Below are 57671 nucleotides of genomic sequence, written 5' to 3' on the forward strand. Positions count from 1 at the left end.
AAACAAGCTTGATAAGGTTCTGATACCCCTCGTTGTTCTCACAAAGCAGTACAAGGTGATAAGGGTGTCCGTCCAATCCCGCTGTCCTGTCAAAACGTGTTCTCAGTGCAACGTACATCTCACAGCCGATGATAGGCTTTATCCCCTCCTGACGGCAGGCATTGTAGAACTCAACTGCGGCGAACATATTTCCGTGATCCGTTACCGCCACAGCTTTCTGTCCAAGTTCCTTTATACGCACAACAAGCTCCTTGATGCGGCAGGCGCCGTCAAGGAGCGAGTATTCACTATGAAGATGTAAATGTACAAAATCAGGCATTTCTATCCCTCTTTCATTTTTCGGGATCTTGCTGCGGTATTCCCTTTTCCTTTCGTATGGAGGCAGCGATATCGGCTATCTTCTGAAGTCTGTGGTTCGCACCGGATCTTGATATAGGCGGATCGAGCGCCGCTCCAAGATCTTTCAAATTGTAGTCGGGGTTATCATATCTCAGCTGAGCTATCTCCTTAAGATTATCGGGCAGGGCGTTAAGACCCATAGTCGAATCTATAAGCTCTATATCTGCGATCTGACGTTCGGAGGCTTTGAGTGATTTCTCGATATTCGCATTATCGCAGTTCACCGCACGGTTTATCTTGTTGCGCATATCCTTCATCATCTTTACATTCATAAGCTCCATAGACGCCATAGGCGCACCCATGAGCGTGAGCATATCAATGATGTTCTCCGATTCCTTTATGTAAACTATCTGAACGTTCTTGCGTTCCATGTGCTTTGGTATGATGCCGTAATTATCTATCAGCAGCAGACCAAAATCATTACAGAGATCAAGCGTCGGCATAACAAATTCCATATGATATTTCTTCTCAGGATTGTTCACCGAGCCGCAGGCAAGAAATATCCCCGCTATAAGCTGCGAATAGAATTTCGGCTTAGGAAGATAATCCTCCGTCAGTCTTCTGCTTTCGTCTATGCCGAAATAGTCCAGCAGATATATCCTCTGCTGTTTGTCTGGTATCTCAAGGCTGTAAAGGGTAACTCCGTTCTTTCTGTCAGCCTCGCATACGCTTACGCAGCCCTCACATTCAAGTATCCTTTCAATATTATGCACAAAAAAATCAACGGTAGTCTTGTTTTCCGTAAGGAACAATATCTCCTCGTCGCTGAGATTATTGCAGCAGCACAGCATTCCCATTATGCAGGCATCAGCTTTCTGTCTGCTGTTTATCCTGTCGATTATCTCCGACTTGACTTTATATGAAAATGAAAGTTCTTCCACTTTTCGACCTCTTAACGTTTTTCAATATCCCTGTGGGTTATCCTTATCTTATGTCCCTGCTCGGTAAGGTGCTTTGCGGCAGCCTCGGCAAAGGTAACGCTCCTGTGCTTTCCGCCTGTGCAGCCGAAAGCTATGACAAGCTGAGATTTTCCCTCTTTTTCATAGAGCGGTATAAGATAATCTATCAGATCCGTCAGCTTTGCAAGCAGCGTTTTCGCCTCGTCAAAGCTCATAACATATCCCGAAACCTCTTCATTCAGTCCTGTCTTGTATTTAAGTTCAGGGATATAAAACGGATTAGGCAGGCATCTTACATCGAACATAAGATCAACGTCTGTCATAGAGCCGAACTTAAAGCCGAAAGAGCGCACATCTATTTTCATATGATCCTCGTTGCTGTCAAGGAATATCGAATACATTCTCTCCTTAAACTCAGCAACTGAGCTGTTGGTGGTATCTACATAATAATCCGCCTGTCCCTTTACGTTGAGCAGGAACTCTCTCTCCGTTTCGATAGCCTTTCTGATATTGCCGTAGGATATCTCATCAAGGGGGTGCTTTCTTCTTGTTTCCTTGTATCTTCTTACGATAGCGTCATCTGAGCTGTCAAGGAAGAGTATCTTTATGCTTACTCCCATAGCTTTCATATCCTTGACTGCGTCCTGAAGTTTAAGAAAAAGATCTCCTCCTCTTATATCTGCAACAAAGGCGACCTTATCTATCTTGTTAGAGGACTGTCCGCATATCTCTGCAAATTTGACCATAAGCTCAGGCGGCATATTGTCTATGCAGTAATATCCTATATCCTCCAGAACATTGACTGCCGTGGATTTTCCCGATCCTGACATTCCCGTTACAATTACAAACTGCATAAATCTATCCTTTCTGAAATCGACCGACAGCTACGGTCCGTCTTATTCGTATGGTATATATTTCACTTCACATTCAAGCATAAAGCCGGTCTGTTCCTTGACCGTATCCTGAATATGTCTGATAAGTGCAAGGATATCCTCACAGGTCGCACCGCCCTTGTTGATAACAAAGCCGCAGTGCTTTTCCGAGACCTGCGCTCCGCCTATGGCAAAGCCTTTCAGACCGCAGTCCTGTATAAGCTTTCCTGCGAACTGTCCCTCAGGGCGCTTGAATGTAGAGCCTGCGCTTGGGTATTCAAGAGGCTGCTTGCTCCTTCTTCTGCCCATAAGCTCCACCATTTTATCCTGTATGTCGTCATAATTAGCGGGCGTCAGCACAAATTCTCCGCTTGTGATGACCTCGTCCGAGTCGGTAAATCTGCTTTTTCTGTATGACATATCAAGTCTGTCCGCACCTATGACTTTGAGCGCACCGCTGCTGTCCGTTACTGTGCAGGATTTCAGAACGTCTTTTATCTCGCCGTCATATGCCCCCGCATTCATATATATCGCTCCGCCTACCGTTCCCGGTATGCCGTAAGCAAATTCAAGTCCCGACAGGGAATGTTCAAGGGCAAATCTGCAAAGCTTTATAAGGCTGCAGCCTGCCTGAGCGCAGATAGTAGTGCTGTCTTTCATATAGATATCGTCTATGGAGCTGCCCATAAGCAGCACAACACCCTTAAAGCCCTTATCGTCGAACAGCACGTTTGAGCCTTTGCCCAGCACGAATGTGCGCACGCCCAGCCTTGAAGCCTCCGCTGTAAGTCTGGCAAGATTTTCGTCGGAGCTTACGTCCACAAGGGCGGTACATTCTCCGCCGACCTTGAAAGTTGTGTGAGCGGAGAGCGGCTCGTTATACACCACTCTGCACTCAAGCTCCCTCGCCAGATTGAGCAGATTTTCTGTGTTTTCCTTATTCTCTGTATACATATTTTATATAAAAACTCTGAGTAAGAGTATCTCCTTTCGGTATATTATGCGCTATATCTCCAACGCCGGTCTTTTCTTCTTCAGATATTCCTTTATTCTTTCTTCGCTTGCGTTCACGATAAGCTCCTGCGGAAATTCAAGATCCTTTACCATCTGTTCAGCGATAGGTGTCTGACCGATAAGCTGACAGAAATGGCTGTCCGAGTCTATGACTACGGGTATCTCATACTTTTTGCAAAGTTTAAGCACCTCGACAGAATTTTCCCTTGAACCCTTTTTGTTCATTATAGAGCTTTCGTTTATCTCCACAAGCTTGCCGTACTCTTTAAAAACTTTAAGCGTTTTTTCAAAATCGAAAGGAAATCTCGCCGTTGTGCAGTGACCTATAACGTCAACATATGGATTTTCCGCTATCTTCATATAAAGCTGAGTATGCTTTTCGGCAGTTGACGGCATAAGACAGCCCTCATAGCCATGCATTGATGCCACTACCCATTCAAGATTTTTAAGCGTCCTGTCAGGCAGGTCAAGGCTGCCGTCCTCCAGTATATCCGCCTCTGCGCCTTTAAGCACAGTAACTCCCTCAATAGTCCTCGGCAGACATCTGAGGTTTTCAAAGTGCCATATATGAGGTGAATCGGGCATACACGGCGCATGGTCGGTCATTGCTATTACTTTAAGACCGTACTTTGCCGCCCATATGCAGTTTTCCATTATTGTGGAGTAGGCATGAGTTGAAGCGATAGTATGTGTATGCATATCTCCCTGCAAAAACATGATTTATGACCATTCCTTTCCGACTATAAAAATCAATCACATCAGAACGTATCCCAGTTCTTTACGGACTCCTTCTGATCCAGTTCAAGACCGAGATTATGAAGAAGCTCTGCGGCAGCGTTGTATCCCATCTTCTTATGACGGTTGTTCATAGCCGCAACTTCCAGTATGACCGCAAGATTTCTGCCCGGCTTTATCGGGATAGTAAGGCTAGGTATCTTTACGCCGAGGATAGTTGTATACTCGTTGTCAACGCCCATACGGTCGTATATCTTTGTGCTGTCCCAAGGCTCAAGCTCAACTATAAGGTCGATCTTCTCGCTGACCTTTACGGCACCCATACCGAACAGACGTCTTGTATTGATGATACCGATACCTCTAAGTTCAAGGAAGTGACGGATATTATCAGGCGACTGACCAACAAGTGTTCTGTTTGAAGTCTTGCGTATCTCAACAGCGTCGTCGGCAACAAGTCTGTGACCTCTCTTTACAAGCTCGATAGCAGTTTCACTCTTACCTACGCCGCTCTCGCCCACGATAAGTATGCCTTCGCCGTAGACTTCTATAAGCACTCCATGTCTTGTTATTCTCGGAGCAAGCTCAACGTTCAGATAACCGATAAGTGCGGCGATGAACGCAGTAGTGCTGTCCTGAGTTCTGACAACAGGGACGTTATATTTTTTCGCAATATCCAGCATTTCGGGATAAAGTTCATGACCTCTTGCGACCACGAACATAGGTATCTTTGTTGCAAAAAGTGCGTCTATCCTGCTGAATCTCGTCTTTTCATCGAGGGTAGCAAGATAAGCGAACTCCATATTTCCGCATATCTGTATACGCTCGGCATTGAAATACTCATAAAATCCCATAAGCTGAAGACCGGGTCTGTTGCAGTCGTTGTCGGTCACGATAAGCTCGTCAAGATTTTCCGGGGAATACAGTACCTCAAGATTAAGCTGATTGATTATTTCGGTGATCTTTACGCTGAAAATCTCTGCCATTATCAGTCATTCCTTTCATAGCCTTACGGCAATTTTTATACTTTCAAAATATTCAGCCTTGCCTTACGGCAATTTGCTCAAAGGCTGATAAGTCCTCTTTTATACATCTCCTGCGCCGCAGTCATTACGCCCGCTTTGCCTGTCGGATATGTTATTCCGCCCTGAAGCCATGCTGCAAAAGGCGGTCTGATAGGTGCGTCTGCTGAAAGCTCTATGGACGCTCCCATTGTGAATGCTCCTGCCGCCATGATGACCTTGCTGTCATATCCTGGCATATCCCATGCCTCTGGTGTAACATAGCTGTCAACAGGCGAACCTTTCTGTATGCCCTGACAGAAAGCCACAAGGTTCTCCTCATTCTCCAGCAGGATAGATGCGATTATATCCGTTCTCGTTTCTCCGCTTTCTGGGAGAGTTTTAAATCCGAGCTTTTCAAAGAAACGGCAGGCAAAAACAGATGTTTTGAGTGCTGCGGAAACCACCTGCGGTGCAAGGAAAAATCCCAGCAGCATTTCTCTGCTCTGGTTGAGCGTACAGCCTATCTCCTTGCCCATTCCGACGCAGGTCAGTCTGTCTGCACATTTTTCAACAAGATCTGCTCTTCCGCAGATATATCCGCCTGTGGAAGCGATAGCTCCGCCAGGGTTTTTGATGAGCGAGCCTATGATAAGGTCTGCGCCTACCGAAAGCGGCTCCTGCTTTTCAACAAATTCGCCGTAGCAGTTATCGACCATTACGATTATATCAGGGTTCGCAGCCTTTGCAGTCTTTGCTATCTTGCCGATTATCTCAACGGTCAGCGAAGGTCTGAGGGAATATCCTCTTGAACGCTGTATATATGCTATCTTTGCGGTCTTTGAAAGCTCCGCTATCTTGTCATAGTCGGGGTACATATCGTCCACCAGATCAGCCTGAACATATTTAACACCGAAATCAGCAAGAGAACCGTTGCCCTTTTCACCTCTGATACCGATTATCTCTTCAAGGGTATCATACGGCTTGCCTGTGCAGGCGAGCATAACATCTCCGCTTCTCAGCACTCCGAAAAGTGCAGTGGAAAGAGCGTGTGTTCCGTTTACGAATGTGTGTCTTACAAGTGCGTCCTCGCCGCCGAAAGCCTGAGCAAAAACCTTGTCTGCCGCCTCTCTGCCTATATCGCCGTAGCCGTAGCCTGTTGTGCCTTTAAGGCAGCCCTCGCTCACACGGTTGTCGATAAATGCTTTAAGCACCTTCTGTCCGTTGTAGTCGGCATTTTCATCTATGACCGAGAACATCGGCACACATTCCTTTTCAGCCTCCGCCGCAAGTGCAAGAAGCTTTTCATCTATATCAAAAAAACAATCAGCCATTGGTATCTTTCCTCTCTAATACAAGATCAACTGCACGTTCCTTAAATCCTATCTCCTCATAGTAGCTTACTCTGTGAGGTCTTGCAAAAAGCCTTACGTCAAAGCCGTCCTGCGTGAGCTTTTCGCCTATCCAGTAAAGCAGCTGTCTTGCGTGAAATTTTCCTCTTTCCTCAGGTATAGTTCCGACATGACCTATAAGCGCCACCCCGTCAACTATATACTGTATCGTAGCGGTAGTATAGTTTTCCAGCAGGAACGACTGCGAAAGTCCTCTTCTCACTCTATGTGAGGTATCCGTCAGCCAAAGCTCATAGCTCTGCGCCAGTTTTGGAAAACAGGTCTTTAATATACTGAACACATCATCAAGCTTAGGCAGCTCGTTTACGTTCAGCGACGGCAGGACATTTTTCGGAACGAACTCAAATTCCGTCCGTCTGTCGCCCTTATACTCCCCGTCAAGCTCGTCACAAAGCGACTGGGCATAGACATTTTCAAGCTCTATGACCTCAGGCTTTATCATTCTCACAAAGCCAGCCATTTCGCTGATGATATCCTTATCGAACTCCCTGCCCTCAAACGACGATATCATCATAGAACTGTTGAACTGCGATATGACGCCCAACTTTTCATTATCCTTTTCAACGATAAAAAAACGTGAAAAATCGTAGCCTGTGCCGTATGCAGAGAAATGGGATTTTATCCTGCGTGTATAATTATTTGACTTTAACCCTCTTAAAAGGGCGTCGTCAATATCCTTAGATTCGTAAATCATTTGTTATAGATCCTATCCAGAATTAATTTTGTGAGAGCGTATGTGTTCTCAAAGTCCTCCTGCTTTATAACGCAGGACGGCGAATGGAGATATCTGCACGGAACAGATACCGCACAGGTCTTTATTCCGCCCCTTGACAGATGTATTGCTCCTGCGTCATTTCCGCCTGCGATCCTTGTCTTTGTCTGACAAGGCAGGTCATTTTCCGCCGCAGTTTCAAAAGCAAGATCGTAAAGCTCTTTGCTGTATATAGTATGTCTGTCCATAAACGAAACAACAGGACCTTTTCCCAGTTCGCATACCTTTTCATCGTCCTCAGACGGCGGTATGTCAGCCGCCGTAGTAGCCTCAAGCACAATGGCATAATCGGGATCGACTGTATACGCTGCACAGCCTGAACCTCTCAGACCGATCTCCTCCTGCACAACAAAGGTGAAATAGGTATCACATTCCACACCTTCGTCTATCATTCTGAGCATTACCGCACAGCCTGCTCTGTCATCAATGGCTTTGCATTTTACAAAGCCGTCGCCGAATTTCACAAACTCCGAAACAAATCTTACGCTGTCGCCCAAGGAAACAAGCTTTTCGGTCTGTTCCCTGCTGTCCGTTCCGATATCAACGGTCATTTTATCGAAAGGCACAGACTTTTTCCTCTCATCAGCAGAAAGATTGTGTATCGCTCTTCCGCCGATAACTCCGCATATGCCTTTGCTGCCTATGCGTACTCTTCTTCCGAAAACAACTCTCGGATCTATTCCGCCAACAGGTGATATCTTTATCGTGCCGTCCTCATTGATATAGGTAACTATCATTCCCACCTCGTCCATATGAGCAGATACCATTACCTTGTTTTTCGCTCTGTTTTTTCCCTTGCAGAAAACTATAACATTTCCGAGAGCATCAACGGTTACCTCAGCCTTTTTGCCGATACGTCCGATTATATACTCCCTTACAGCGCCCTCGTCGCCCGATATGCCGTCAAGCAGGCAAAGCTTTTCAAGTTCGTTCATCATATGCTTTTATCCCCGCTTTCCACGCTTTCACTGAGAATATATTCCGCAATCAGCCTTGCTGTATTTTCGATATCCGCAAGATCAACTATCTCGGCAGGAGTATGCATATGCTTTTCTGGAATGGATATCGTTACTGCTGCCGCTCCACCCTTTGAAACACCGATAGTGTCGGCATTTGTGCCTGTTCTGCCGTTCATAACTTCTATCTGATAAGGGATATCTTTATCCTTTGCAATATCTCTGAACTTCTCCGACATAGTCTTTGAAAGTGACGGTGCAAAGCCTATCATAGGACCTTTTCCAAGTTCTCCGCAGTCAGCCGCACTTTCGCCGTGAGTTTTAGCAAATGAAACATCTACGATAACTGCATAATCCGGATCAAGAACATAGGCTGCGGTCTTTGCGCCACGTTCGCCCACTTCCTCCTGAACGGAGAATGAAACTGCGATATCAAAAGCCGTATCTTTTCCCTCAAGCAGTTCAAGCGTTCTGATTATCGCTGCACAGCCTGCTCGGTCGTCAAGAGCCTTTGCCGTAACTCTGCCGTTCTGAAGTTCTTCCAGACTGTTTTCTATAAGCACCCTGTCGCCAAGGTTCACAGCCTTTTGAGCCTGCTCGAATGACATACCTATGTCGATATATATATCCTCCATTTCAGGCACAGCAGAGCTGTCCTTTTCAAGATGAGGCGGAGTGGAGGTAACTATGCCCTTTATCTTCTCTCTGCCGTAAACAGTCACCTGCTGAGCGAGCAGGACACGTCTGTCGAGTCCTCCGCAGTTTGAAACTTTAAGAAATCCGTCCTTTGTGATATAGCTTACTATCATGCCTATCTCGTCGATATGTGCGTCAAGGAGCATAACGGGCTTTTTGCCGTTCGCACTGCCGCTTCTGAAAAGCACATTCCCCGTAGTATCGTCCACGGTCACAGAGCCGAACTTCTCCAGCATTTTCGCAGCAGTGCGGGCAGCGGAATTTTCCTCGCCAGAAACGCCCTGAGCCGCTGTCAGCTGTGAAAGTATATTTTTTATATTTTCAAAATTAAGATCACTCATAAAATTACCTTATTTCATTGTTTTCGTATTATGCAAGTTCGTTTACGCACTGCTTGAAATGCTTTCCCCTCTCTTCAAACATTCTGTACATATCAAAGCTTGCGCAGGCAGGGGTAAGGGAAACTATATCGCCCTCCACAGCATACTTTCTTGCTGTTTCAACAGCCTCTTTCATATCCTTTACCATAATTATCTTTATGCCGCTTTCGCTGTAATTAGGCGCAGCCGTTACAGCGGCTCTTATCTTTTCAGCAGTCTGTCCCATAAGAATAAGCACCTTTACCTTATCGCAAATAGGCGCAGCCATAGGCTCAAAGGATATTCCCTTGTCAGAACCGCCCTGTATCATTATCTGCTTCTGGTCAAAAGCCGCAAGGCAGGCAAGAACTCTTGTCGGGCTTGACGCAATGGAGTTATTGTAATATTTTACACCGTCAAGTTCTCTTACGAACTCTATTCTATGCTCAACTCCGCCGAACTCCTTAGCTACCTTTTCAACAGTTTCAGGCTTTACCTCGCCGTATGTCATAGCGATAGCTGTAAGGTAGTCCTCTACGTTGTGCATACCGGGAATCTTTATATCGTCCTTGTGAACATACTCTGTAACCTTGCCGAAATCATTATAGCAGAGCATACCGTCCTCTCTGAGGAATGAACCCTGCTCAGGCTTTATCTTTGTGCTGAAATATGCAAGTCTGCCTCTTACGATAGGCGCAAGACCTCTTGTAGTTTCATCGTCCCAACTGAGAACGGCTCTTGAATATGCGTTCTGATGACTGAGGATATTGCACTTTGCCTGTGTGTACTCCTCCATGGTTCCGTGAACGTTGAGGTGGTTAGGTCTTATATTTGTTATGCCCGCAACGTCAGGCGACTCTCTCATAGAGATAAGCTGGAAGCTTGAAAGCTCGCATACCGCAACGTCCGAGTCAGAAATAGTTTCAACGATAGGAAGAAGCGCCTTGCCGATATTTCCGCCGATATGTACTCTCTTTCCCTCGCCTTTGAGAAATTCGCTTACAAGTGTTGTTGTGGTGGTCTTTCCGTCTGAACCTGTCAGCGCATAGGTCTTGCATGGGCAGAGGTCAAAAAATGTTTCCATTTCGGAGGTTATGATAACGCCCTTTTCCCTTGCCTTTGTTAGAACAGGATCGTTGTAGTACATACCGGGTGTACGGAAAACTATATCGCAGTTGAATATCTCGTCAAGATAATGCTCTCCCAGAGAAAATTCGCAGCCCTTTGCCGAAAGCTCCTCCATAAGCAGCTCATCGAACTGATCCTCGTCCTTTTTGTCGCAAACAACGCAGTTTATGCCCTTTGTAAGGAACTGCTTTATAAGGTCGGTATGGCTTACGCCGACGCCTATAAAAGCTACCCTTTTATCCTTTATCATATTAAAATATTTCTGTGCCTTTGTCATAATGAACACTCCTTATTTTTATTAGCTATACATATTCTATTTTATTATATACCATTTGAGCCGAAAACGCAAGGCTTTTTTTGTCAAACCGAAACTTTTGCATTTGTAAAACGTTTACTTGATTTTTGCGTATAAAATAATCGGGGTTGAACCTTATAAATTTGTAGAAAAGGTTAAAAGTTAAGAAAAATTTGTCCAAAGGTATTGTAAAAAGTTTTTATATACAGTATAATAATCTATATAACTCAGATTAGTTTAAAATAACCTTTGAGATCTGAATATTTAAACTAAACGAAAAAACGGAGGATGTATTTGATGGGAAGCGCTGAAAAAATTTTGTTCGACAACAGTTCCAGAGTTGCGCCGCTCGGCATTATCGCTATGGAGGGTGCAAAGGAGCTGGGAGAAAAGGTAAACAACTACCTTATCCAGTGGGCAAATGAAAATGAATATTTCAAGGATACTTTCCTTGTACAGTCGGATTGTCCTAGATTTTCTTCTGGCGACGGCAAGGGACTTATCAAGCAGACGGTAAGAGGAAACGATCTGTTTATCCTGTGTGATATGGGTAATTACAGCGTAACATATGACTATTTCGGTCATGAAAACTGTATGTCGCCTGACGACCACTATCAGGATCTTAAGAGGATCATACAGGCTGCAAGCGGCAAGGCTCACAGAATAAACGTTATCATGCCTTCTCTTTACGGCGGCAGACAGCACAGAAGAAATTACAGAGAGTCTCTCGACTGTGCAGTTGCTCTTCAGGAGCTTCAGGCTATGGGTGTATCAAACGTTCTTACATTTGACGCTCACGATCCTAGAGTTCAGAATGCTGTACCGCTCATGGGCTTTGACAACATTATCCCTTCCTATCAGGTACTCAAGGCTATGTTCAAGAACCTTGACGATTTCAGACCTGACAAGCAGCATTTCATGATAGTATCTCCTGACGAGGGCGCTATCAACAGAAATATGTACTATGCGTCAGTTCTCGGCATCGACCTCGGTATGTTCTATAAAAGACGTGACTACTCAACAGTAGTAAACGGAAGAAACCCGATCATAGCTCACGAATACATGGGCAACGATGTAACAGGCAAGGATATCTTCATTGCTGACGATATCATCTCATCAGGCGAGTCTATGCTCGATATCGCTGTTGAGCTTAAAAAGCGCAAGGCAAACAAGATCTACTGCTATGCAACATACGCTATCTTCACAAACGGTCTTGACAGCTTTGACAAGGCTTACGCTGACGGCATCATCGACGGCGTTTTCGGCACAAACCTCACATACAGATCTCCTGAACTTCTCAGCAGACCTTGGTTCTATGAAGTTGACTGCGCTAAGTATATCGCATACTTCATTGCAGCACTCAACCACGATTCTTCTATTTCAAGAGTTATGGATCCTCATCAGAAGATCTCTGCACTCCTTGAAAAGTACAACATCAAGAAGTAAAAATAAATATTATAAAACAAAAGCTCCCTCTTATCAGGGAGCTTTTTGATGATACAGGAGGACGCTATGATCTTTGCAGGCATTGTGGCAGGCGGCAGCGGAATGCGTATGAAAAACGCAGACAAGCCAAAGCAGTTTCTTGAACTGGGCGGTGTGCCTATACTCATAAGAACGGTAATGGCATTTGAAAAAGTTCACGATATCGACAGGATATATATAGGCATAAATCCGCAGTGGCACGAATACGCTCAGGGGCTGCTTGAAAAATACGGCATGAACAATGACAGGATAGTTCTTTTGGACGGCGGTGCGGACAGAAATGGCACTATATTCAAAATACTTGATGCGATCACAGCAGAATATGAGATAAGTGGGAATGACGTTCTGCTTACCCATGACGCTGTACGTCCTTTTGTCAGTGAGAAAATTATTCTTGACAACATCTCAGCCGCAAAGGAATTTTCCGTCTGCGGAACATATATCCCTTCTGTTGACACGGTAATAAGAAGTACGGACGGCTGCAATGTAAAGGAAAACCTTATCCGCAGCGAGCTTTTTCGTGCCCAGACACCGCAGAGTTTCTGCATAAAAAAGCTTTGTGAATGTATAGAAAAGCTTGGCGAAGAGAAAATAGCCTCTCTTACAGATGCCTGCGGCATTTTCACAGAATGCGGCATACCTATAAGAATGGTCGAAGGGGACGATCTTAATTTCAAGATCACCACAGACCCCGACCTTTTCCTTGCAAAGGCTGTCGTAAAGCAATTACAAGAAACGGACAAATCAATATAACATAAAACGTCGGAAGATGAACGCTATCTTCCGACGTTTTTATTTTCATTATTAGTGTATCAGACCGCAGCCTTGCTGTTTTCAGCAGCAGAGGTTTCTATGCTTTTTTGATTTGCCATACAGCCGCTGTTGAAGTTTCCCGAAATGTGTGAATCTATTATATTGTTCACGCAGCTGTAAAGATAAGGTTTAAGCTTGTCAAGCTCCACAGGCTCGGAATAAAGTATGGCTGAATAGCAGGTAGAGCTTACAAGCTCCACTATCATAAATATCATTATCTCAGGCTCGCATATATCGCTTGGTGCTTCCTCAAGCATCTGATTATATATGCTGACAAAATCAAGATCATCTGATTTTACAGGAGCAGTCAAAGCGTGTTTGAACACTCCCCAGCTGAGGTTTTTAGCTATGAACGTCAGCAGAGATTTATTCTCATTAAGCTGATTTATTATGCTGTCTATAATAAAAATGATACGCTCGTTGAAAGTGAATTTCTTTCCGCTTGCCGTAAGCTCTTCAAGCGCATTGGTGAAAAGCTTTGAGGACTGGTGCGCCACCAACCTGTTTTTAAGGTCATATTTATCCTTGAAATAAAGATAGAACGTACCCTTTGCCACGCCGGCATTGTTTACAATATCAGATATTGAAGTTTTGCTGACGCCCTGAGCAGTGAACAGCTTATACGCCGTACTCAGTAGAGAATCCTCTTTTGCTTTTTTGTTTGCGTCAAGCTTGCCCATAAAACCGCTCCCTTTTCATTAAAGAATGATAGTTGTTACAGGGGTATATCACCATATTTTCCCCGTAATGTTGCCTTAATCTAATTATATTCTTTCCCACAAGATATGTCAATAGTCCAAATTGCACAGCTTTTAAAAATGACTAACGGTCATTTTGTGCAACCATACAAAATTGAGAAAAATGGAATTTTAAATATTGACTATCGGTCATTTTAGTGATATACTGTTTTTGCAATAAAAAATGACTGATAGTCAGAAACAGGAGATGACGCTAAATGAACAAATTCGGCAAGGGAGTCGTAAAGTTCAGGATCCCCATTGTCATAATTGCAATTCTTCTTTTGATACCGTCTTCTATCGGTATGGCAAAGACAAGGATCAATTACGACATACTTTCCTACCTTCCAAGTGATATCGAAACGATGAAAGGTCAGGACATAATGCTGGACGAATTCGGCAAGGGCGGTTTTGCTTTCCTAGTGCTTGACGGCATGGAGGACAAGGACGTTGCAAAGCTGAAAGAAAAAATAGAAGATGTTCCTGCGGTAGCCGACGTACTGTGGTACGATTCCATCGCAGACATTTCTCTTCCAAAGGAAGTTCTTCCTGACGACTTATATGATATTTTCAACAGCGGAGATTCCACTATGATGGCGGTATTCTTCGACAAGTCAACATCTGATGACGCTTCACTCGACGCAGTCGTTCAGATAAGAAAGATCGCAGGAGAACAGTGCTATGTAAATGGTATGACGGCGATCGTTGAGGATATAAAGGATCTTACACTTAAAGAAACTACAATGTATGTAGTTATCGCAGTTATCCTTACAAGTATAATCCTTGCGATCACAATGGATTCCTTCCTTATTCCGGTTATATTTATGGTGAGCGTAGGAATGGCTATCCTTTATAACTTAGGTTCAAACATACTCAAGGGTGAGATCTCATTCATCACTCAGGCGCTGACAGCGGTACTTCAGCTGGCGGTAACGATCGACTACTCGATCTTCTTGTGGCACAGCTATAAGGAGCAGAAAAAGTTCTGCAACGGCGACAATAAAGAGGCTATGGCAATAGCTATCGGAAAGACGATATCTTCCGTAGTTTCAAGCTCAGTAACAACAGTTGCAGGCTTCCTTGCACTTTGCTTCATGTCATACAAGCTCGGTCTTGATATGGGTATCGTAATGGCAAAGGGTGTTGTACTCGGAGTTATCTGCTGTATCACAGTTCTTCCTTCACTCATTCTTATCCTTGACAAGCCACTTGAAAAGACAATGCACAAGGATATCGTTCCTAAGCTCGACAAACCTGCTGCATTCATTATAAAACATCATGTAGCATTTATCGTTCTTTTCGTTGCTCTGCTCATACCTGCTGTATACGGACAGATCAACACAAACGTTTATTACAACCTTACAGATACGCTTCCAGAGGATCTTAACAGCGTTGTTGCAAACTCAAAGCTTGCTGACGAATACGGAATGGCTTCAACACACATCGTAATGTGTGATTCAAAGATGTCCTCCAAGGAAGTCAACAACATGGTAAAGGAATTCAAGGACGTTGACGGCGTAAGCTTTGCGCTGAGCCTTGATACACTTATCGGACCTTCTATCCCTGCTGAGGTAATACCTGAATCGGTAACAAGTATTCTTAAAAACGGCGACTGGCAGATGATGCTGGTAGGTTCTGATTACAAGGTAGCGTCAGACGAGGTAAACGATCAGATAACAAAGCTCGACAAGATAATAAAGAGCTATGACAAGAACGGCATGATAATCGGTGAGGCTGCCGCAACAAAGGACCTTATCACTATCACCGACCACGACTTCGCAGTAGTTAATACAGTTTCGATCGCTGCGATCTTCGTAATTATCCTTATCGCACTCAAATCCGTTTCACTTCCTATCATTCTCGTAGCGGTCATCGAATTCGCTATCACAGTAAATATGGGTATCCCATGCTTTACAAATACAACGATACCGTTCATCGCATCGGTAGTTATCGGTACTATCCAGCTCGGTGCTACCGTTGACTACGCTATCCTGATGACAACAAGATACAAGGAAGAAAGAAACGCAGGCAAGGATAAGACAGAGGCTGTCACGATCGCACTTTCAACTTCAATGAAGTCCATTATGGTCAGCGCTCTCGGATTCTTCGCATCGACATTCGGCGTAGGAGTTTACTCCAGCGTAGATATGATCTCACAGCTTTGTACGCTGATGTCAAGAGGCGCTCTCATAAGCATGGTAACGGTTATATGCGTTCTTCCATCAATGCTTATGCTTTTCGACAAGGTAATCATTCATACAACAATGGGTATGCGTCCAAAAAAGGAAAAGCTCTACAAGCTTCCTGAAATTCACTAAAAAGGAGATAACGACTTATGAAAAATTATACAAGAGTAATCGCAGGCGCTTTAGCCGTACTTATTTCAGCCGGTTCAACAGGCATCTATGCTCTGGCTAACTCAGATGATTCATCAGCCGACAGCAAGGCAGCAGTTTCTGAGTTCTCTTCAAAAGACAAAAAAGATAAATCTTCAGACAAGTCAGATAAGAAGTCCTCAAAGTCAGATAAAAGCACAGTTCAGGCTAAGGACGAAACAGTTTACGTTATCACAGATGCAAACGGTACAAGAACAAAGACCGTTGTCAGCGATTGGCTGAAAAACCCTGAGGGCAAAAAGTCCCTGCCTGACGTTTCAAATCTGACAAAGATAGAAAACGTAAAGACAGATGAGGATTACAGTGCAAACGGCGAGAACCTCACATGGAACACAGAGGGCGGAGATATCTACTACAAGGGCTACTCCGATTCAGAGCTTCCTGTTGACATCAAGGTAACTTACAAGCTGGACGGCAAGACAGTTACTCCGGATCAGCTGGTAGGCAAGAGCGGAAAGCTTACAGTAAGATACGATTACACAAACAACTCCAAAAAGACAGTTAAGATAGACGGCAAGAACACAGACATCTACACACCATTCATGATGGCAACAGGCGTTATCCTCGACACAGATATCTTCACAAACGTTGAGGCAACAAACGGCAAGGTGCTTTCCGACGGCAGCAGACAGATCCTCGTAGGCTGTGCTCTTCCGGGACTCACTCAGAGCCTTGGTCTTGAGGACAATGACGATATCGACATTCCTGAGTATTTCGAGTTCACAGCTGATGTAAAGAACTTCGAGATCGGAACTTCTATCACTATCGGCACAAGCAGCATCTTCTCAGAGATCAACTTTGATGATATCGACGGCATAGACGAACTTAAGGATAAGCTCGGCGACCTTGCAGACGCTTCCGACAAGCTTGCAGACGGCACATCTGAGCTTTATGACGGACTTAAAAAGCTGCAGGATTCCTCAGGAACACTTATCGACGGCATCGGTCAGCTTTATGACGGTTCAAAGACTCTTGACGACGGTGCAAAAACTCTCAGCAGCGGTGCTTCACAGCTGGCTGACGGAGCTAAAACTCTTGACAGCTCAACAAACACTCTTCTCAACGGCATCATTACTGCAAGGGACGGTTCTTCCGCACTGGTTACAGGTTTTGCTCAGGTAAATAAGGGCGTAACAGACCTTAAGTCGGGTTCATCATCACTTTCAACAGGTCTTTCCACAGCAGATCAGGGCGCAAAGCAGGTAAAGGACGGCGCTGCAACAGTAGCATCAGGTTCACAGCAGCTTGCTGACGGCGCAAACACACTTAACAACGGCGCATACAGCGTTGCAACAGGTTCAAAGAAACTTTCAGACGGTGCTAAAACTCTTAACGATTCAACAAAGCAGCTTGCAGGCGGAATCACAAGCGCAAAGAAAGGCTCTGCCGCTCTCGTAAGCGGTATCGGCCAGGTAAGCGACGGAATAGACGCACTTTCAGCAGGCGCAGCTGCTCTTCCTGAACAGATACAGGGTATGACAGCATCTATCACTTCTGCCGCTGACAGCCTTGACAGCACTATCGCATACAACAAGCAGGTCCTTGCAGGACTTCAGAACATATACGCTCAGAATCCTGACGAATCAGTTGCAACAATGATCGCAACTCTTGAACAGACTATCGCAGGTCAGGAGCAGATCTCAGCAGGTCTTAGAGCAGGCGCATCAAGTGCAGAAACTGACCTTTCAACTCTTACAAACGGCATTGCCGCTCTTAAGACAGGCATCGCATCAGTTTCAAAGGGTGCTGAATCCCTTGACGCAGGTCTTGCAGAACTTGACGAGGGCGCAAAGGCACTCTCCGCAGGAACAAACGAGCTGTACACAAGCTCCAAGACACTCTCCAGCGGCGCACAGCAGGTTTCAAACGGCGCATATCAGGTATCAACAAACAGCAAAAAGCTTGCTGACGGCGCAAGCACACTTTCAGAGGGTACAAAGAGCCTCTCAACAGGTGTTACATCTGCAAGCACAGGCGCTAAGCAGCTTGACAGCGGCGTAGGTACTCTCAGCGCAGGTATCGGTCAGCTTTCAGACGGCGCAACAAGCCTTAACTCAGGTCTTAACCAGCTTGCTGACGGCGGAAGTCAGCTCAAGGCAGGCACAAACACTATCTACAACTCAGTAGTTCAGCTCTCACAGGGCGCAGCACAGCTTTCAGACGGCAGCGGCAGCCTGTTCAGCGGTATCGCAACCCTTAAGAGCGGTTCAGGCGAACTTGTTGACGGCGTAGGACAGCTCGTTGACGGTGCTAAGGAACTTAAGGACGGTATGGAGAAGTTCAAGAAGGAAGGCATCGACAAGATCATCGACGCTTATGACGATGACATCAAGCCTCTCTTCAACAGACTTGAACAGCTCCAGAAACTCAGCGAAGAGTATGATTCATTCTCAGGTATTGCTGACGGTGTAGAGGGCGAAGTTAAGTTCATTTACGAAACAGCAGCTATCGAAGCCAAGGACGAATAAAAATACTTAAATAACCCAGAGGCGGACGGTCATATGACCGCCCGCTTTTTGCTTTTGGTATAAGTATATGTGTCACCAAAATTGTGCGACTATTAAATTTTATTGACCGCTTATAAAAGTAAGTGGAATTATTACGATATATTTGTTCAAAAAATGCATTGAAAAAAGTCGGGGTATGTCATATAATCAATGTGTATGGCAAAGTAATGTTACAACCGAATAGAATGATATCTCAGGCAATACCGCTTTGTGCAATGACGCACGATCTTAAAGCAGTATTGCCTTTAGAACGTTTTATGAGAACTGTGCCGTCAATCAGTTTAGGGAGGAATAAAAATGGAAGAATACAATTATATACTGTTTTTGGCTATAATCTTGCTTTCTACCAAAATTCTTGGTCTTGTTACCAAAAAGCTAAAGCTTCCGCAGGTAGTGGGAGCGCTCTGTGCAGGCGTTATACTTGGTCCTGCCGTACTTAACGTTGTGGGTGAAACTGAATTCATCTCCGATCTTTCCGAACTCGGCGTTATCGTGCTGATGTTCACCGCTGGTCTTCAGACGGATATCTCCGACCTGAAAAAGACGGGTAAAGCCTCATTCATCATCGCTCTGCTCGGTGTTATCGTGCCGCTTCTGGGCGGTTTCGGACTTGCCGCTGCTTTCGGCGTAGGAAAGGGCGAAAACCTTTCTTCATCACTTACTCTCCAGCACATCTTCATCGGTATCGTACTTACCGCAACATCAGTTTCGATCACTGTTGAAACTCTTAAAGAGCTTGGAAAGCTCTCCACCCGTGCAGGAAACGCTATCCTCGGCGCTGCTATCATCGACGATATCCTCGGTATCATCGCCCTTACTCTTATCACCAGCCTTGCTGATACAAGCGTAAGCGTAGTAACAGTTCTGCTTAAGATACTTGCTTTCTTCGTTGTGGCTATCGGCTGTACAGTTGCTTACCACATCGTATTTACAAAGTGGAGAAAGAGAGACAAGAAGGACCTCAGAAGACACGTTATCGTTACCTTTGTTTTCTGCCTCGGTATGTCATACATAGCTGAATTCTTCGGCGTTGCAGATATCACAGGTTCTTTCGTAGCTGGTCTTGCTATCTCACAGGCTAAGGACGTAGCTTACATTTCAAACAGATTTGAAACACTCTCATATATGCTCCTTTCACCTATCTTCTTCGCAAGCATAGGACTTAATATGGGTCATATAAGCATGGATTCAAAAATGGTCATCTTCACCATTCTGCTCCTCGTTGTCGCAGTTATAACAAAGATCATCGGCTGCGGACTTGGCGCAAAGGTATGCAAGTACACAAACAAGGAAAGCGTACAGATAGCTATGGGTATGATATCCCGTGGTGAAGTCGCACTTATCGTTGCGGCAAAGGGACAAAAGCTCGGTCTTATGTCAGACGCAGTTTTCGCACCTATCGTAATCATGGTAGTTGCCACAACGATCATCACACCTATCTTCCTTAAGATCGTATTCAAGGACAGCAACGATGAGATCGTTGAAACAGAAGTCCTCAAGGGCAAGAGCCAGTTCGAGGAATACGAGCGTGAAACTCAGGAAGCTCTCCTCAAAAACGAAAATTCAGATAATTGATCTGATATAAAACAAAGGCTTGTCGGTATAAACTGACAAGCCTTTTCTTATTGTATTTTTATTCTGATATATCAGCTGCGTTATCTGGCAGCTGAACGATAAATTTTGTGCCTGCTCCATACTGGGATTCTACCCTTATGTCGCCGTCATTAAGCTCGATTATACGCTTTACAAGAGGCAGTCCCAGACCGCTGCCCTCAGCGGAATGAGCCTTATCGCCCTGATAGAAACGCTCAAAAATATGGTGGATAGTTTCCTCTTTCATTCCTATCCCCTTATCTGAAACCACCGCCTTTATTTTCCCCTCCGACCTTTTCAGCGAAATGCTTATAACACTGTCCTCAGGGGAAAATTTTATTGCGTTGCCGATTATATTCACCCATGCCTGTGACAGCATTTCCGCATTGGTAACATAATGTATGCTGTCCATATCAATATCAAACTCTATGTTCTTTGCCGACCACTGCTTTTCCAGCAGAAGTATGCAGCTGCGTATCTGTTCATCAAGGGATATCTGTGTCTTATCCGTTACTATCTGCTGATTTTCTAGCTTTGAAAGCATTAATATATTTGACGAAAGGTTCGTCAGCCGCTTTGATTCGGATATGATTATATCAACATACTGCCGCTTTTTCTCCTCACTGAGATTATCTTTTCTAAGCTGTTTTGCAAAACCCTCGATAGAAACTATGGGGGTCTTGAATTCGTGGGAAAAGCTGTTGATAAAATTCTCTCTGAACATCTCTATGCCGCCAAGCTCCTGCGCCATTTTATTATAGCTTTTAACAAGCTCGGATATCTCTCCTGCGCACTCGTTCTCATCAACTCTTACGGAAAAATCACCTTTTTCCACTCTTTTCATTGCCTTTATGACCTTTTCAACAGGCTTGACAAGAAACCTTGTCCCCATAAGCGACAGGAAAGAACCGATTATACAGCTGACGATTATGCTGGAGATTATAAGCATAGCAGGTGTTCGCAATATGCTTATGTTCCCGAAAAATTTGTGAAAGATAAGCATTACTGCTCCCGTCAGGAAACCCGACCAGACCATGAGCATAAACACCGACAGCACCACATAGGCATGAAGGGAATAAAACCTGCTCCCCTCCCCTATTTTATTTCTAAGCCACCTGAACACCTTATCACTCCTGCTTTCAAAGTTTTACTGCCTTATAGCCAAGTCCACGGACAGTTGCGATCTCAAAATCCCTGTTGTTTTTCAGACGCTCCCTTATTCGGTTCACATGAACGTCAACCGTCCTCTCATCCGTATCCGACGCCATATCCCATATCTCGTCCATAAGCTGGCGGCGGGTAAATATCTTTCCCGGGTAAGACAAAAGCTTGTACACAAGCATAAATTCCTTAGGCGGCAGCTCCGTCACATTCCCATTTTCCTCCACCGTCATTGCGTCATAGTCAAGGACAGTGTTTCCAACAGTTATCTTATGCTCGCTGACTATCTTTGAACGTCTGAGCAACGCCTGTATGCGCAGGATCATCTCCTCCTCGTCCACAGGCTTGACCATATAATCGTCCGTACCTGTGCGGAAACCACGCTTCTTGTCCACAGGGGTCTCTCTTGCCGTCACCATAAGCACAGGAGTTTCTATCCCCGACTTTCTCAGCGTTTCACAAAGCTCATAGCCGTCCATTCTCGGCATCATTATATCCATTATTATAAGGTCAACGTGCTTTTCATCAAGGATATCAAGTGCATCTATACCGTCCTTTGCCTCGATAGGTATGTAACCGTTCTCCTCCAGCACATCGCAGGTCAGTCTGCGTGTGTTCACATCGTCCTCAACTACCATTATATTAAACATTCCATATACCTCCCTGCCTGCAAATATATCTTTTATAATTGTACAGAAAAAATATTAACAGCGTATTAACTTACCTCACAATATATTGATATATGTAAATTTTTTATCCGTGAAATTGGTCAAAACGTCAAAAATTTCATAATATTAATCATAACTATTGACAAAATGACCGAAGATGTTTATAATTAAGTTAATATTACTTCATTTTTAATATACGGAGGACTTTATGAAAAAATCTGTTACCCTGATCGACATAGCAAAAGCCTGCAATACCAGCAATGTAACAGTCTCAAAAGCTCTTGCCGATAAAAGCGGTGTCAGCGACGAGCTGCGTGAAAAGATCAAACGTGTTGCGGAAGAGCTTGGCTATGTAACGCCAAAGGCGGGTGCGGCTAAGAAAAAAAGCAATATCGGTGTGCTTATCCCCGCAAAATTCATCAACCCTAACGGTTCATTCTACTGGGCATTGTACAACTACCTTGTTCAGCGTCTGAAGCGTGAGAACCTCTACTGCATAATCGAAAATCTGGAGCAGGAGGACGAAGATAACCTTATCCCGCCGCATTTTGTCACGGATAAGAAGATATCCGCACTCATCTCCCTCGGACAGCTTTCTGACAGCTATGCTCAGATGCTTGCAGAACACGTTGAGCATCTTATACTGCTCGATTATTATGTACCTGGGCTGAAAGTTGACTCTATCGTCACGAACGGCTATAACGGCGGCTATAAGCTTGCCTCATACCTTATCAGCATGGGACACAAGAAGATAGGTTACATAGGCTCACGTTTCGCCACATCAAGCATTTTTGACAGATATATGGGCTATCTCAAAGCAATGATAGAGCATGATTTTGAAATCAAGGACGAATGGATAATAGAGGATCGTGACAAGCGTGACTTTATTACAATGAAATTCCCTGACAAGGAAAATATGCCGACAGCTTTTGTCTGCAACTGTGATGAGGCTGCGTACAATGCGATACGCCAGCTGCGTTCTATGGGTTATTCTGTACCAGAGGATATATCCATCGTGGGATATGACAACTATCTTATTTCCGAGATATCAAATCCGACTATCACGACCATTAACGTTGACGCTGAGTATATGGCTGATCTTACAGTACAAACTTTGCTTTCAAGAATAAACAATCCTAATGGGGTTTACAGAATGAGGACTATCGAGGGTGATCTTGTTATAAAGAACTCGGTTCTTCCACGTCCTGAAAACAGAATAGACTGATAATTACTTTATCACCTGCTGCGATACTGCGGCAGGTGATTTTTTATGTGATGAAATTTTTTTGCTGATATATATGCACCAAAAACCCATACATAACTTGGCATGTAAGTGCAAAACCCACACATGACTTGGTATGTAAGTGCAAAACCCACGTATGACTTGGCATACGTGGGTTGGCAAATTTATGATGTTATCTTTTCTGACTATACTATATATTAATCAAAGAGTGCTGTCGAAAGATATCTCTCACCTGTGTCAGGGAGGAGTGCTACGATGACTTTGCCCTTGTTCTCAGGTCTCTTTGAAAGCTCTGCTGCTGTGTGGAGTGCTGCACCTGAAGAGATACCAACGAGGATACCCTCTGTCTTTGCGAACTTGTTTCCTGCTGCGAAAGCGTCAGCGTTTTCAACTGGGAAAACTTCGTCATATATCTTTGTATCAAGGACATCCGGAACAAATCCTGCGCCGATACCCTGAATCTTATGAGGACCCGACTTGCCCTGTGAAAGGACTGGTGATGTAGCAGGCTCAACAGCTACTACCTTAACGTCAGGATTCTTTGACTTGAGGTACTTGCCGACACCTGTAACTGTTCCGCCTGTACCTACGCCGGCAACAAAGATATCTACCTTTCCGTCTGTATCTTCCCAGATCTCAGGACCTGTTGTTGCAAAATGTACAGCAGGGTTTGCAGGGTTTACGAACTGTCCGAGGATAACTGCACCCTCGATAGTTTCCTTAAGCTCGTCAGCCTTAGCGATAGCGCCTGTCATACCCTTTGCGCCCTCAGTCAGCACGATCTCTGCGCCGTATGCTTTAAGAAGATTTCTTCTTTCGATACTCATTGTTTCAGGCATTGTAAGAATAACCTTGTATCCCTTAGATGTACCTACTGCTGCAAGCCCGATACCTGTGTTGCCTGATGTTGGCTCGATGATAGTTGAACCCTTTTTAAGTATGCCGCTCTTTTCAGCCTCTTCGATCATATTGAGCGCTACTCTGTCCTTAACGCTTCCAGCAGGATTGAAATATTCAAGCTTAGCAACGATCTTGCCCTCTGCGCCTGCAGCTGCTGCGAAATTTGAAACCTCTAAAAGAGGTGTTCTGCCGATAAGTTCTCCAACATTCTTATAAATCTTAGCCATTATGATTACTCCCTTTCAAAAATATAATATTACGGACACGCTGACAAAATGCTTTATTATGATTACCGATCTGCATTTCTCTCAGCCGTTCTGTTCTTTACTGTGATTATAATATATCACATAAATCATACTATGTCAATAGGTTTTATATGTTTTCGGCTATATGCACAAATAATCTCCTATCAGCTAGTGCAAATTGGAGATTATAGCCATTTTAATCACTTATTTAAAGTATATTCCACCACACAGTATACCTTTCCGCTGTCATCGGCAAGGCTGACGGCAATGATATTCCCCTGCGTATAGACGAGGGCATTTACCTTTATGCCACGTTTCAACGGCACTTTATATTCTATCCTCACACGGCTGACATCGGCATTTTCGGGGATAAACTCGTCCGTTATATCCACATATCTTGCATTATTGACGTGCCTGTTCATATCTATATCGCATCTGCGGATATAAACGTCCTTATACACCTGCGGCTCACAGTCGGGCAGAGCTATCTTTCTTGAACAGCTTTCAAAATTTTCAAGGACAGGATATACCTTCACTTTGTCGATAAGCTCTTTAGGCGCTCTTACAGGTTTCTGAGTCGCAAGATCCATAAATGCTCCCCCTGCCGATGAGGCTATGCAGACATCTCCATTTTCACCATAAATAACAGTATTTCTGAAACCATACATTCTTTTAAGCTCCACCGTCCAGGTTTTTACATGGATATTCTCGCCGTAAACAGGTCTGCGGATAATATCCATCTGACGTGAAACAAGGAACATTCCGCAGTTTTCCTCTCTGAAATAAGGGGACATAACAGGGTGAGTTTCAAGATGAAAGTTTGATGCGTCCTGCAAAATATCTATAAGCGCACCATTACGCACCTCATCATTCTCTCCTATATCACTGCACAGCACACGTCTGTTCATTTCATACATAGCTTTTCCTCCTGAAAAAAATTAAACAATCAAAAAGGCAGCCGCAATTTATAGCTGCAGCTGCCGACTTTTTGTGTTTTACAAAATATCGTTTAAGTTTCGCTGCTGTCAGCAGAATAGCTGTAACGATATTTATATTTATATTTGTAGTTGTATTTTCCGCCTGAGATATTAACGTTATTTACAACAACTCCAAGAATAGAGCCGTTTGCAAACTTTACAGCGTCGATAGCCTCGCCGAGAGCGTCATATGTAGACTGACCCTGCTTTGCGATAAGCACGATACCCGCAATATTGTTCACAAGGGTAAGTGTATCCGTAACGACATTTATCGGCGGAGTGTCAAGTATAACATAATCGTAATACTTTGAAAGCTCATCCAGAAGCACCTTCATATTGTTTGAAGCCAGCATTTCTGACGGGTTAGGCGGTATAGGACCGCAGGTAACAACGTCAAGGTAAGGTATCACTTGTTCGTTTACGACTTCCTTAAAGGAATGTATTCCGCTCATGAGCGTGGAAAGTCCCTTTGCATTTTTCAGTTTGAACATCTTATGCTGTACAGGCTTTCTGAGGTCGCAGTCGATAAGCAGTACCTTTGACTTTGTCTGCGCCATTGTGATAGCTATATTAGCCGCACAGGTGGATTTACCCTCGGCAGCCATAGAGCTTGAAACTGCAAATATCTTGCTCTCCTTAGTTGCAAGAGCAAAGGTTATATTTGTTCTGAGGTTCTTATAAGCCTCTGTTACCTGAAAGGCGATATTAGGGTCAAGGAGAGTTCTTCTCTTTGAACGCTGGGGAGCGCTGATCTTCTTTTTGCTTGCTATTGTAGGCATTATTTTCCCGCTCCTTTCTCATCCATAAATATGTCAGGTATCTCTGCGAGGATAGGAACATTGAATCTTGCCTTAACGTCCTCACCGCTTGTTACTGCATTGTCGAAGTAATCCATAATGATAACAAGGATTATCGAAACAGCAAGTCCGATAACGAAACCGATAATTGTTATAAGGCTTATATTCGGACCGCTCGGAGATGTGGGGATCTTAGCGTCTGAGATAGTTTCAACAGAACCTGCCTGAGTTACACGGGTGATAAGGTCCGGAGCGATATCTGAGATATATGTGCATATATCAGCCGCAAATCTCGGAACTTCACAAGTACAGGAAACCTGAAGTACCTCGGTATTGTTTACGGAAGATATTGTAACTATATCCTGTATCTCGCTTGTGGGGATATACTCCTTGCCGTCATCATCTTTAGCTACTGTAAAATAGTTTGCAAGATCCTTTGTGTCATAATCTGCGATAAGCTTATCAGATACAGCCTCATACACAGATGTATCGTTAAGGATAACTATGTAAGTTTCCGCAAGTGATTTTGCAGCCGTAAGATCCTGATAGCTTACGTTGTCGCTGTTGGAAGCGGCTGTGTTCTTTACATAGATCTTTATGCTGGAGGTATACTGAAGCGGCAGTACGAATTTAGCCACACAGAAACCGGCAACAGTACAAAGCAGCGTAATGAGGATTATGAGCTTGATCCTGCTAAGTAAAAGATTGACAATGTCTTTTACATTCATTTCCATATTAAAATATCCACCTTTTTTCTTCAAAATAAGCGCACAAGACACGCACACCATATACTACTAATTATACAGCATATTTAAAGTTATGTCAATAGTTTTATCATTTAATGACAAAATTCGTCACATTAAATAAGCACTGTGTCAGAGTATAAAGCTATGCTGTATCATTTACTGTAAAACGCCCTGAATACGGCACAAAAAGCCTATGAAAGCAGTTCTCTCATTACCCAGCCTGCCGTACCGTTATAGTCAGTATACACCCATACATTACCACTTGAGTCAGTAGTTTCTCCCCTGCCGTATATAGTTTCTCCGTCGGGGATTTTAAGCTGAACGTCATAGCTTTTTGACGGACCAAAACGCAGGTTGAGATACGTTGTATCGGAAGTGACCTTATACTTCACATTTGATGAATACTTCATGCTGTCGCTCATCTTGTAAAGTGCGTCAGCTTTAAAAGCGGTCGTTGTGGTAGTAGTCTGGGTAGTCTTTTTGGTCGTGGTCGATGCTGTTTTCGAGGTCGCCGTAACACCGCTGCCGTTTGGCAGTGTGTAATAAGTTTTCACCGTAGTTGTGGAGGACATCGTCGCTCTTACGTCCTCGTCATAGAGGTCGGGACGGCTGTAATCATTCTCCAGCGTTCCGCCTGTCATACTAGTGGTGGAGGTATATCCCTCTATGCCCTCATCGTCATTATCAACATCACCTGTATACACCGCAGTTTTCGTTGTTTCCGCCATTCGTCGGTCAGAGGTCGTTTCTGTGGCTGATTGCGTTGTGGTGGTGCTTGGCCCTATCCACTCTGTGATACCGCATGAACTTACAGCGGCGGCACACGCAAGGGCAGCAATGATCTTACCTTTATTTTCAAACTTCATTTTTGTTTCACCTTTTTACACTATATCTTTTATATCTTTTCGTTTTTTGCTCTTATTTTACCCCTTTACGTCAAGCAGTCTTACTGCATTTTCCCCTAAGATCTTCTCTTTTTCGTCATCGGAAAGGTCAAGCTTCAGTATCTTCTCTTTCATTTTACCCGAACTTTCCCATGGGCAGTCGCTTGCAAAGAGTATCCTGTCAGCGCCATGCTTTCTGATTATCTTCACCATAAGCTCGTCAGGACAGTTGTATGAAAAAGCTGTATCAAAATAAACTTCTCCGTCCATGCCTGCAAGGATATCATATACCTCCTGCCAGCGTTCATTTGCGCCGAGGTGTGCAAGTATTACCTTGAGATGCGGGTGCTTTTTTAGCATCTTTATCGCCCTCTCAGGCGGGTTATGCACAAGATCAGGTGATGCACAGTCCCAGCCTGCATGGAATATCACAGGCAGATCACGTCGCTCTATCTCATCATATACAGCGTCCATTCTGTCCTCATCGACCATAAACCCCTGATAATCGGGGTGGAGCTTTATGCCGTGCAGTCCCATAGCCTTTATCCTGTCAAGTTCCTGCGGAATATCCTCTGCGTCGGGGTGAATACTTCCGAAACTGATTAATCTTCCGCCGTCCTGTTCAGCCGCCCAGTCGTTGAGTATTACCTGCTGAGTAGGTTTTGTGGCAATCGGCAGTAAAACTCCCTTATCCACTCCCCACTCGTCAAATCTTTCAACAGTCTGTTCCACAAGACCTCTTGTATAAGGAGCCATGCCGCTCCTGCTTTCAAGCTGGCTGATAGCACGTTCCGCTATTTTCGGATTAAAACAATGAACATGAAAATCAATGACCATAAAATACATCTCACTTATTTCAATTATTTCAATAAAAATTATATACAAATATAGCTGATACCGATTTTTATTATATCACATCGGCTTTCCCATTTCAAGAAATCACGCCAATTTTCATTTAATTCTCACACATTTCGGCTTGCAAAGGGGTGAATAATATGCTATAATAAATAATGTTCTATTTATAATAAATTTTAGCAGGATTTTTTCTGCAATGGAGGATCATAATTAATGGATAGCTTTAAGGAACAAATTGTTAAAAAGCATAATACAAGCCGTGATACCGTAACAAAGATCTGCATAATGGTAGCAAGCGTCGCACTGGCATTCGCTATTATTTTTCTCGTTCTCGCAGTGCCGAAATGGGCAGTAATAGGAATTTTCATTGCCTGCCTTTGCATATATGGCGGATACTATCTTATACAGAATCTTAATGTGGAGTATGAGTACATCTTCACAAACGGCGACCTTGATATCGACAAGATAATCGCACAGCGTTCAAGAAAGCGTCTTGCTACGATAAATATCACAAATGCTACCGCAGTCGGAAAGGCTGACGATAATTTCTCCGTAAGGGACGGCAGAACACTTGTGTTCGCAAGTGCCTGCGATCCTGAGGCTGATGATTACTACATTGACGTAAACAACAAAAAGCTGGGCGAAACAACTCTTGTTTTCACGCCCGATGAAGATATGCTTGATCTTATAAAGCATCATCTTCCGAGAAATCTCAGAAATTCCATATAAAGAGGATCACTATGGGTAAATATACAGTTGGAACGGATCTTGTTGAGATCCAAAGAATAAAAGACAGCTGTCAGCGCAGAAGATTTATTGAAAGGGTATACTCCGAAAAGGAGTCTGCCCTTTTTTCATCAAAGAAAGACCCCTATCCGTCCATGGCAGGAAACTGGGCGGCAAAGGAGGCTTTCAGCAAGGCGCTCTGCACAGGAGTGCGAGGATTTGAACTTCATGAAGTATCTGTTCTCCGTGACGAACTCGGCTGTCCATACCTTGAACTTTCAGGAAAAGCGGCTGATACAGCAAACAGAATGGGAGTTGATTTTTCAGTTTCCATAACGCACACAAAAGACTATGCGTCCGCCGTTGTCATAGCTTTCCCAAAGGAAGATAACTAAGTTTAAATATATGGGCTATAAAATCAAAAGGGGTGTATACAATGTCTGAAAAATACACAAACAGAGTGCTTTCGACCGCACAGATGACATACTGCGAACACAAGTCCGACGAGCTTGGTGTGTCCCTCAAAGAGCTTATGGATAACGCAGCTGCGGCACTTTCGGCACATATCGAGGCGATATGCAAAAAGAAAAAGCTGAATAAGATCCTTATTCTCACTGGAAAAGGCAACAACGGCGGTGACGGACTTGTGGCTGCAAACCTGCTGGCTGAAAAAGGTTTTGACGTGCAGATAATGCTTTGCTGCGGTGAACCGACCACAGACCTCGCCAGAGCGGCCAGAGAGCGTCTTAAAGACGATATATCGGTTTATGAGTATAATGACTCAGCTGAAATGAAAGCCGTTATAACACAGGCTGAGGTGCTTGTGGACTGCATCTTTGGAACAGGCTTCAAAGGTGATATACGCAAAAATATGAACATCTTGTTTGAAATTCTGAACCTATCCTCTGCATACAAAATTGCCTGCGATATACCGTCGGGAGCGAACGCTCAGAGCGGTCAGGCAAGTACGCTCACCTTCCCTGCTGACATGACGGTAACGTTCCACGCAAAAAAAATCGGAATGACTATCTCGCCCGCAAAGGAAATTTGCGGCAAGATCTTTGTCGAGGATATAAAGATACCTAATGAGGTATATGACGATATGCCTGCGGAACTTTCGGATATCATAACAGAAAATGCTGATCTTCCCCCTGCAAAGCTGCTGCCTGCAAGACCTTCTTACGGTCACAAAGGCACATTCGGAAAGCTTGTCAGCGTATGCGGTTCGGGGAGTTACATCGGTGCGGCTGTTATATCCGCACATTCCGCCCTCAGAACGGGAGTGGGGATAGTTAATCTTTGCACTGCGCCCGAAGTTATATCGGCTGCCGCCTGCACAATTCCGGAATGTACTTTTTCGGCTATGAAATGCGATGAAAACGGGTTTTTGACCGGCGAAAATGCCGATACGATACTTGAAAAGCTTAGTGGCGCACAATGCCTTTTGCTCGGCTGCGGACTGGGTCACACCGCCGAAACTGAAAAACTTGTAAAAGAATTGGTGGAAAAATCCCCTGTTCCAATAGTTCTTGACGCAGACGGAATAAATTCACTTTGTCCGAATATAGATGTACTGTTGAAGAAAAAGTCAACGGTAATTTTAACGCCGCACCCTGCTGAACTCGCAAGGCTTTGCGGAGTTTCAACGGCAGAGATCATGTCGGACAGGCTGAAATATGCGTCGGAATTTTCAAAGAAATACGGAGTTATCGTTGCCGCAAAGAGCGCTCAGACCTTAGTTTGCAGCGGCGGTCGGGTAATGATAAATTCCGCAGGCTGCACAGCCCTTGCAAAAGGCGGTTCGGGAGATATGCTGGCAGGCATAATTTCCTCTTTAACGGCGCAAAGTCCCGAAACTCCCGCAAACAACGCTTGGCTCGGCTGTTATATAATGGGCAAAACTGCCGAAATGCTCAGCGAAGAAAATTCTGAGCGAGGTATTCTTGCCACAGACATTATAAAGGCTCTGCCGAAATTTCTGAAAAAACTGGAGCAGGAACAAGAGCAGTAAAATTACCAAAAGATCAAGGCTTTCTTCAATGCGAAGAAAGCCTTTTTTCGGAGGTATACGATTTATGAAAAATAAGATCAGGATTTTTGCAGTCATTTCTTTTGCCTCTTTAGCCGCTTTGACGTTCACTTCCTGCGGAGGAAAGCGTGAGGCTGTCAAGCAGGAGGCTTTGCCCGAAAAATTCGACAAAACAGCCAACATCACTCTTGATGAAAAGGAATATTCAGCCGATTTTAAGCGTGGCGGTGCAGATATATGGGAATGTGAATTTACTGCCCCCGAAACTATCGAGGGGTTAAAGCTCACCATTTCAGGAGAAGTCTGCCGACTGGAATACAAGGGACTTGACTACACTGTACAGCGTGAAAATATGCCGGATTACGGTATTTTACCGCTGGTAACAAAGTCGGTAGACAGCCTTATTGCAGGCCGTGACATTTCGACAGTAAAAAGCGGAAAATCCGTCATAAGCAGCGGAACGGTTTCCGGAGAAAGTTTTTCGGCTGAAATATCCGACGGTGAGATAAAAACTCTTAACATCGAAGGCTATCTTTCCGTTGAATTTACATAAAAAAACTGCGGAGGTTATCCGCAGTTTTTTGTAAAATTATATGTAATAAATTACTTAGCAAAATCAGCGCAAGCGATAACGTTGCCGTCCTCGTCTTCAAATCTGATATCAGCGATGTAGAAGTCAGCCTCGTTTGGAATACCCCATCTCATGATTGTGAGGTACTGAGCTGTATCTGTATCCTCGAATGTAGCACCATCCTTGATACCAGGTCTCATAACGAGTTCATAGGAACCCCACTCGCTTGTCCACTCAGCTTCGCCGAAATCGTAAAGCTGATTCCAGCTAAGGCTGTCAGGATCCTTACCAGGCTGTGTAACGAATGAACCCATGAAGTTACCAGGAACGAGTGACTCTGTACCGTCATCAGCTGTGAAGTTTCCAACTGCCTTTGTTACAACGTCCATCTTTATTGCAAAAATCTTAGGAAGATCCTCTGTATGACCGGCGAAGAGCTTAGACATATCAAATCTTACCTTAGGGATCTTGTAGTTGTCGCCATTCTTATCAAGGACCTGAACTCTCATCATTGGGATACCAGCGAGTTCCTCAACTGAAAGTGTAACCTGTGACTCATCGTTCTCGAAGTTCTTCTCAGCCATAGGAGCAAAGCCGTAATCGTCAGCTGTCTTATCTGTTGAGAAGTAAACTGAAGCGTCCTCATAGTTCTTAAGTGTTGCAGGCATATCCTCGATAGGCTTAGCTGTTTCGCCCTCACCCTCAGAAGACTCGTCTGCTGTTGAATCAGCTGTTGACTCAGGAGCTGCTGTTGTTTCAGCTGTTGTAGTTGTAGTTTCAGCTGCTGTTGTTGTAGTAGTTGTTGTTGCGTCAGCTGATGCTTCAGATGAAGAAGAATCTGTAGATCCGCATGAAGCAAATGTAAGTGCAGTCATTGTGAGTGCAAGAGTACATGCAAGAAATTTTTTCATTTTAATATCCTCCAATATCTTTATATGAGCTTTGAGATGTAAAAACTCCCCAAAGTTCTACTTTACTATTGTATTATAACACAGCCTTATCCCTTTTTCAATATATTATTTGCACAATTTGGGCAAATATTTTCGTGTACTTTTCACAGAAAACGATTACAATTTAGTACATAATATACAAAGTCCCTCAGACCTTTTCAGCAGTCTGAGGGACTTTAATTATCTTATAAAACCGATATCAATTTATTCAGCAGCAACGTACTTTGATGCGAGCTGAGCATTTGGCTGATCTACTGTTACCTTTGTTACAGCAAAGTTGCCGCCGATCTGCATGAGCAGTCCGTCCCAGCCGTCCTCTGCATTGGCATTGTCGATCATCTGGTTTACGATCTCCTTAGGGATAGTGTATTCAACCTGTGTGATCTCTGTCTTGTTTACCTGAATAAATCCGTCGTCCTTAACAAAGATGTCAGGCTTATTTCCGTCAGCGTCAAGAGCGGTCTCGCCGTCAACTGTGTAAGAGCTGTCCTCTTCGCCGTTGATATAAACCTTGCCGTCAGCGATCATTGGGTAATCTGTCTTAAGTCCGCTGATCTCTGCGCCGAACTTTGTCCAGCCGTTAGCAAAGCATGGTCCGATAACTGTATATACCTGATCCTCAGCTGTAACGCCTGCGTCGATCATATCGAGATATGTTGATGCCCACTCGAAATCAACTGTAACGTGAAGATCCTTATCTCTTTCAAAACTTCTTGCGTCTATGTAGTCAGTACCGGTAGACTCTTCGCCTTCGTCACTAACAAAAGTAGCTGAACCGAATGAAGCTGACCAAGCGTCAGACGGGCCGTCCTTCTGAGTGAAAACTGTGTTTGTTCCGTCAGATTCAACTGTGATCGGATCATCAGCAGATGTGTTTGCGTCATCAGCGGCATCAGAAGAAGCCTCAGACTCAGCAGGTGTTTCTGTATCAGCAGCAGTTGTAGTAGTTGTTGTTTCTGCAGCCTTAGTAGTTGTTGTAGTTTCAGCCTTTGATGATGAATCATCAGATGAACCGCAGGAAGCGAACATACAAGCTGTCATAGTAAGTGCAAGTGTACATGCAAGAATTTTTTTCATTTTTATTTCCTCCAAAAATTATATCAGCCATAAATTAACTGTATGTTTGTATTATATCACAATCATTAAAGTTTTTCAATACATTATTTTCACAGTTACATTAAGTTTTTTTGGCAGTTTTGCACAGAAAACGATTACTTTGCAGGTATAAAACGCACAAAAAAAGGACTCCGCATAAGCGAAGTCCTTTGATTTTACTGTGTAAAAATTTTTACTGCGTAAAAATTACTTTCTCTTAGCTACAACTGCTGCTGCGCCTGCGAGAGCAAGACCTGCAAGTGCAATGCCTGCTGTTGCGCCTGTGCCAGCGTTTGTGTTGTCAGAAGCCTTTGAGCTTGAAGCTGCGGCTGCTGTTGAAGTTGAGCCAGCCTTTGTGCTTGTTGTTGAGCTGCTCTTTGAAGATGAGCTTGCTGCTGATGAGCTGCTAGCTGCTGAAGATGTGCCGCTTGTTGTAGAAGATGTAGGAGCTGTACTGCTTGAATCTCCTGAATTATCAGCACCCTTGTAGAGGTTATCAGCTGTGATCTCACCTGTTACTTCGATGCCTGTGAAGTGACCAACCTGAATGTTCATACCAAGGCTGTAAGTACCGTCAGGGTTTTCATCTAACTTAGCCTTATTGTCTTCGATAGCTGCTTCGATATCAGCACCAGTGTACTCAAAAGTCCAGTCACCTGTAACAGGAACGAAATCAAAGTTCTCAGCACCGTCGCCGTTTACATCAGCATAAGCAACAGTTTCTGTCTTGCCGAGTGTCATGAACAGCTGATAATCTTCAGGTGTTTCATCTTCCTTGTATGTATGATACTCGCAAGTTGCGCTATCAGAAGCGTGAAGTGTGAACTTAAGTGTTACAGATGAAAGATCATTGCTTGTAAGTACATACTGTACCCACTGACCATTGTACTTATCAGGACCGCAGTTCCAAGCGTTAAGATCTGTTGCACCGAACTCAGTCTTAGGAGTTCCGTCCTCATTTGTCATAAACTTGATCTCGCCCTCTACTGAGTCAGCTGGAGCTGTTGTTGTCCATGACTTCTTAACTGTGTAAAGGTAAGCTGTGTCTGCAGCTGCTGCAGGGAGAGCTGCTACTGATGCTGCTATTGCAAGTGCAGCAACACCAGCGAAAATTCTTGACATTTTCATTGTTATTTTTCCTCCAATCAAACAATACAAGTCATACTTCGACTTATATCAATAACTTTATAATCGTTAGTATAGCAGATTTATATCACAAAATCAAGTACCGACAAGCCAAATATTTTGATAAATATTGAACTTTTATTTAATATTCTATAAATTAAATAAATACTAAATAAAAAAAGCCCCCGAAAATGGGAGCTTTTCTTAAAAAGATAATCTTTTAAATTACTTTCTCTTAGCTACAACTACTGCTGCACCAGCGAGAGCAAGACCTGCAAGTGCGATACCTGCTGTTGCGCCTGTTGCTGCGTTTGTGTTGTCAGAAGCCTTTGAGCTTGTTGCTGCAGCTGCTGTTGAAGTTGAACCAGCCTTTGTGCTTGTTGTTGAGCCGCTCTTTGAAGATGAGCTTGCTGCTGAAGAGCTGCTTGATGATGAAGTATCAGCCTTAGATGAAGTATCACCTGTTGATGAAGTATCACCTGTTGATGAAGTATCATCACCTGTTGCCATCTGTGAATTCAGCTTAACGTTGTCCTGTGAAAGCTCAACGTTAGTTACCTGAAGACCGCTGATCTGGAAGATGATACCGTCGAAAGCATCCTCATCCTTGTTAGCGTTTTCGATAAGAGCATTTACGCAGTCAGCTGAAAGTGTGAACTCGAAAGAGTTGCACTCAGGAAGGCTTGATACGATGAAGCCGTCATCCTGAAGAACGTAATCATACTCGTTGCCGTCAGCGTCAACATACTTGTGGCTTGTTTCATCAGCTGTACCTGTTGTAGCTGTCTTAAGTGTAAGACCTGAAACATAACCCTCTGTCTTGGAAAATGCATTCCAGCCGTTTGCAAATGCAGGCTTAAGAAGTACATAACCATTAGTTGTGCCAGACTCTGTCCATGTGAAGTCTACCTTAACATCAAGAGCTGTGTCCTTTGTGAGTGACTTAGCGTCGATGAAGTCATCGCCTTCACCATTCTTAGCAAATGCACTAGCCCAGTCTTCTGTCTGACCGTCTGTGACAGCGATAGATGTTGATGCGCTTGCGCTGATAGCCATTGTAGCTGCGATAGCAAGTGCAGACATACCTGCGAAAATCTTAGAAATTTTCATTTTTTATCTCCTCCATTAATTAATATGTAAGATTTGAAATTCCTCAAATTCTTAATTATATTATAGCAGAACCAGTCGGAAAAATCAAGTGCTTAGTGCAATTTTTTTACCAAATATCGTTTAAATTTGCTCCAATCTTTGTACCGCCTTTTTGTGCAGATAACACAGATAACGTTTACATTTAATAGTATTTCCCCATTTAAGAGCTTTTCGAAGCAAAAAAAGCAGACTTGGAAGAAATCCCAAGTCTGCTTAATAATTCGATTAATTTAGTTTTAAAATCAGCTTAATGTTCGCTTACATTGCTGAATGATATACCTACCTGCTTGCCCTCATATGTGGCAGTATATGTAAAGGAAGTGTCTGTCACCTTAACATTGTCGCCGTCTATTTCAAGCTTGCACTTAGGTGTTTTTTCGATATAAACTTCCTTAACATTTCCGGGATAGTTGTTATCGTAAACACGGAGGATATACTTTCTGTGACACTGAGCGTCACGGATAAGACCGATAGCATTTACCGTATGGGTATCATCAATAGTTGTAACAACAGGCACACCAAGGCTGAGGAGCTGTTCAAGCTGTTCAAAGCTTTCATCACCTGTGGTAAGGTTGAACTCATCTCCGCTGTCGTCCCACTGGAGCGCATTAAGTCTGTAAAGCGCAGAAACAAGCTGTGCGTCGCTTTGATTATATCCGCCTGTGATCTTTTTCAGACCGTCTGCAATATCAAGGTTAAGAAGTTCAACATAATTCCAGCTTAAGTTACCGCCCTCGATCTTAGTCTTTGCGATAGCCCAGCCTCTGTTCTGAGCGTCAAAATTATAATCTTTATTAACCCTCAGATTAGTTCCGTCTGAATCATAGTCGAGATACTTTTTAACGTCCGCATACTTGCTTGTAAATATCTCGGTAGTTACCTCAGACAGCGGCTTTCTTTCATTATATGCATTGCCTGCGTCCGTATCGGACAGGTCATAGCCTGCCGCATTTACCTTCTGCTCACTTTCGTCAGCAGGAGAAATATCTCCGAGAGAGGTCTGGAGGTTTCCGAGATACCAGTCACGGGCAAAAACAGCCATACCGAAGTCAACACTTGCGGTGGTGGTGGTTCTGAAATTCTTGAACGCAAAACCGTTTCTTGACGGCTCAAAGCCTGTGTTATAGAGTGAATATCCCGATACCTTATCGTTCGAGTCTGAATAATTTACGATATCGTAATTAAGAGTTGTAACGATCTGCTTGTAAACATCATCAAGAGCAGTAGCGTCAGCGGCAGAATAATACTTTCCGCCTGTTGAATAAGCCATATCCTGCAGCCATACTCTGTCGATATCTCTTCCCAGACCGACTGTGAGGACGATTACGCTTTTTTCCTCAGCGAGCTTTTCAAGCTGCTCTATACCCTCTGGGTTGACTTCATCAGACTCACCGTCAGAGAGCATAACTACGATATTTCTGTACTTATTTCCGCCCTTGCTGTCAAATTCGTTTATACACTTTTTCAGAGCGGTCTGATTATATGTTCCGTCAAATATCTCATCATCGGTTCTTATCTTTTTCAGAACGTCGGAAAGAGCAGTTCTGTCAGATGTAAAATCTGTCATTTTGGTATATGTACCTGTGAACTTGCATATAGCTATCTGATAATCCGCATCAAACTTATCTATAAGGGACTGAGTGAAATCAAGACGCTTGAAGTCAACGTCATTTTCGGAAGATGTCGGACACTGTTCCTTTGGATACATTGAACCTGAATTATCTATAAGGAAGCAAACTCTTGTTGTGGCAGGGTCGTTTACAGTTTTCTCCACACCCACAAGATATGTACCAAGTTCCATTATATCAGCTGAAACTGTTTTCTTTGACTTGTCAGTTTTAGAGTCTATCTTTGTATATTCAAGCGTCTCCGAATTAAATCTGAGTACAGTAAGGTCATCATAGGAATAACCCTGCTTCTTCATCTTGCTTTCGTCCATTTTAAATGTTATCTCAGCAGTTTTGAAGTCATAGTCAGAATAAATGTCATATGCCTTTGAAACGATGCTTGCGTTTGAAGTAATGCCCAGCAGATCGAGTGTTTCGATAGAAGTTCCTGCAACATTGGCATCACCTGTAAGCTTAAGACTGCACTGACCTTCGCTGACAGTTACTTCAAGGATCCTGTCCTTGTCAAGATTTGTTCCGTCTGTACTTGACATTCTCGGATTTGTTCCTGCGATAAGCTCATAGCCGTCAAGAAGTCCATCGCCGTCAGTATCAGGATTTGTCGGATCAGTACCAAGAGCTATCTCATCGCCGTCGATAATTCCGTCGCCGTCGGTATCCTCAGTCTGAAGGCTTGTACCTGCCGCAGTTTCACGGGCATTTGTAACGCCGTCATTATCCCAGTCGCCGTCATCAGAAAATTCAGGGTCCTTATAGGTACTCTGAATATCGAGCTGAGCGATAACGGATTTTGCTTTCTCGATCCTGTTTGTCCTATGGATACGCATTCCGACAACAACGCAAAGTGCGATAATTATTGCCAGCACAGCAAGCAGCACCGCAAGAGTGATCTTTTTACGTTTCATACTCCTGTCGAGGCTTTTTGCAAAAGAGTTATCCAACGAACCATTAAGATTCTTCATAAATCAATTATTCCCCTTTTCTCCTCCATTTGTAATAAATATACATAAATCTGTTATCATTATAAGCTAAGATTTAGTGCATACGCACAATAAGCATACTGATACACAAAAATTATTACACTATTAATATTAACATAGGACGTCCGATTTTTCAAGCAGATACCGAAAAAAACATTCACAAATTCATATAACTATTTTTGTCGATAAGGTAATAAATCAATTAATCTGCGTAATTTTTAAAACATTATTTCCCAAGTTATTAAGCATTCTGCATAAATATTTATTAATTTAACATATTACTTTAAGTATTAGTCAACAACACCAAAGTATGCAAAGCCAGCTGTAACCGTTTACAAAATGTTGTTGTATAAAATGTATATCTGTTGCATAAATTAATTATTATATGAAAAGTATACTATTATAAATGTATATTAAGAAGTGAATGCAGATCACTCCCCTGCCGAACACTAAAAAAGCACAGTAGAAAAATATTTTTTCATCAAAAGATGATTTTTTTGAAAAAAGCTATTGACAAACGCAAACTGATGTGATATAATATACAAGTACTCAGCGAGAGGTACACAAAACTTAATGAAAATCTCGCGGGATGGAGCAGCTCGGTAGCTCGTCGGGCTCATAACCCGAAGGTCGTAGGTTCAAATCCTGCTCCCGCAACCAATTAAAGGACTGCTTTTTACGCAGTCCTTTTTATTTTGCTTATTCACCAACACGATAAAGATAAGACTTTTTCATTAAAATCAATCCTTTCAACTTGACATTTATTAAAATTCGTGCTATACTCGGAGTTGCAAAGCGGAGGTTCTCCGAGTTGTGTTTGTGATATGTAGTCGGTGTTTTTTTGAATGATAGCCGACTACATTTTTTTATGTCTCTTCAAGCAACAATGCTCTTCTTATATAGAAATCATCAAACCATTTTTACAATACTCTTATTGTCAAAAAAATCCGACATAACAAATGCGATTGCAAATGTTATGTCGGATTTTTTGTTATTTATGCTTTATTTTACGTCCATATCCTCGTCCGCCTTGTATTCAAAAAAGTCAAAGTCAGCATAATGTTCGTGCTTTACACGGTCTGCGCAGGTTATTCCTACCATAGTGCCTGTAAATTCACCATATTTGCAGTATTCATCAGAGAATTTTGTGGTATCGAATGGTATGCCTATTTTGTTGAACGACTTGCCGTCATAGCTCCAGCTGAACTGTGAATGACGTCCGTTTATTTCCAGTCTGAAATATATCGGCTTGTCATCAACTGGTATCCTTGTATTGACAAACTCTGTCTTTACACCGTTTTCCAGTGCGATTATTGATATTGCACTCTGTCCCAGTGTTTCGCTGTAATACTTGCGGAGATTTATGTAGTTCATGTTGTCATAGTAGATTATAAGTCCTGCTGAGTGTTGATGTACCTCCGGTTTAAATTCCATTTTTGTGGTGACGGTCGCATACACGCTTGTAAGCTTTCTTGCCAGTATGCTGACCTTGTTGAGGGAAGTTCTTGACTCCTGTCCTCTCAGTCTTACCCAACCTTTTCTTGCCTTGATATCTGCAAAGCTTTGCGGCATTATTCTCGGCGCATAGTAGAAATTGCCAAGCTCTTCGCCGTCGAAATCATCAAAGTCAGGTATCTGCTTTACAGGATATTCCGGCAGCTTGCTCTCCTCGCAGTATTCCTTCGCAATATTGCTGCCGTCAGCCATACGCAGCCAGCCGTCCTCAGTCCATTTCATTTTCTGTATTGCAGTTTCTCTGCCGAGAGTACATCTCAGTTCAGGTGTGAACGGTCTTGAACAAAGATGCACAAGATAAACTTCACCAAGCTGTGTTTCAACATAGCTTCCGTGACCTGCCTTTTGCAGCACAACGTCAGGATTGTAATACTTCGGTTTAAGGTGGTCAGGGTCGTGACGCTCATTTGATACCGCAGGATTCGATGTAACTATCGGATTTTTCGGGTCGCCGACATATGGTCCCCACACATTCTCTGAACGTCCCATTGTTACGCAGTGATTATAACCTGTACCGCCCTCAGCGCACATAATGTAGTAATAACCGTTGCGCTTTGTAAGGTGAGGAGCTTCGATACAGCCTCTGTCAGTGCCGCCTTTCCATATACGCTTTGGATAGCCGACTATCTTCTTTGCCTTCGGATCATATTCGACCATACAGATAGCACCAGGTTTTTCATAGCCCTCACGGGTTTCCCAATCAAGGGAAACTATATACTTTCTGCCGTCATCATCGTGAAGGATAGATGCGTCAAAGCCTGAGGAATGAAGATAAACAGGCTCGCTCCACGGTCCTTCTATATTTTTTGCAGTGATAACAAAGTTGTCAACATCAAAGTAACGTGCGTTCATTGAATTCATAACGCCGTACACAACGTAAAACAGATCTTCCTGCTCGCAGTATGTAAGGCATGGCGCCCATATACCCTTTGCAGAGGGTAGCTTTTTAAGATCGGGGTTAGTATCGTCTGTGAGGACGTGAGTGTAAAGTTCCCAGTTTTTCATATCTTTTGAGTGGTAAACAGGTATACCGGGGAACCACTCAAATGTTGAAACTGCAATATAATAATCGTCACCTTTTCTGCATATGCAGGGGTCGGGGTTAAAGCCCTTGAAAATTGGATTTTTAAGCATTTGTTTTCTCTCCTTCCTTAGCGAGGTCACTTACGATACCGTCATATTCCTTGTCGAGGTGGTAGAACAGCATTACAGCGACCTGTCCGATACAAAGTATTGCAGGTATCCAGATAAATGTTATCTCCGAACCTGTGCCTGCGCCTGCCGCACCTATGACCCAGCCAAGAATAGCTGAACCAAGTCCGTTGCCTACTTTAAATCCAAAGCTTGAAGCTGAATTGATAAGTCCCTCTGTACGGTAGCCAGTTTTCCACTCGCCGTATTCGATAGTGTCAGAAACGATAGCGAACATACATGATGAAATGCCTGCATTGCCTATGCCTTTGAGTACGCAAGCTGTGATGATGCCTGCCATATTTGTTCCAACAAATCCGAACAGTGCAAAACCAACGCCATAGATCACCGCACCGATAATAAGCATATTTCTCTTGCCTATCTTCTTGATGATAAACGCTGTAAAGAACATAACGCCTATCTGAACAAGGTTAGCAACAAGGTTCATTGTGCCTACCATATCTTCATTATGAAGAATGTTCTTTGCATAGTAAACTGCCGCACCGCCGTTAAGAGAATAGTTGATGAAGATAAATACCAGTGTTACTGTTATCATTATCCAGTACTTATTCTTGAAAAGAAGTCCGATACCTTTTACAAAAGGAACTTTCTCATGGCTTGTTTCCTTTGCAGGCTCAACTCTTTCCTTTGTGCCTGTGAATGTTATCATAAATACTATAACAGCAAGAATGCCGAACACTGCAAAAGTCTTTGTCCATGCTGAAAGATTATCGCCGAAGAACTGAACAAGAGGAAGAGTAAGGTTTGTGATGATAAGTGTTCCAGTTGTTGCAAGTATCATTCTGAAAATGCTGAGTACAGAACGCTCATACTGATCCTGAGTGATAAGCGAGTTAAGGGTAGCATACGGAACATTTATTGCAGTGTATACTACTGAGGATACAAGGTTATAGGTTATGAAAATGTAAATGAGTTTTGAAGTGTTTCCCAGTCCAGACGGAACTGAAAACAGCAGTATTCCTGCCAGAGCGAATGGTATAGCCATTCTGAGTATCCATGGACGGCATTTGCCGAAACGTGACTTTGTTCTGTCAACGATAACGCCCATGATAAGGTCTGTTACTCCGTCAAACACTCTTGAAAGAAGCATTATCGTGCCTATTGTCGCAGCACTGACGTGAACGTAATCTGTGTAGTAAAAGAGGAGAAATGAGGACATTGCCGAATAAATGATGTTACAGCCGAGGTCGCCGCAGCCGTAGGAAAAACGTTCCCAGAAACGTATCTTTGTTTTTTCGTTACTCATATCTGAGCACTTCCTTTCGTGTTATCTTGCCTATATTATAACAGTAAAAGTGCCTTTGCAAAAGCTGTTATTCAGACATAAAAATAGTACGATTCCGACTTATATCGAAATCGCACCCTCAGAAGAAACTATTTTTATATTATTGTGGACGTACCTTTTGCGGTGTTCCTTCGGCGAACAGCCCCACTGCTCACGGAAATATTTCATAAAAAGACTGTGATTTGTGCAGCCGTGTTCTTCAAGTATCTCCCCCACCGGCAGGTCGGTATTCACAAGATCAAGGTGAACACAGGCGACACGCACGGAATAGAGATAATCCGTCACAGTGCAGTTCATATATTTTTTGAAAAACCTTGCGAGATAGTCGGGATTGTAACTGAATTCTCTGGCTATATCCGATACTGATATAGTTCTGCTGTGATTTTCGTCGATGTATTTCATTATCTCTTTAAGCCGGCTGAAATACTTGTTGTCACGGTCGAAATCTTTCTGCATTATCTTTTCTGAATGGTAGTGTATAAGCGAAAAAAGCAGCTCGTAAAGCAGGCTGTTGAACCTCAGAAGATACCCCTCAGGTCTTACGTCATAGACAACATACATATCGAGAAATATCTTTTTCAGCCTTTCAAGCCGTGTTTTGCCCACCTCGGTTTCAGGGGTCATATCAACGGCAAATTTTCTCAGCACCATAGAGGGAGCATATTTTTCATAGAATTTCTGCGGTATCTGCAATACCAGCGCTTCATTCTTTTCAGACAGCACAGAATGTATCTCCCTCGGATTTGCAAGAAAAAATTCGCCGTCGCAGGCTGTCTGCTTTACGCCTTTCGGCAGATTCAGCGTGACCTTTCCGCTTATAACATAAACTATTTCAAGGCTGTTGTGCCAATGAGGGGAAACATAGCTGCCCTCGTCCTTAGAAAGATAAAAGCGTACATCTATATCGGGATTGCTTGCTACTATCTCATGTTTTATATTACTGTCTTTCATATGATCCACCATTTTGTTCTGACTATCCGACCGATAGAATTAAAATTTTGTTTGGGATAATTATACCACAAACACCCATGAATTTCAATCACAAAACACGCAGTAATGCAGCAAGCGACAATATAATTTCAATAATAAAAAACTAAGCGGTCAGAGTTCCAAAAGAATGGATCTCTGACCGCTTGTTTGATCCCGCAATAGGGTAAGGTAAAACGATTATAAACAGTGGCTAAAATATTACACAGAATATTTCAATCCCCACATTCGAATAAAGTAAAGCTACTTCTAACTGGCTTAGGTTTTTTCAAATTTTACTTCAGTTTCAATCCCCGTATTCGGGTAAGGTAAAACACGGCAAGTGGATACTTCGAGGAGAAAGGATGACTATTCAATCCCCACATTCGGGTAAGATAAAAATAGAATCTCGCATATATCCTATAAGCATTATACCACATACCCCCAATAATATCAAGACTATTTCTGACATTTTTTATTTTTAATTTTCCACCTCCGCTTTCCTTTTCTCCAATATTGTACATTCCATATAAAAATATCCCACACCGTCAGGTCATATTTGGCTGCTTACTGCGGCTTTATATACTTGACACAAGTGTGAATTTGTGATAATATTTTAGTTAGGCAGTGATAACTGCTATATTTATTTAGTGTAGGTTAGTTTTAGCTAACAAATAGAAAGAAGTTGTAAAATGAAGAAAAGAATTTTATTGACACTTATAATGGCATCACTTGTTGTTGCATCATTCGGCGGCTGCGGAAATTCAGACAGCTCAGAAAGCAGTTCTGAAAAGTCAAGTTCATCAGCAGCAGCTGAAACAACTGCGGCAGAAAAAGATGACGCAGGCGATTTTACATACTTCCTCTTCCGTGACGATACAATGGAAACAACATATCACACAGAGTTCAGATACGGAAGCGACCTTTAAGACTTCAGAAATATCTTGAGGGTGATTATGCATACTGGCTCAGTGCAGGAATTTCAGCAGATCCTGATGCACAGACACTTGAAAATGTTATCTCGCTGTTCTGCCTTGAAAATATGGACTATTCAGCAGAGCGTACAGAGGGCGATCTTTCACAGATAGCTGATTTCGTTGGCACATGGGACGCTGACCTCAGCGGTATGGGTGATGAGTATGCTGATACTGAGCTTTACACTGTTATAGGCGAGGACGGTCACGACGAAACTTATATGGACGGCGAAAAGACAGCTGATTACAGCGCTTATGCTTATGACAACGGCGAAAAGGACGACGGCAAGGGCATATATGTCGCATACAGCAATCTTACAGGTGAAGTAAGCCACGCAGAGTACACTATTGAAAAAAAGACGGAAAGACTGTTCTCACATTCACAAATGATGACGGCGTTATCCGTTATGTAAAAAGAGCATAAAGCTTAACAAAGAAAGTATTATATTTACAGATTTACAGAGGGAAAAAAGATGAGTGAAGTAAGCGAACAAAAAATTACTCCTGTGCTGAATGGAGCGGCTGAAACTATGCTGCAAAGCTTTTACGCAAGAGCAATGTACAGCAAAAATCCTAAGCACAGATTTCATGATGCAAAAGCAGAAGAGATAGTGGCAAAGCTGGATTATGATTTCAGCAAAGCCGAAAATGACGCAGCTATGAGCGGCGGCGTTGTGGCAAGAACTGTTGTTATCGACGAGATCGTCAGCGTTTTTATAGCCGAAAATCCCGATTGCACGGTAGTGAACATAGCCTGCGGACTCGACACCCGTGCGTACAGAATGGATAACGGCAGACTTACATGGTATAATCTTGACCTGCCTGAAACGATAGAAGTCCGTGATTCGGTATATCACGAAAGCGGCAGGATATCGACTATTGCCTGCTCGGCTTTCGATCCGTCATGGGCTGAACAGGTAAAAGTCAGAGGAAAAATGCTGTTTATTATCGAGGGACTTACCATGTATCTGACGGCAGATCAGGTCGGCGCTATGCTCGGAATAATCAGAGATAACTTTGACAATGCTTATGTATGCATGGAATGCCTTTGCCCTGCATTTGTAAAAAAGGAAGGCTTTGAAAAGTCGATACAGGCAACCGGAGCGACCTTCACTTGGGGTGCAAATTCATTTGATGATCTCGGCAGACTCGCCAACGGGTTCAAAAAGGTCAAAGATGATAATATCCTGCGTGGTATGTGGGTACTTAACCCTGCATACAAACTCATAACATGGATACCCATTATGAAAAAGTTTTCAGAAAAGATACTTATATTTGAAAAGAAGTAATATCTTATCTTTACGATTTGATAATTTCTGCGTAATAACATAATAAAAATACAGCCACGCTTTTACAAAAAGGTATGGCTGTATTTTTTGCTTTTATGTATTTCCCGCAGGCTGTATCTGAAGTTCGCTGACTATATTTAATCAGACAACACACCATTGATAGTTGTTTTTATAACATATTCCGGATCTGTTTTGCTGTATATACAGTTATCCTTAACATAATAGCTGTCATTATCCGGCATATCAATAGTTTTCAGCTTGCTGCTGCCCTCGATAGCAGTAAGCGAAATAAGCATTACCGATGATGGGATAGTTATTTTCTCCAGATTAGGACAGAATGAAAATGCGCCCCACCTTATCTGCGTAACGGAATCAGGAACAACAATGCTTACCACAGACTGGCACAAACGAAACGCTTTCTCATCAATGATCTCTACATTATCAGGGATAACCACATTCTCTTCATTGCCTTTATACTTGCGAAGTACATTTCCTTTAATATAAAAATCTTCGTTCATACTATGACCTCCTGACATCTATTTTTTATATTATAACATATAACCGCAGGCGAAATCAACCGTTCACCCTCAAATTTACAAAAAAACACCCCGCATCATATTGACACGGGGTGTAATTATATCTAATTGTATCCAGATATTACTTGTTAGCGATTGCAGCCTGAGCAGCAGCAAGTCTAGCTATTGGAACTCTGAATGGTGAGCAAGATACATAGTCAAGACCGATCTTGTGGCAGAACTCAACTGATGTTGGGTCACCGCCGTGCTCGCCGCAGATACCGATGTGGAGCTTTGGATTAACTGGCTTACCAAGCTTGATAGCCATATCCATGAGCTTGCCTACACCTGTCTGGTCAAGCTTAACGAATGGATCGTTCTCGTAGATCTTTGCATCATAGTAAGCATTGAGGAACTTACCAGCGTCATCTCTTGAGAAACCGAATGTCATCTGTGTAAGGTCATTTGTACCGAAGCAGAAGAAGTCAGCTTCCTTAGCGATCTCGTCAGCTGTAAGAGCAGCTCTTGGGATCTCGATCATTGTACCAACTTCGTACTTGAGGTCAGAACCAGCAGCAGCGATCTCAGCGTCAGCAGTTTCAACAACTACCTTCTTAACGAACTTAAGTTCCTTAACGTCGCCAACCAGTGGGATCATGATCTCAGGTTCAACTGTCCAGTCTGGGTGATTCTTCTTAACGTTGATAGCAGCCTTGATAACAGCCTTTGTCTGCATCTTTGCGATCTCAGGATATGTTACTGCAAGACGGCAGCCACGGTGACCCATCATTGGGTTGAACTCGTGGAGTGAAGCGATGATAGCCTTGATGTCCTCAACAGACTTGCCCTGTGCCTTAGCAAGAGCCTCGATATCAGCCTCTTCTGTTGGTACGAACTCGTGGAGAGGTGGGTCAAGGAATCTGATCGTTACAGGATTTCCTTCAAGTGCCTCATAAAGAGCCTCGAAGTCAGCCTGCTGCATTGGCTCGATCTTAGCAAGAGCAGCTTCTCTCTCTTCAACTGTATCTGAGCAGATCATCTCTCTGAATGCAGCGATTCTCTCAGGATCGAAGAACATATGCTCTGTACGGCAAAGTCCGATACCCTCAGCGCCGAGCTCTCTAGCCTTCTTAGCGTCAGCAGGAGTATCAGCGTTTGTTCTTACCTTAAGTGTTCTGTACTTGTCAGCCCAGCTCATGATTCTGCCGAACTCACCAGCGATAGTAGCGTCTACTGTTGGGATGATGCCATCGTAGATGTTACCTGTTGAACCGTCGATTGAAATGTAGTCACCCTCTGTGAATGTCTTGCCAGCGAGTGTGAACTTCTTGTTAGCCTCGTCCATAACGATATCAGAGCAGCCTGATACGCAGCAAGTACCCATACCACGAGCAACAACGGCAGCGTGTGATGTCATACCGCCTCTAACTGTGAGGATACCCTGTGAAGCCTTCATACCTGTGATGTCCTCAGGTGAAGTTTCAAGTCTTACGAGAACTACCTTTTCACCCTTAGCGTTCCATGCCTCAGCATCGTCAGCTGTGAATACGATCTTACCGCAAGCAGCTCCCGGTGAAGCACCAAGACCCTTTCCGATAGGTGTAGCAGCCTTGATAGCCTTTGCGTCGAACTGTGGGTGGAGAAGTGTATCGAGGTTTCTAGGATCGATCATTGCAACAGCTTCTTCTTCAGTTCTCATGCCCTCGTCAACGAGATCGCAAGCGATCTTAAGAGCAGCCTGAGCTGTTCTCTTACCGTTTCTTGTCTGGAGCATATAGAGCTTCTTGTTCTCAACTGTGAACTCCATATCCTGCATATCTCTGTAATGATTTTCGAGAGTCTTGCAAACTTCCTGGAACTGAGCAAATGCCTCTGGGAACTTCTCTTCCATCTGAGCGATAGGCATTGGTGTACGAACACCGGCAACAACGTCCTCGCCCTGTGCGTTTGTAAGGAACTCACCGAACAGACCCTTAGCGCCTGTTGCAGGGTCTCTTGTGAATGCAACACCTGTTCCGCAGTCGTCACCCATGTTACCGAATGCCATGGACTGAACGTTTACTGCAGTACCCCATGAATAAGGGATATCGTTGTCACGTCTGTATACGTTAGCTCTTGGGTTATCCCATGAACGGAATACTGCCTTGATAGCGCCCATGAGCTGCTCCTTAGGATCAGTTGGGAAGTCAACGCCGATCTTCTCCTTGTACTCAGCCTTGAACTGGCCAGCGAGTTCCTTAAGGTCATCAGCTGTAAGGTCAACGTCCTGTGTAACGCCCTTCTTAGCCTTCATCTGGTCGATAAGCTCTTCAAAGTACTTCTTACCAACTTCCATAACTACGTCAGAATACATCTGGATGAATCTTCTGTAGCAGTCCCAAGCCCATCTTGGATTGTTGGACTTCTTAGCGATAACTTCAACAACCTCTTCGTTAAGACCGAGGTTAAGGATTGTATCCATCATACCAGGCATAGATGCTCTAGCACCTGAACGTACGGAAACGAGGAGCGGATTCTCCTTATCACCGAACTTCTTGCCTGTGATCTCTTCCATCTTACCGATATACTCGTTGATCTCTGCCATGATACCTTCGTTGATCTCACGGCCGTCCTCATAATACTGAGTACAAGCTTCTGTTGTGATCGTAAAGCCCTGAGGTACAGGGAGACCGATATTTGTCATCTCAGCCAGGTTAGCACCCTTACCGCCGAGAAGCTCTCTCATGTTAGCATTGCCTTCAGAGAAAAGATAACAATACTTCTTTGCCATTGGTTTTTCTACCTCCAAATTATTACTATTCCGTAAACCATAAAAACTTTAAAAACCATGATTACGGTTGTATTTATATTATAACAGACTTTGAATAAAATTACCATAGTTTCAGACCATTTTAGTGCATAAAATCTTATACAATTTTTCAGCATACTTTATGTGCATTTTCAACAATTATCAGTTCATATGACAAAATGTGCTTTTTGCAGAACCAATTACAGGATATAATCTGAATGATGAAAAATATATCTTAAATACATTCTGTGTCGGGATTTTGTATAATATAACTGTTTATATTTACGTCTTGATTTATAAAAGAAAAAATGCTATAATAATCAATGTATTTCCGTATACAAAGGCAAAATGTATACAGCAGACAATAAAGTTTCCCGAAGTTTTTCGTTTTCATAGTCTTATACGAACTGTGGAAACGTTCAAGCGCCGAAAGGAGGAAAATGCTTCGTTTTCCCGAAGCATTGACATTAATATGGATTCTCAGAATAATAATCAGCCTCATGAGATAGAACCTATAATTGAGTATGAGGACTGCACAGACTATGTTCCAAGTCAGGAACAGGTGATGTACGAACGTGAGATACAAATGCGTATGCGTGAACGCCGCAAAGCAGCTGAAAGGCGCAGAGTGAACCGCAACAGGACCATTGCGCTCATACTTCTGCTGGCAATAATATTCATCATAGTCAAGAGCTGTTCAGGCGGCAGCGGCAATAAGGACGAGTCATCATCGGCTGCGGACAGTTCTTCCGTTTCTTCCGTATCATCGGACAGTTCAAAAGTTGCTGAAGCAAACATTAACAAAACAGATAGTTCAAAATCTTCCGACAGCAGCACAAGCGGCAATGTCAGCACGACCGGCAAGAAAATAGAACAGATAAACGGCATGACATTCGTTGACGATGTTCTTATCGTGAACAAGACATATTCCCTGCCGTCAGATTATGACCCAGGTACAAGCGCAGCCGCACAGAATGCATTTGATGAAATGGCAGCAGCCGCAATGAATGACGGCATTTACCTTTTCGTCAACTCGGGTTACAGGAGCTATCAGGAGCAGGAAACGCTGTATAACAACTACGCATGGCAAAGAGGTACTGACGAGGCGGACAAGGTTTCATCACGTCCGGGACATTCAGAACATCAGACAGGACTTACCTTTGACGTAAACTCAACGGAATTTTCTTTCGGCGATACGCAGGAGGCAAAGTGGCTTGCCGCACATTGTGCTGAATACGGCTTTATAATCCGCTACCCACAGGGAAAAGAAGATATTACAGGCTATTCCTATGAGCCGTGGCATATACGCTATCTTGGAGTTGAAAAGGCAAAAGAAGTAGCAGACAGCGGACTTTGCCTTGAAGAATATCTCGGCGTGACTTCGGATTACAAGTACGCAGAGGATATGAATGAGAACACAAGCACTGCCAGCAGCGCAGTAAGTTCTGCGGCCGACAATACTGATACTAACTATTACGCAGATTATAATACAGATTACAACACCGACTACAACACAGATTATAACAATTATAATACTGACTATACCGATTATACTCAGTATTAAGCTAATGAGTGTAGTAAAATATACCGCTGAAAACAGCAAACTTTGTTCGGGGTTAAATGGCTAACAATGATCGTTACTACGATGGATTTTGGCAAGGTAAGAATGTAACAAATGTGAGTTCAATATAAGTTTGCAATCACAGGTAATTTGAAACGGCATAAATTTTAACAAAGTTGTAGTGTCAAAACAGGCGACCGCAGGTCGCCCCTACCGAAACATCGAACCTTGAAAAACCGACATAAAACCTCATCAAAGTATATTTAAGTAAAAGCCACATCTCCGTTTCTTCCGAGCACAAAAGTAAAAGACCGCACAGCAGACAGCGAGTTTACGAGCGCCACGAATAGAGCCGTCCGCCCGAGGACACTATTGACAAAGTAGGGGGATAGTGGTATACTTTATTACATAAAAGCTTAAAAGCGTAAAAGTATCGACACTTTTGTGAAAGGACTTGATATATATGAAAATAGGTATAGTCGGACTTGGACTTATCGGCGGCTCACTTGCTAAATCAATAAAGAAAAATACTTCCAACAGCTGTTATGGGCTCGATATCAATAAAGGCTCTGTCGCAGGCGCTATCGCTCAGGAGGCTATCGACGGAGAATTTACCGCCGACCACCTCGACAGCTTTGACGTAGTTATCGTCAGCCTCCACCCACAGCAGACAATAGACTTCATCATAGAAAATAAAGACCGTTTCAAAAAAGGCGGAATCGTTATGGATACCTGCGGCGTGAAAGGCGCAATAGTTGATGCCGTTGAAAAACCGCTGGCAGATTCGGGAGTTAATTTTATCGGCTGTCACCCTATGGCAGGCCGTGAGTTCTCAGGCTTTGCTTATTCAGTGGATAACCTTTTTGAAAACGCAAGCTTTATTATGACACCTACCGATAATACACCTATGCGTGTTGTAAAGGAAATATCAAGCCTTGCTTATGATATAGGTTTTGCAAGAGTGGTCGTTTCAAATACAGAGGAGCATGACCACGTTATTGCTTTCACCTCACAGCTTGCACACGTCGTTTCAAGCTCGTATGTAAAAAGTCCCAGCCTGTTAAAACAGTCGGGATTTTCCGCAGGTTCTTTTAAGGATCTCACAAGAGTGGCTAAGCTTAACGAGGATATGTGGACATCACTTTTCCTTATGAACAAAGAACCTCTGGTGGAAGAGATAGACTGCATAATTGCACGTCTGAAAGAATACAGAGATGCAATCGCAAACAATAATGCAGAAGTTCTCCACGACCTTCTCCGTGACGGACGTGAACTTAAAGAACTTTCGCTTAATCAGAGCAAATAAAATTCAAGTGCGTTAAAACAGATTTTGTTTTAACGCACTTTTTATGTGACATATTATATTTTTATTTGACACATTACATTTGACGTGAAAAAGCGGGCGACCAAAGGTCGCCCCTACGCAAATTATTAAAGTTAATATAAAACCTTATCAAAGTGGGTTTCAGTATAAATCATATATCCGTTTCTTCCGAGCACGAAATGATAAGCCCCGACAGCAGACAGCGAGTTTACCGAGCGTCCCGAACCGAGCCGTCCGCCCGAGGACTAAAGTCCGTTTGGGTTGTTTTTGATGAAGTTCCAGCTGCTTGCAGTCATTTCATCAAGAGAAAGCTTTGCCTCCCAACCGAATACCCTCTTCGCCTTGTCAGGATTTGCATAGCAAGTCGCAATGTCGCCTGCACGTCTTGGAAGTACCTTGTACGGAAGCTCACGTCCGCAAGCCTTCTCAAAACTGTGAAGTACATCAAATACCGACGAACCCTTTCCTGTTCCGAGGTTTACTGCGTCACAACCCTTGTTTTCAAGTACATATTTTACTGCGCAAAGATGTCCCTTTGCGAGATCTACAACGTGTATGTAATCTCTTACTCCCGTTCCGTCGGGGGTGTCGTAGTCATCTCCGAATACACCTAATCTTTCAAGCTTTCCTACTGCTACCTGACAAATGTACGGAAGAAGATTGTTCGGTATTCCGTTAGGATCTTCGCCGATAAGTCCGCTTGAATGCGCTCCGATAGGATTGAAGTATCTCAGCAGAGAAACGCTCCATTCATCGTCAGCAACACATACATCTCTCAAGATCTGCTCGATCATTACCTTTGTGTATCCGTATGGATTTGTGGCAGATGTCGGCATATCTTCTGTGTACGGCGCTTTGTTTACAGGGCCGTATACCGTTGCGGAAGATGAAAATACTATCTTCTTGCAGCCGTACTTTCTCATTGCTCTTATAAGATTGAGCGTACCTGTAATATTGTTGTGATAGTATTCAACAGGCTTTGCAACAGACTCGCCTACCGCCTTGAGTCCTGCAAAATGAATTACTGCGTCTATCTTGTTTTCTTCAAAGATCTTCTCCATTCCTTCAAGATCAAGCATATCTGTTTCGTAAAATGCAAAATCCTTTCCTGTGATCTTCTTTATTCTGTTAAGCGCCTCAGGCTTTGAGTTTGAAAAGTTGTCCATTATTACTACTTCGTAGCCTGCCTCCAGCAGTTCTACGCAGGTGTGGCTGCCGATAAATCCCGCTCCGCCTGTTACAAGTATCATTGCCATAAAATTTACTCCCTTCAGTTTTCGTCTTATGTATTGTCAGCAAAGTATTTTTACCCCTGTTTACTTTGCTGATTTTATTATACCATATCTGAAAAATTTTGCAAGAGTAAAATCGTTTCATTTACATGGATTTTTGTTGCAGAAGATAACTTTATATGCTATAATGTCATTGTAAGTATTGAAAGTACGGGAGGAAAACAAAAATGTCGGACAAACATTCCTTTATAAGCGCACAGTCCGAAAACGCTCCCCTTTTCGTCTATAACGTCGGATATGAAAAATGTGCGCCGCTCCATAAGTGGGGACTAGGTGTGCGTGACCACTACCTTATCCACCATATCGTCAGCGGAAAAGGCATATATTTTGCCAACGGAAAAGAGTACGAACTGTGCGCAGGCAACACATTTATCATCTACCCACGCACGGAGATCTACTATGCCGCCGATAAGGACGATCCATGGGCATACTACTGGGCAGGATTCAGCGGCAGTGAGGCGGAAAGTCTGCTGGAGCGGACTGATTTTTCGAGAGATTATCCCGTTATCTCCGCCGACTTCGGGGACGAGCTGAAAAACTCCATTGAGAGTATATATAATTTCAGAGGTCATTCTACTGCGGATTCTGTTAGAATGACTGGTCAACTTTATATCACCCTCGGTCTGCTCATAGATAAAGCCGTTGACCGCCGACCGCATAACAGCAAGGCTGCCTTCTGCGTGAAAAAAGCGGTAAGATATATGAAATTCAACTATGCAATGGATATCGGCATAGAGCAGGCGGCAGAGTATGCACAGGTCAGCAGAGCAACACTTTACCGTGCGTTTATGGAAACCAAAGGCATCTCCCCTATCGCATACCTTACTGAAATAAGGATAAACAATGCGGTGCGCCTCCTGGAAAGCACCTCTCTCTCCATTTCCGCAGTGGCACGTTCGGCAGGATTTGAAGACCCTCTCTACTTTTCAAGAGTGTTCAAAAAGCATAAAGGCACATCGCCTGTCGAATATAAAAACACTTTTGAAAAGCAGGTCAAAAACAAGGAAAATATATCCGAAAAATAATCTTATCTAAATCATAAGAATTTCTTAAATAATCTCTTATCTGTTGAATATTTTATCTTGTAGTGCTATAATCTTCTTAGAAAAGAAAGGATGATATAAAATGATGCTTTTAAGAACGCTCTGTGCGGTGACTACCGCTCTGACAGCCGCTTTCACCATACTTACAGCCACAGGCTGTTCTTCAGCTGATACAAGCAGCGTTGTGTCACAGTCGGAAAGCTCCGCCGAGCAGAAAACTGACATTACTGCCGAAAGCGTACTTTCCCATATAGATAACGAACTGCTGGACGGCAAGGCTTACTGGGGCGACGATACTTTTGAAAGCAACTGCAAAAAGCTGTACGGCGTTGACACAGATCAGCTTACGGACGGCGGCATAATCTACGCTTCCGACGGCGGCAGTGCAGACGAGGTTTCGATGATAAAGACCTCAGACAGCGAACTCGGAAAAAAGCTGCTGACAGAAAGGCTAAAATCAAGACGCACAACGTTTGAAACATACAAGCCGGAAGAAATGACAAAGCTTGACGAGGCTGATATATTTGAAGCAGGCGGTTACTGGGTGCTTGTTATATCCGATGACGAGGACAGCATATCAAAGCTTATTAAATCAGCCGCAGAATAAAAGACAACAGATAAAAATAAAAGATAAAAACAAAAGATAAAAACAAAAGAACAACGGATAAGGAGATAACAAAAATGAAAGATGCAAAAAAAGCAAGAAAGATAATATGCCTTACAGCCTGCATATGCGCCCTCAGCCTTACAACGGCTCTGACCTCATGCTCTGAGTCGATAAGGAGCGACAGCTCAAAGACTTCAAAGAAAGACGCAGGCAGTGCATCATCAGAAAGTTCCGATAAGGACAGGATAACTGAACTTGAGGACAAGGTAGAAAAGCTTTCAAAGGTCATAGCAGGAGAATATGGCATTGACGGCGACACCACCAACTGTGACGACTATGATTTCGGCGAAGTGCACGACGTTTATGACGATACTGCCGTCATTGAGGCTTACAAGTCAGGGGACGATTCAAAGCTTACTGACGATAAGGATAAGTTTATCCTCAAAAGTCTGAAAGAGGCTATAAGCAGCATAATCACAGACGATATGGACGATTACTCCAAGGAAAAGGCTGTATATGACTACATATTCGCAAACACAACTTATGATGACGGCGAACTTGCGGCAATAAGCAGCGGACAGGATTTCTCCCACACGCCATATGGATTTTTCAAGGATCACACAACTATCTGCGTGGGCAATGCGACCACATTCAAGCTCTTTATGGACGCACTCGGCATAGACTGCAAGATAATCCACTGCACAGCAGAGAGTGAACACGCTTGGGACGTTGTAAATATAGACGGTGACTGGTATCACGTTGACCTCACATTTGACAACGGCTCTGACGGCAACCCTGATTATGCAAGATTCAATGTCAATGACGATATCAAAATGGACGACGGCTATGACTGGAGCGATCAGGACGATATACCAGAATGCACGAGCCTTAAATACTGCTATCTTGCAAAAAATGCAAAGGAAATATCTGACGTATATCAGATCCCTGCCGAACTTGAAAATGGATTTAAAGACGGAAATACATCACTGAATTTCAAAATGAAACTGCCTGAAAATGTTGATGAGGACTCCGCTCAGTATGAACTTTCAAGCATATTCGACGGTGTATCTTCTAAAAACAACAATGAATATCTCAGCTGCACATCAACTTTCTGCAGCGACGGATATCTGTATTTCAGTGTGACAAAAGAATCATATGACGACAGCGAATTTGTCTCGGACGATAACACTCTTGACATAGATATAAACAAACTCAGCGAGGCTTTTGACAAGGTTGACGGAATAACATTTGATCCAGACTCGGTTTCATATATGAGCTGATACAGCTGACATAATAAAAGTGCTAAAATAAACTGCCCTGCGGCAAAGGATACAATATCCCGCCGCAGGGCAGTTTTTAATTTGCAATTATAATTATTATAATTTTTATAATTTTACTTATGAACGTATGAAACGTGGAGAAGTTCGTGTTCTTTTCCCTTTAGTATGCCGTTATAAAGCTCTGTCATAAGCGGATTTTCTTCCGAACGTTTAAGTGTGCAAAGCTTATCTGCATTGTACAGATTTACACTTCTCTCTGCCTTTTCGCCCACGGTAGCCTTAGGCTGTCCGCCGCCGCTTATGCAGCCGTTAGGGCAAGCCATTACTTCGATAAGGTCGAAATGCTCGCCGTTTCTTATTCTCTCCATAATAGGTGCAACATTTTTAAGTCCGTTTACTACGCATATCTTTACGGTTTTATCATCGAGGAGAAGCTCAAATTCCTTTATTCCGCCAAATCCTCTTACGCCCTCAAAAGCAAGATTTCTCAGGGATGCTATGGATTTATCCGAGGATACACGTCTTATAACAGCCTCTGTTACGCCGCCTGTTACGCCGAAAATAACTCCTGCGCCTGTCATTGTTCCGAACGGCATATCTACCGACTCAGGCTCTATCTCGTTGAATACGATGCCTGCTTCCTTTATCATAAGGATAAGTTCCTGCGTGGTGATAACATAATCCACCAGCGGCTTGCCGTTTTCGTCCTTGAACTCATCTCTTGCAGCCTCGCCTTTCTTGGCTGTACATGGCATAACGGCTACTGAAAGCAGCTTTTTGCCCTTGTTTCCGAACTGTTCCTTTATGACGGACGCAAACATCTGCATAGGCGAACGGCAGGTCGATACGTTTGGCAGCATTTCAGGATATTCATTCTCGCAATACTTCACCCATGCAGGGCAGCATGATGTGAACAGCGGCAGATTTTCTCCCTTTTCAAGTCTTTGTGCAAACTCCTTTGACTCTTCCATTACCGTAAGGTCGGCTGCTGTGGAGGTATCGAAAATATAGTCAAAGCCTATTCTTCTGAGAGCCGCAACTATCTTGCCCATTACGTTTTCGCCCTGATAGTTGAACTCCTTTGCCACGGCAACTCTTACCGCAGGTGCGATCTGTGCCACAGCAATGGTATCGTCATTGTTAAGATGTTTCCAAAGAAGGTGGCTGTCGTTCTTTATGATTATGGCAGCGGTCGGACAGACTGCTGCACACTGTCCGCAGCCTA

The 57671-nt window shown here is 43.4% G+C and carries 50 protein-coding genes and 1 tRNA gene (2 of these 51 cut by a window edge); 19 read left to right on the forward strand and 32 right to left on the reverse strand.

Annotated elements, in window-relative coordinates:
• The 11 genes from Q0E19_RS07665 to murD all read right to left on the reverse strand — a co-directional run.
• Positions 1-319 carry the 5' end (the start) of a DNA polymerase III subunit alpha gene (locus Q0E19_RS07665; RefSeq protein WP_294408599.1) on the reverse strand. Its footprint begins 3188 nt before the window's first position, so the window shows 319 of its 3507 coding nt (coding positions 1-319); the start codon lies at positions 317-319; its stop codon lies beyond the left edge, outside the window.
• A 13-nt stretch (positions 320-332) separates the two neighbouring features.
• A complete protein-coding gene (gene whiA / locus Q0E19_RS07670) occupies positions 333-1280 on the reverse strand; it encodes a DNA-binding protein WhiA (RefSeq protein ID WP_294408608.1) in 948 nt (315 codons plus the stop codon).
• A gap of 11 nt (positions 1281-1291) precedes the next feature.
• On the reverse strand, positions 1292-2152 hold the full coding sequence (gene rapZ / locus Q0E19_RS07675) for an RNase adapter RapZ (RefSeq protein WP_294408610.1): 861 nt from the start codon (positions 2150-2152) through the stop codon (positions 1292-1294).
• Positions 2153-2194: 42 nt separating this feature from the next.
• Complete coding sequence (gene murB, locus Q0E19_RS07680) at positions 2195-3124, reverse strand: UDP-N-acetylmuramate dehydrogenase (protein WP_294408612.1); 930 nt, start codon at positions 3122-3124, stop codon at positions 2195-2197.
• Between the two features lie 51 nt (positions 3125-3175).
• Complete coding sequence (locus tag Q0E19_RS07685) at positions 3176-3901, reverse strand: phosphatase (RefSeq protein ID WP_294408613.1); 726 nt, start codon at positions 3899-3901, stop codon at positions 3176-3178.
• A gap of 41 nt (positions 3902-3942) precedes the next feature.
• On the reverse strand, positions 3943-4902 hold the full coding sequence (gene hprK, locus Q0E19_RS07690; RefSeq protein WP_294408614.1) for an HPr(Ser) kinase/phosphatase: 960 nt from the start codon (positions 4900-4902) through the stop codon (positions 3943-3945).
• Between the two features lie 77 nt (positions 4903-4979).
• Entirely contained in the window at positions 4980-6251 is a 1272-nt protein-coding gene (locus Q0E19_RS07695; protein ID WP_294408615.1) for a methionine gamma-lyase family protein, read from the reverse strand.
• The gene (locus Q0E19_RS07700; protein ID WP_294408616.1) at positions 6244-7023 is read right to left on the reverse strand and encodes a hypothetical protein; all 780 of its coding nucleotides are present in this window, start codon (positions 7021-7023) and stop codon (positions 6244-6246) included. The genes Q0E19_RS07695 and Q0E19_RS07700 overlap by 8 nt, the downstream gene beginning before the upstream one ends.
• Positions 7020-8039, reverse strand: a complete 1020-nt coding sequence (locus Q0E19_RS07705; protein ID WP_294408617.1) for a M42 family peptidase — start codon at positions 8037-8039, stop codon at positions 7020-7022. The genes Q0E19_RS07700 and Q0E19_RS07705 overlap by 4 nt, the downstream gene beginning before the upstream one ends.
• Positions 8036-9094 (reverse strand): M20/M25/M40 family metallo-hydrolase, encoded by a 1059-nt coding sequence (locus tag Q0E19_RS07710; protein WP_294408618.1) that lies wholly within the window; start codon positions 9092-9094, stop codon positions 8036-8038. Before Q0E19_RS07710 ends, Q0E19_RS07705 begins: the two co-directional genes overlap by 4 nt.
• A 28-nt stretch (positions 9095-9122) precedes the next feature.
• Entirely contained in the window at positions 9123-10517 is a 1395-nt protein-coding gene (murD, locus tag Q0E19_RS07715) for a UDP-N-acetylmuramoyl-L-alanine--D-glutamate ligase (RefSeq protein ID WP_294408619.1), read from the reverse strand.
• Between the two features lie 315 nt (positions 10518-10832).
• Here murD and Q0E19_RS07720 point away from each other — a divergent pair, with 315 nt between their 5' ends.
• A complete protein-coding gene (locus tag Q0E19_RS07720; RefSeq protein ID WP_294408620.1) occupies positions 10833-11981 on the forward strand; it encodes a ribose-phosphate pyrophosphokinase in 1149 nt (382 codons plus the stop codon).
• A gap of 48 nt (positions 11982-12029) precedes the next feature.
• Positions 12030-12773, forward strand: a complete 744-nt coding sequence (locus tag Q0E19_RS07725) for a 2-C-methyl-D-erythritol 4-phosphate cytidylyltransferase (protein WP_294408622.1) — start codon at positions 12030-12032, stop codon at positions 12771-12773.
• 59 nt (positions 12774-12832) lie between these two features.
• Here the strand turns inward: Q0E19_RS07725 and Q0E19_RS07730 are convergent, their stop codons facing one another.
• The gene (locus Q0E19_RS07730) at positions 12833-13513 is read right to left on the reverse strand and encodes a TetR/AcrR family transcriptional regulator (protein WP_294408623.1); all 681 of its coding nucleotides are present in this window, start codon (positions 13511-13513) and stop codon (positions 12833-12835) included.
• Positions 13514-13788: 275 nt separating this feature from the next.
• Here Q0E19_RS07730 and Q0E19_RS07735 point away from each other — a divergent pair, with 275 nt between their 5' ends.
• The 3 genes from Q0E19_RS07735 to Q0E19_RS07745 all read left to right on the forward strand — a co-directional run bounded on the left by Q0E19_RS07735 (position 13789) and on the right by Q0E19_RS07745 (position 20048).
• On the forward strand, positions 13789-15888 hold the full coding sequence (locus tag Q0E19_RS07735; protein ID WP_294408624.1) for an MMPL family transporter: 2100 nt from the start codon (positions 13789-13791) through the stop codon (positions 15886-15888).
• A 17-nt stretch (positions 15889-15905) separates the two neighbouring features.
• Positions 15906-18434, forward strand: a complete 2529-nt coding sequence (locus Q0E19_RS07740; RefSeq protein WP_294408625.1) for a hypothetical protein — start codon at positions 15906-15908, stop codon at positions 18432-18434.
• Between the two features lie 336 nt (positions 18435-18770).
• On the forward strand, positions 18771-20048 hold the full coding sequence (locus Q0E19_RS07745) for a cation:proton antiporter (protein WP_294408627.1): 1278 nt from the start codon (positions 18771-18773) through the stop codon (positions 20046-20048).
• Positions 20049-20106: 58 nt separating this feature from the next.
• Here Q0E19_RS07745 and Q0E19_RS07750 read toward each other — a convergent pair whose 3' ends face one another.
• Positions 20107-21189 (reverse strand): HAMP domain-containing sensor histidine kinase, encoded by a 1083-nt coding sequence (locus Q0E19_RS07750; RefSeq protein ID WP_294408628.1) that lies wholly within the window; start codon positions 21187-21189, stop codon positions 20107-20109.
• Positions 21190-21205: 16 nt separating this feature from the next.
• A complete protein-coding gene (locus Q0E19_RS07755) occupies positions 21206-21877 on the reverse strand; it encodes a response regulator transcription factor (RefSeq protein WP_294408630.1) in 672 nt (223 codons plus the stop codon).
• 226 nt (positions 21878-22103) lie between these two features.
• Between Q0E19_RS07755 and Q0E19_RS07760 the strand changes: the two genes are divergently transcribed.
• A complete protein-coding gene (locus Q0E19_RS07760; RefSeq protein ID WP_294408631.1) occupies positions 22104-23120 on the forward strand; it encodes a LacI family DNA-binding transcriptional regulator in 1017 nt (338 codons plus the stop codon).
• Positions 23121-23335: 215 nt separating this feature from the next.
• Here Q0E19_RS07760 and cysK read toward each other — a convergent pair whose 3' ends face one another.
• From cysK to Q0E19_RS07790, 6 genes are all read right to left on the reverse strand, one after another.
• Positions 23336-24265, reverse strand: a complete 930-nt coding sequence (gene cysK / locus Q0E19_RS07765) for a cysteine synthase A (RefSeq protein WP_294408632.1) — start codon at positions 24263-24265, stop codon at positions 23336-23338.
• A 218-nt stretch (positions 24266-24483) separates the two neighbouring features.
• Complete coding sequence (locus Q0E19_RS07770; RefSeq protein WP_294408633.1) at positions 24484-25200, reverse strand: acyl-ACP thioesterase domain-containing protein; 717 nt, start codon at positions 25198-25200, stop codon at positions 24484-24486.
• Positions 25201-25292: 92 nt separating this feature from the next.
• A complete protein-coding gene (locus Q0E19_RS07775; RefSeq protein WP_294408634.1) occupies positions 25293-26039 on the reverse strand; it encodes a CpsD/CapB family tyrosine-protein kinase in 747 nt (248 codons plus the stop codon).
• Positions 26039-26791, reverse strand: a complete 753-nt coding sequence (locus Q0E19_RS07780; protein WP_294408635.1) for a Wzz/FepE/Etk N-terminal domain-containing protein — start codon at positions 26789-26791, stop codon at positions 26039-26041. Before Q0E19_RS07780 ends, Q0E19_RS07775 begins: the two co-directional genes overlap by 1 nt.
• A 203-nt stretch (positions 26792-26994) precedes the next feature.
• Positions 26995-27669, reverse strand: a complete 675-nt coding sequence (locus tag Q0E19_RS07785; protein WP_294408636.1) for an SH3 domain-containing protein — start codon at positions 27667-27669, stop codon at positions 26995-26997.
• Between the two features lie 57 nt (positions 27670-27726).
• A complete protein-coding gene (locus tag Q0E19_RS07790) occupies positions 27727-28524 on the reverse strand; it encodes an amidohydrolase family protein (RefSeq protein WP_294408637.1) in 798 nt (265 codons plus the stop codon).
• Positions 28525-28755: 231 nt separating this feature from the next.
• Here Q0E19_RS07790 and Q0E19_RS07795 point away from each other — a divergent pair, with 231 nt between their 5' ends.
• The 4 genes from Q0E19_RS07795 (at position 28756) to Q0E19_RS07810 (ending at position 31850) form a co-directional block, all read left to right on the forward strand.
• On the forward strand, positions 28756-29271 hold the full coding sequence (locus tag Q0E19_RS07795) for a DUF6106 family protein (protein ID WP_294408638.1): 516 nt from the start codon (positions 28756-28758) through the stop codon (positions 29269-29271).
• Positions 29272-29282: 11 nt separating this feature from the next.
• Positions 29283-29663, forward strand: coding sequence for a holo-ACP synthase (gene acpS, locus Q0E19_RS07800; RefSeq protein ID WP_294408639.1), 381 nt, complete (start codon positions 29283-29285; stop codon positions 29661-29663).
• 41 nt (positions 29664-29704) lie between these two features.
• Positions 29705-31279 carry an NAD(P)H-hydrate dehydratase gene (locus Q0E19_RS07805; protein WP_294408640.1) on the forward strand — a complete coding sequence of 525 codons (1575 nt, stop codon included), beginning with the start codon at positions 29705-29707 and terminating at the stop codon, positions 31277-31279.
• A gap of 64 nt (positions 31280-31343) precedes the next feature.
• Positions 31344-31850 (forward strand): hypothetical protein, encoded by a 507-nt coding sequence (locus Q0E19_RS07810; RefSeq protein WP_294408641.1) that lies wholly within the window; start codon positions 31344-31346, stop codon positions 31848-31850.
• 50 nt (positions 31851-31900) lie between these two features.
• Here Q0E19_RS07810 and Q0E19_RS07815 read toward each other — a convergent pair whose 3' ends face one another.
• The 5 genes from Q0E19_RS07815 to Q0E19_RS07835 all read right to left on the reverse strand — a co-directional run bounded on the left by Q0E19_RS07815 (position 31901) and on the right by Q0E19_RS07835 (position 38777).
• Complete coding sequence (locus Q0E19_RS07815; RefSeq protein ID WP_294408642.1) at positions 31901-32779, reverse strand: hypothetical protein; 879 nt, start codon at positions 32777-32779, stop codon at positions 31901-31903.
• 243 nt (positions 32780-33022) lie between these two features.
• Positions 33023-33895: a hypothetical protein gene (locus Q0E19_RS07820; protein WP_294408643.1), complete on the reverse strand. Its 873-nt coding sequence runs from the start codon at positions 33893-33895 to the stop codon at positions 33023-33025.
• Positions 33896-34120: 225 nt separating this feature from the next.
• Positions 34121-35041, reverse strand: coding sequence for an NPXTG-anchored protein (locus Q0E19_RS07825; RefSeq protein WP_294408644.1), 921 nt, complete (start codon positions 35039-35041; stop codon positions 34121-34123).
• A 222-nt stretch (positions 35042-35263) separates the two neighbouring features.
• Positions 35264-36148 (reverse strand): NPXTG-anchored protein, encoded by an 885-nt coding sequence (locus Q0E19_RS07830; protein ID WP_294408645.1) that lies wholly within the window; start codon positions 36146-36148, stop codon positions 35264-35266.
• A gap of 286 nt (positions 36149-36434) precedes the next feature.
• Entirely contained in the window at positions 36435-38777 is a 2343-nt protein-coding gene (locus tag Q0E19_RS07835; protein ID WP_294408646.1) for a VWA domain-containing protein, read from the reverse strand.
• A 601-nt stretch (positions 38778-39378) separates the two neighbouring features.
• Between Q0E19_RS07835 and Q0E19_RS07840 the strand changes: the two genes are divergently transcribed.
• Positions 39379-39455, forward strand: a tRNA-Met gene (locus Q0E19_RS07840).
• Positions 39456-39797: 342 nt separating this feature from the next.
• On the opposite strand, the gene Q0E19_RS07845 is transcribed toward Q0E19_RS07840, so the two are convergent.
• The 3 genes from Q0E19_RS07845 to Q0E19_RS07855 form a co-directional block, all read right to left on the reverse strand.
• On the reverse strand, positions 39798-41444 hold the full coding sequence (locus tag Q0E19_RS07845) for a glycoside hydrolase family 43 protein (protein WP_294408647.1): 1647 nt from the start codon (positions 41442-41444) through the stop codon (positions 39798-39800).
• Positions 41437-42768, reverse strand: a complete 1332-nt coding sequence (locus Q0E19_RS07850; protein WP_294408648.1) for an MFS transporter — start codon at positions 42766-42768, stop codon at positions 41437-41439. Before Q0E19_RS07850 ends, Q0E19_RS07845 begins: the two co-directional genes overlap by 8 nt.
• 99 nt (positions 42769-42867) lie before the next feature.
• Positions 42868-43758, reverse strand: coding sequence for a helix-turn-helix domain-containing protein (locus Q0E19_RS07855; protein WP_294408650.1), 891 nt, complete (start codon positions 43756-43758; stop codon positions 42868-42870).
• A gap of 707 nt (positions 43759-44465) precedes the next feature.
• On the opposite strand from Q0E19_RS07855, the gene Q0E19_RS07860 reads away from it, so the two are divergent.
• The 3 genes from Q0E19_RS07860 (at position 44466) to Q0E19_RS07870 (ending at position 46036) form a co-directional block, all read left to right on the forward strand.
• The gene (locus tag Q0E19_RS07860) at positions 44466-44702 is read left to right on the forward strand and encodes a hypothetical protein (RefSeq protein ID WP_294408651.1); all 237 of its coding nucleotides are present in this window, start codon (positions 44466-44468) and stop codon (positions 44700-44702) included.
• 113 nt (positions 44703-44815) lie between these two features.
• Complete coding sequence (locus Q0E19_RS07865) at positions 44816-45160, forward strand: hypothetical protein (protein ID WP_294408653.1); 345 nt, start codon at positions 44816-44818, stop codon at positions 45158-45160.
• Between the two features lie 60 nt (positions 45161-45220).
• Positions 45221-46036, forward strand: a complete 816-nt coding sequence (locus tag Q0E19_RS07870) for a class I SAM-dependent methyltransferase (RefSeq protein WP_294408654.1) — start codon at positions 45221-45223, stop codon at positions 46034-46036.
• 137 nt (positions 46037-46173) lie between these two features.
• Here the strand turns inward: Q0E19_RS07870 and Q0E19_RS07875 are convergent, their stop codons facing one another.
• Positions 46174-46554, reverse strand: a complete 381-nt coding sequence (locus Q0E19_RS07875) for a leucine-rich repeat domain-containing protein (RefSeq protein WP_294408655.1) — start codon at positions 46552-46554, stop codon at positions 46174-46176.
• Between the two features lie 139 nt (positions 46555-46693).
• Entirely contained in the window at positions 46694-49321 is a 2628-nt protein-coding gene (ppdK, locus tag Q0E19_RS07880) for a pyruvate, phosphate dikinase (RefSeq protein ID WP_294408656.1), read from the reverse strand.
• A gap of 490 nt (positions 49322-49811) precedes the next feature.
• Here ppdK and Q0E19_RS07885 point away from each other — a divergent pair, with 490 nt between their 5' ends.
• Together Q0E19_RS07885 and Q0E19_RS07890 are read left to right on the forward strand one after the other, a co-directional pair.
• Positions 49812-50903 carry a M15 family metallopeptidase gene (locus Q0E19_RS07885; RefSeq protein WP_294408658.1) on the forward strand — a complete coding sequence of 364 codons (1092 nt, stop codon included), beginning with the start codon at positions 49812-49814 and terminating at the stop codon, positions 50901-50903.
• Positions 50904-51363: 460 nt separating this feature from the next.
• Positions 51364-52206 carry a prephenate dehydrogenase gene (locus Q0E19_RS07890; RefSeq protein WP_294408659.1) on the forward strand — a complete coding sequence of 281 codons (843 nt, stop codon included), beginning with the start codon at positions 51364-51366 and terminating at the stop codon, positions 52204-52206.
• Between the two features lie 263 nt (positions 52207-52469).
• Here the strand turns inward: Q0E19_RS07890 and galE are convergent, their stop codons facing one another.
• The gene (gene galE, locus Q0E19_RS07895; protein ID WP_294408661.1) at positions 52470-53480 is read right to left on the reverse strand and encodes a UDP-glucose 4-epimerase GalE; all 1011 of its coding nucleotides are present in this window, start codon (positions 53478-53480) and stop codon (positions 52470-52472) included.
• A 203-nt stretch (positions 53481-53683) separates the two neighbouring features.
• Here galE and Q0E19_RS07900 point away from each other — a divergent pair, with 203 nt between their 5' ends.
• The 3 genes from Q0E19_RS07900 (at position 53684) to Q0E19_RS07910 (ending at position 56446) form a co-directional block, all read left to right on the forward strand.
• Complete coding sequence (locus Q0E19_RS07900; RefSeq protein WP_294408662.1) at positions 53684-54541, forward strand: AraC family transcriptional regulator; 858 nt, start codon at positions 53684-53686, stop codon at positions 54539-54541.
• A 100-nt stretch (positions 54542-54641) separates the two neighbouring features.
• Positions 54642-55166, forward strand: a complete 525-nt coding sequence (locus tag Q0E19_RS07905) for a DUF4358 domain-containing protein (RefSeq protein WP_294408664.1) — start codon at positions 54642-54644, stop codon at positions 55164-55166.
• Between the two features lie 74 nt (positions 55167-55240).
• On the forward strand, positions 55241-56446 hold the full coding sequence (locus Q0E19_RS07910; protein ID WP_294408665.1) for a transglutaminase domain-containing protein: 1206 nt from the start codon (positions 55241-55243) through the stop codon (positions 56444-56446).
• 113 nt (positions 56447-56559) lie between these two features.
• On the opposite strand, the gene Q0E19_RS07915 is transcribed toward Q0E19_RS07910, so the two are convergent.
• Positions 56560-57671 carry the 3' portion of a [FeFe] hydrogenase, group A gene (locus tag Q0E19_RS07915; RefSeq protein ID WP_294408667.1) on the reverse strand. The gene runs 571 nt beyond the window's last position, so 1112 of the gene's 1683 nt are visible here — the last part of the coding sequence; its start codon lies off the right edge, out of view; the stop codon is at positions 56560-56562.

The organism is uncultured Ruminococcus sp., from assembly GCF_934476685.1.
In the GTDB taxonomy this organism is placed as follows: Bacteria; Bacillota; Clostridia; order Oscillospirales; family Ruminococcaceae; genus Hominimerdicola.

What these genes read in the sequence shown, in the direction of transcription:
- Q0E19_RS07820 (WP_294408643.1), bottom strand. Translation starts at nt 33,895, where the DNA reads ATGAAAAAAATTCTTGCATGTACACTTGCACTTACTATGACAGCTTGT.
- Q0E19_RS07850 (WP_294408648.1), bottom strand. Translation starts at nt 42,768, where the DNA reads ATGAGTAACGAAAAAACAAAGATACGTTTCTGGGAACGTTTTTCCTAC.
- cysK (WP_294408632.1), bottom strand. Translation starts at nt 24,265, where the DNA reads ATGGCTAAGATTTATAAGAATGTTGGAGAACTTATCGGCAGAACACCT.
- Q0E19_RS07775 (WP_294408634.1), bottom strand. Translation starts at nt 26,039, where the DNA reads ATGCCTACAATAGCAAGCAAAAAGAAGATCAGCGCTCCCCAGCGTTCA.
- Q0E19_RS07785 (WP_294408636.1), bottom strand. Translation starts at nt 27,669, where the DNA reads ATGAAGTTTGAAAATAAAGGTAAGATCATTGCTGCCCTTGCGTGTGCC.
- Q0E19_RS07855 (WP_294408650.1), bottom strand. Translation starts at nt 43,758, where the DNA reads ATGAAAGACAGTAATATAAAACATGAGATAGTAGCAAGCAATCCCGAT.
- Q0E19_RS07725 (WP_294408622.1), top strand. Translation starts at nt 12,030, where the DNA reads ATGATACAGGAGGACGCTATGATCTTTGCAGGCATTGTGGCAGGCGGC.
- Q0E19_RS07770 (WP_294408633.1), bottom strand. Translation starts at nt 25,200, where the DNA reads ATGTATGAAATGAACAGACGTGTGCTGTGCAGTGATATAGGAGAGAAT.
- murB (WP_294408612.1), bottom strand. Translation starts at nt 3,124, where the DNA reads ATGTATACAGAGAATAAGGAAAACACAGAAAATCTGCTCAATCTGGCG.
- ppdK (WP_294408656.1), bottom strand. Translation starts at nt 49,321, where the DNA reads ATGGCAAAGAAGTATTGTTATCTTTTCTCTGAAGGCAATGCTAACATG.
- Q0E19_RS07905 (WP_294408664.1), top strand. Translation starts at nt 54,642, where the DNA reads ATGATGCTTTTAAGAACGCTCTGTGCGGTGACTACCGCTCTGACAGCC.
- Q0E19_RS07720 (WP_294408620.1), top strand. Translation starts at nt 10,833, where the DNA reads ATGGGAAGCGCTGAAAAAATTTTGTTCGACAACAGTTCCAGAGTTGCG.
- Q0E19_RS07730 (WP_294408623.1), bottom strand. Translation starts at nt 13,513, where the DNA reads ATGGGCAAGCTTGACGCAAACAAAAAAGCAAAAGAGGATTCTCTACTG.
- Q0E19_RS07790 (WP_294408637.1), bottom strand. Translation starts at nt 28,524, where the DNA reads ATGGTCATTGATTTTCATGTTCATTGTTTTAATCCGAAAATAGCGGAA.
- Q0E19_RS07695 (WP_294408615.1), bottom strand. Translation starts at nt 6,251, where the DNA reads ATGGCTGATTGTTTTTTTGATATAGATGAAAAGCTTCTTGCACTTGCG.
- acpS (WP_294408639.1), top strand. Translation starts at nt 29,283, where the DNA reads ATGGGTAAATATACAGTTGGAACGGATCTTGTTGAGATCCAAAGAATA.
- galE (WP_294408661.1), bottom strand. Translation starts at nt 53,480, where the DNA reads ATGGCAATGATACTTGTAACAGGCGGAGCGGGATTTATCGGCAGCCAC.
- Q0E19_RS07780 (WP_294408635.1), bottom strand. Translation starts at nt 26,791, where the DNA reads ATGGAAATGAATGTAAAAGACATTGTCAATCTTTTACTTAGCAGGATC.
- Q0E19_RS07810 (WP_294408641.1), top strand. Translation starts at nt 31,344, where the DNA reads ATGAAAAATAAGATCAGGATTTTTGCAGTCATTTCTTTTGCCTCTTTA.
- Q0E19_RS07740 (WP_294408625.1), top strand. Translation starts at nt 15,906, where the DNA reads ATGAAAAATTATACAAGAGTAATCGCAGGCGCTTTAGCCGTACTTATT.
- Q0E19_RS07705 (WP_294408617.1), bottom strand. Translation starts at nt 8,039, where the DNA reads ATGATGAACGAACTTGAAAAGCTTTGCCTGCTTGACGGCATATCGGGC.
- Q0E19_RS07885 (WP_294408658.1), top strand. Translation starts at nt 49,812, where the DNA reads ATGGATTCTCAGAATAATAATCAGCCTCATGAGATAGAACCTATAATT.
- Q0E19_RS07900 (WP_294408662.1), top strand. Translation starts at nt 53,684, where the DNA reads ATGTCGGACAAACATTCCTTTATAAGCGCACAGTCCGAAAACGCTCCC.
- Q0E19_RS07890 (WP_294408659.1), top strand. Translation starts at nt 51,364, where the DNA reads ATGAAAATAGGTATAGTCGGACTTGGACTTATCGGCGGCTCACTTGCT.
- Q0E19_RS07755 (WP_294408630.1), bottom strand. Translation starts at nt 21,877, where the DNA reads ATGTTTAATATAATGGTAGTTGAGGACGATGTGAACACACGCAGACTG.
- Q0E19_RS07745 (WP_294408627.1), top strand. Translation starts at nt 18,771, where the DNA reads ATGGAAGAATACAATTATATACTGTTTTTGGCTATAATCTTGCTTTCT.
- murD (WP_294408619.1), bottom strand. Translation starts at nt 10,517, where the DNA reads ATGACAAAGGCACAGAAATATTTTAATATGATAAAGGATAAAAGGGTA.
- Q0E19_RS07845 (WP_294408647.1), bottom strand. Translation starts at nt 41,444, where the DNA reads ATGCTTAAAAATCCAATTTTCAAGGGCTTTAACCCCGACCCCTGCATA.
- hprK (WP_294408614.1), bottom strand. Translation starts at nt 4,902, where the DNA reads ATGGCAGAGATTTTCAGCGTAAAGATCACCGAAATAATCAATCAGCTT.
- Q0E19_RS07685 (WP_294408613.1), bottom strand. Translation starts at nt 3,901, where the DNA reads ATGTTTTTGCAGGGAGATATGCATACACATACTATCGCTTCAACTCAT.
- Q0E19_RS07865 (WP_294408653.1), top strand. Translation starts at nt 44,816, where the DNA reads ATGGACTATTCAGCAGAGCGTACAGAGGGCGATCTTTCACAGATAGCT.
- Q0E19_RS07870 (WP_294408654.1), top strand. Translation starts at nt 45,221, where the DNA reads ATGAGTGAAGTAAGCGAACAAAAAATTACTCCTGTGCTGAATGGAGCG.
- Q0E19_RS07760 (WP_294408631.1), top strand. Translation starts at nt 22,104, where the DNA reads ATGAAAAAATCTGTTACCCTGATCGACATAGCAAAAGCCTGCAATACC.
- Q0E19_RS07805 (WP_294408640.1), top strand. Translation starts at nt 29,705, where the DNA reads ATGTCTGAAAAATACACAAACAGAGTGCTTTCGACCGCACAGATGACA.
- Q0E19_RS07735 (WP_294408624.1), top strand. Translation starts at nt 13,789, where the DNA reads ATGAACAAATTCGGCAAGGGAGTCGTAAAGTTCAGGATCCCCATTGTC.
- Q0E19_RS07815 (WP_294408642.1), bottom strand. Translation starts at nt 32,779, where the DNA reads ATGAAAAAATTTCTTGCATGTACTCTTGCACTCACAATGACTGCACTT.
- Q0E19_RS07860 (WP_294408651.1), top strand. Translation starts at nt 44,466, where the DNA reads ATGAAGAAAAGAATTTTATTGACACTTATAATGGCATCACTTGTTGTT.
- Q0E19_RS07700 (WP_294408616.1), bottom strand. Translation starts at nt 7,023, where the DNA reads ATGATTTACGAATCTAAGGATATTGACGACGCCCTTTTAAGAGGGTTA.
- Q0E19_RS07875 (WP_294408655.1), bottom strand. Translation starts at nt 46,554, where the DNA reads ATGAACGAAGATTTTTATATTAAAGGAAATGTACTTCGCAAGTATAAA.
- Q0E19_RS07795 (WP_294408638.1), top strand. Translation starts at nt 28,756, where the DNA reads ATGGATAGCTTTAAGGAACAAATTGTTAAAAAGCATAATACAAGCCGT.
- Q0E19_RS07825 (WP_294408644.1), bottom strand. Translation starts at nt 35,041, where the DNA reads ATGAAAATGTCAAGAATTTTCGCTGGTGTTGCTGCACTTGCAATAGCA.
- Q0E19_RS07835 (WP_294408646.1), bottom strand. Translation starts at nt 38,777, where the DNA reads ATGAAGAATCTTAATGGTTCGTTGGATAACTCTTTTGCAAAAAGCCTC.
- rapZ (WP_294408610.1), bottom strand. Translation starts at nt 2,152, where the DNA reads ATGCAGTTTGTAATTGTAACGGGAATGTCAGGATCGGGAAAATCCACG.
- Q0E19_RS07830 (WP_294408645.1), bottom strand. Translation starts at nt 36,148, where the DNA reads ATGAAAATTTCTAAGATTTTCGCAGGTATGTCTGCACTTGCTATCGCA.
- Q0E19_RS07710 (WP_294408618.1), bottom strand. Translation starts at nt 9,094, where the DNA reads ATGAGTGATCTTAATTTTGAAAATATAAAAAATATACTTTCACAGCTG.
- Q0E19_RS07910 (WP_294408665.1), top strand. Translation starts at nt 55,241, where the DNA reads ATGAAAGATGCAAAAAAAGCAAGAAAGATAATATGCCTTACAGCCTGC.